Here is a 57,671-nt window from a genome sequence, read left to right on the forward strand (position 1 = left end):
CACCTGAATGGACTTGGCGCGTGACCCAGCAATCGATGGCGATGTAATGTATTTCCCCTGAATCGCCACGGTTGGAACACCATCAATTCGGTAGGCATTCCCTAACTGATTAGCAGCACGCGCTTTTGAAAGAACAGCAAACGAGCGATAGGCTGCTAAGAATGCGTTACGATCAACGCCTTGAGCGGCGACCCAATCGGCAATTTCGTTTTCATTCAGGAGTCGCTTATTTTCACGATGCATGGCAAACATCACTTTGTCATTAAGCGCTTCACCTTTTCCTAAAGACTCGAGGGCATAAAACAATAAGCTGTGGGGCATGAGTTCATCACGAAAGGCAATGGGCACTTTCTTAAATACGACGTCTTTATTCTGACGCTTTAACCAAGCCTTTAGATCGGGCTCAAACTCAAAGCAATGCGGGCAACCATACCAAAAAAATTCAATCACCTCGACCTTACCTTTGACATCAATTGGCTGGGCAATTGGTAAAACGCGGTAATCAAAACCTTCTTCAACCTTAATCGGGGCTTGAGCAAGCGCAAATGATTGCAGGCCAAATAAGGTCAAGATCAGGACAAGGGATTTGAATAACGATTTCATGATCGATTTACACGAATAACGGTTGGTTTGATTCCAAGGATGGTTAATTTACTTCGCACAGTAGTGGTATCTTCGATACTGCCAAATGGGCCGATACGAACACGCCAAACTGAGTTTCCATCGACTGCACTTTCACTCAGTTGCGCCTGAATACCCTGCATCGCTAAATTTGCTTTTTGTGCATCGGCTTCAGTGCGCTGATTAAATACTCCGGTCTGAACATAAAACATCGTATCGGCTTTAGGCTCAGGCTTCGCTTCGGGGGTCTTACCCGCTGCAATATCTGCAATTGGATCGCGTGCGGGGTCGGCTCCGCCAATGCCAGGAACTTTAGTCTGTAGCGGCTTATTAAGGTCAAGTTGAGGTGCGGCAACCGCAGTCTCTTCCTCGGTCTCTTTGTCTGATTTTGGTGGGAGCGGCTTCATAAATGCGGGCGCGCTTGGGGCCCGAACTCCTGGCTTTTCTTGCGGCTGCGATTTCATTAAATACCAAGCCACAATCAGCGCTAAACCAACCCCAACAAAAACGCCAATCAAAACACCCATAATCATTCCGCCCGACTCAGATGAGCCCAGTAGTTGGGTAGCAGATCGCTTTTCTAGTGCGTCAGATGATTTAATGTCATTCATGACCTCTATCTTAACCTTTGCTCAAAAATGCGAGCAAGCCGCTCAAATTACATCTTTTGTGGGGCACTAACCCCTAATATTTTTAGGCCATTTTCCAAGACTTGGCGTGTGGCAGCTAGTAATGCCAAGCGCGCTAACTTCAACTGTTCGTCGTCCACCAAAACGCGGTCGGCGTTGTAGAAAGTATGAAAATCCCCGGCAAGATCGCGCAGATAGAAGGCAATAGCGTGTGGAGCCAAATCGTACGCAGCATTAGCTAATACCTCTGGATACTCCGATAATCTCCGTAGCAAGTGATCGGCCGCCTTACTATCTAACAGACTTAAATTCGCATGCTCTAGGGCGCTAGAGGACCCGCCCCATTGCTGAAGAATCGAACAAATCCGTGCATGGGCATACTGCACATAAAAGACGGGATTCTCATCATTTTGTTGCAAAGCTAGATTTACATCAAATACAAATTCGGTATCTGCTTTACGTGAGATCAAGAAAAAGCGGACCGCATCGCGCCCGCGTTGCAAGGCTAAATTGCGCTCATCATTGCTCATGTCTGGATGGGTACCACCAGACCATTCGACCAAATCTCGCAACGTGACATAGGAGCCAACACGCTTGGAGAGTTTGACCTCTTCGCCATCGCGAATGACCGTGACCATCTTATGCAACACATAATCGGGATAGGTGGTTGGAATTGGCCAATTACGTTTTTGTGCTACTCCCTGTATTCCAGAGCGAACTCGAGCAATCGTGCCATGATGATCACTGCCCTGAACATTAATCACCTTTTCAAAACCGCGGCTCCATTTATTGATGTGATAAGCCACATCTGGAACAAAATAGGTATAGCTACCATCGGACTTACGCATTACACGGTCTTTGTCGTCACCATCTAAGGTCGTCTTTAGCCACAAAGCGCCATCAGCCTCATAAGTTTTATCAACCGCCTGCAGATCGCTAATCACTTGCTCAACGCTTCCATCGGTATACAAAGAGGATTCCAAATAAAATTGGTCAAATTGCACACCGAAGGTTTTCAAGTCAATATCTTGCTCTTTGCGCAAATAGGCAACAGCATACTGACGAATCTGTTCTAAATCAGACAGATCATGGCCAGTACTTTGGTAAGACTCAGCAATCTCAGCAATATACTCACCGTTATAGGCCTCCTTGGGCCAATTGGGACTTTCGGGATTTAAACCCTGTAAACGTGCTTGCACCGATAGCGCGAGATTATGAATCTGAACTCCGGCATCGTTGTAATAAAACTCCCGATGCACATCAGTATCTTGGCTGTCTAAAAGATTGGCCAATGCATCACCGAGAGCTGCCTGACGCCCGTGTCCAACATGCAAAGGTCCGGTGGGATTGGCAGATACAAATTCAATCATGGCCCGCTTAGGCAAGCTCGGGTCTGCCTTACCCATACGATCTCGACGGCCAAAACGTGCGCCCTCACGCAATATAAGCCCTACCACCGCAGACTTGGCCGCAAGACTCAAACGAAAATTAATAAATCCAGGCCCAGCAATTTCAGCGCTTGCAATCAGTTGTCCGTATTCAGGAAATTGATTTAATTGGCTAAGAATGGCTTGTGCCAACTCTCGCGGATTGGTCTTCCATGCCTTCGAAATTTGCAAGGCAATATTGCAAGCAATATCACCATGGTCAGCCACCTTAGGCCGCTCCAGATGCGGAATCGGAAACTCACCGGCTGCGAGTCCACGCTCTTGCGCTAGGGCATTCAAAGCATTCGTGATGCATTGCGTAAGCTGAGTTTTTTGGCTAGACAACATAGAAATGAAAGTTTATCAGTGATGGTATGCTTGATGGATGATTCATCAATTTCAGACCAAAAATGCAGCTCCCGTCATCATGCTAGATGACCTAACGCATCGGATTTTTAATGCGATTGGACGCCCTTTTGAGAATCAGGGTATTTTTCTCCCAGAACAAATTCCGGGATATATCGAACGACTGCAGACCGCGATTGATGCTGAACAAGATAAGGCGCCTAGCTCAGACGGTGCAAACGATGACGAGGATCAGTCGTCTGAATCGGACCCTCTAGGACGAAGGGCTTACCCGTTTCTTGAACTGCTGCGTCAAGCGCTAAAAGACCAAGAGCCCATAGTCTGGGGCGTGTAAATCACTGATCCAAAGAACTGGCAAGCGATCGCTTAATTTGATCAAGCGATTGTCCGCTTCGCTTGGCTAAATCATCTGCCTGATCCATCCCGATCTTACCGACATTGAAGTATTGGGCATTCGGATGGGCCAGATAGAAACCGCTCACACTCGATGCAGGATTCATGGCCAATGATTCTGTGAGACTCATGCCAATTTCGTCTGCTTTTAAGGCAGCAAACATCGCTAGCTTGACATCATGCTGGGGGCAGGCTGGATAACCAGGAGCCGGACGAATCCCTTGATACTTTTCATCGATTAAATCATCTGGGCTTAGTTGCTCATTAGCTACATACCCCCAAAGATCGGTCCGGACCCGCCAATGCATGAGCTCCGCAAATGCCTCCGCTAAACGATCGGCCAGCGCTTTGAGCATGATGGCGCTGTAGTCATCATGGTTGGCCATAAATCGAGCGACTTTTTCGTCAACCCCATGACCTGTAGTCACCGCAAAGCAACCTGCGTAATCGCGCACACTACTGGCCTTACTGGCGACATAGTCTGCTAAACACCGATTGGGTCGCATCACACCATCAACGATGGGGCGCTCGGCTTGCTGTCTTAAGTTATGCCATACAAGGAATGGCTGTGAGCGCTCCTCATCGGCATAAAACAAAATATCGTCGCCGTCACTATTGGCAGGGAAAAGACCAATCACCGCATCCGCCTGAAGCCATTGGCCCTTAATCAGTTTCTCCAGCATAGCCTGCGCATCCTGGTAGACACGGCGGGCCTCAACCCCCACAACCTCATCGTCCAAAATAGCAGGGAATTTACCTGCGAGGTCCCAAGTCTGAAAAAATGGAGTCCAGTCGATAAACTTAGCAATCTCAGCTAATGAGTAATTTTTAAAGACCCGTCGGCCAATAAATTTTGGCTTGGCTGGCTGACTGCTCGTCCAATCAATCGATTCACGATTAGCACGGGCAGCCTCTAAACTAATTAAAGGGGTACTCTTTCGATTCGCGTGCTGCTGACGAATACGCTCATAATCGGTCAGCAAATCCTGCACAAATTTCTTTGCCCCCTCATCGGAGAGCAAACTCGATGCAACCGAAACAGAACGAGATGCGTCCGGTACGTAAACTACTGGACCTTCGTAGTGTGGTGCAATCTTAACGGCTGTATGGACACGCGAAGTTGTTGCACCGCCAATTAGTAATGGGATTTTTTTCTCCCGAAAATGCGCATCCCGTTGCATTTCTTGGGCAACATAGGTCATCTCTTCTAAGGAGGGGGTAATTAATCCAGATAAGCCAACGATATCGGCATTTTCTTCCTTCGCCTTCTTTAGAATTTGGTCGCAGGGAACCATCACCCCCATATTGACCACTTCAAAGTTATTGCATTGCAAGACTACCGTCACAATATTCTTTCCAATATCGTGCACATCACCTTTGACCGTTGCTATCACAATTTTGCCCTTGGCTTTACTCTCCCCGCCAGCCGCAACTAATTGCTTCTTTTCTTCCTCGATATACGGAATTAGATGGGCCACAGCCTGCTTCATCACGCGAGCACTCTTGACCACTTGAGGCAAGAACATCTTGCCAGCACCAAATAAATCGCCCACCACATTCATTCCATCCATGAGTGGACCCTCGATTACCTCAATAGGTCTTCCACCGGATCCCATAATCTCAGCGCGCAGCTCCTCGGTATCGTCCACAATGAAATTTGTGATGCCATGAACAAGTGCATGAGTTAAGCGCTCGCGCACAGGTGCCTCGCGCCACACCAAATTTTCTTCTTGCTTGATGCCCCCACCCTTGTACTGATCCGCGATCGCTAGTAATCGCTCCGTCGGCGTTTGGCCGTCTTTCTCCACAAAGCGGTTGAGGACGACATCTTCAACACGCTCACGTAACTCAGGGTCTAGGTCAGCATATACACCAAGCTGCCCAGCATTCACAATTCCCATATCCATACCCGCTTGAATCGCGTGGTACAAAAAGACCGTATGAATAGCCTCGCGAACTCGGTCATTACCCCGGAAAGAGAAGCTCACATTCGATACACCACCACTGACTTTGGCGGCTGGTAAATGCTCTTTAATCCAACGGGTAGCTTCAATAAAATCGACCGCATAGTTATCGTGTTCTTCGATGCCCGTTGCAATGGCAAAAATATTGGGGTCAAAAATAATGTCTTCGGGCGGAAAGTCCAACTCATCAACCAAGATCTTGTATGAACGTTGGCAAATTTCTATTTTTCGTTGATAGGTATCGGCCTGGCCTTTTTCATCAAAAGCCATCACAACCGTTGCTGCTCCGTAGCGTTTAATTAATTTAGCCTGCTGCCTAAATTGCTCCTCGCCCTCTTTCAACGAAATTGAATTAACAATCGGCTTACCTTGAATACATTTCAACCCCGCCTCAATGACAGTCCACTTGGACGAATCAATCATGATGGGCACTCGAGCGATATCGGGTTCGGAAGCAATCAGGTTGAGAAAGCGCACCATGGCCGCTTCTGAATCCAACATGGCCTCGTCCATATTGATATCAATCATTTGGGCGCCATTTTCAACCTGCTGACGGGCAACTGCTAAAGCTTCATCAAATTGATTATTCAAAATCATGCGTGAGAAAGCTTTTGAGCCGGTCACATTGGTGCGCTCACCAATATTCACAAAGCCAATCTGGGGCGAGATATTACAGGGCTCGAGGCCAGATAAGCGCATTGGCTGCATTGTTACTTTACTCATGCCACTTCCTCAGTTCGATCACTATGAAAGGGCCTGGGCTTTCGTTTAGTCATCGCCTTTGCGATTTGACGGATGTGATCCGGGGTCGTTCCACAACAGCCACCAACTAGATTGACTAAGCCATCCCGAGCAAATTCATCAACAAGTCCTGAGGTCACTTCGGGAGTCTCATCAAAACCGGTATCGCTCATTGGATTTGGCAAGCCTGCATTGGGATAGCACGAGACCGCTGTATCGCAAACGCGTGCTAATTCAGCAATATAAGGTCGCATTAATGCTGCACCAAGAGCACAATTTAATCCGAACGTCAGAGGTTTAATATGGCGCAAACTGTTCCAAAATGCTTCAACGGTTTGCCCCGAAAGAATTCGACCCGATGCGTCGGTGACCGTTCCTGAAATCATCACCGGTAAGCGCTCACCGGATTCTTCAAAAAATTCATCAATTGCAAATAATGCGGCTTTGGCATTGAGGGTATCAAAGATGGTTTCCACCAATAGCAAGTCAACACCACCCTCAAAGAGTCCTTCGACTTGTTCGCGATAAGCAGCACGCAAACTATCAAAATTAACATTGCGAGCACCAGGATCGTTTACATCCGGCGAAATGCTCGCAGTCTTGGGAGTCGGTCCAATGGCACCAGCTACAAAACGAGGTTTATCGGGCGTTGAGTATTCATCACAGGCTTGACGTGCCAGCTTCGCTGCCTGCACATTCATCTCGCGCGCCAGCTCTGGCATTTTGTAATCCTCTTGGGCAATCGAAGTGGCACCAAAGGTATTGGTCTCAATCAAATCAGCGCCCGCCTCAAGGTATTGCCGATGAATATCTAAGATGGCTTCTGGTTGAGTAATCACCAGTAATTCATTATTACCTTTGAGATCAATCGGATGATTAGCAAAGCGCTGCGTGGTTTTTAAACCCCGATAATCCTCTTCCGTAAATTTTTTCTGCTGAATCATGGTCCCCATCGCCCCATCCAGAATTAAGATTCGTTCTCTTAATAAGGCAGGAAGAATAGCGCCCCGGGTATAGGGCGAACCAGACTTCGATTGACTTCCTTGGGATTGCATTGGCGCAGAACTCGTATTAATCTTCATTGACCCATCATTTTATCGATAATGGGATTATTTAGCCCGCGAGGAGAGAATATGTTTGGCGCAATACCTGACTTTAACCAAAGCCTAGAAATGTTCAAAACGATCTGGGGTCAGAATGCCACTGGGGCTCCTGGAGCCTCTTTTATGCCAGACATGAGTGCTGGCATGCCAGGCTTTAACGGTGCCATGCCAACTTTCGATATTGAGGAATTAGATAAGCGCATCAAAGATCTCAAAAGCGTTGAGTCTTGGCTGAGCATGAACCTCAATGTTCTAAAGTCAACCATTCAGACCCTTGAGGTGCAGCGTGCCACTCTCATGGCAATCAAATCATTTGGTGATGCAATGGCCAATCCTCCCAGCCCATCGGGTGCCAAAAAATCCTCAGAGTCTAAATCGAGAGAGCGCAAAAGCGCCAAATCCCGTCCGCGCTCAAAGAGCGCTGCAAGATCCTCTGGTGCCACAGATAGTTCAAGTGAGCAATAGCTTCGCCCATCGCAAAGCTAAGCTGATGGTTATCAAGCGGTCGCCGAAATAAGACTGGAACAATCTCATAAGCGGTTCGCGGCTCTTGACAGGCCATCACGGTCTCACTTAACCGAGCTCGGTGATGCTCATGCAACTGCTCAATCCGCTCATGTAAGCCCACAAACGGTTTACCATGCGATGGCAAAACGAGGGTTTTAGCAGGCAATGAGCGCCAATGATCAATCGATCGTAAATAAAGATCCAAGGGGTTTGCATCGGGATCGGCATCGTAGACACTGACATTGGTAGAGATACGGGGCAAGACCATATCACCCGAGATAAAGATCCCTAAGGATGCGCAATAGAGGGTGGCATGTTCAGGTGCATGCCCATAGCCCATCGATACTATCCAATCATGCCGGCCTATTCGAATATGGTCACCATCCATGATGCGGCGATACCGTTTGGGTACTTCAGGCACCAAGCGACTGTAATAGTCTGCACGGCTACGAATGCGCTCGAGATCTTCGGCATGCTGCAAGCCATGGCGCGCATAGTGATCAGCCGTTCCGCCATTGCCTGGCGTAGAACCAATCGCAGCACCACCCTCTTTACTACTTAACCATTGAGCCATTAGAAAGTCGCTCATGGAGATCCACAAGCCAACCTGCCAGCGCTCACATAAATAATGAGCAAGTCCAATATGATCAGGATGCATATGGGTTACCAATACTCGCAAAATTGGCAAACCTTGGAGATGATTGGCAAAGATGGATTCCCAGCACGACTTCGTAAGGTCGTTGGTAATTCCACAGTCAATAATGGTCCAACCCTCTTGGCCATCCAATTGATCCCGTAAGAGCCATAAATTAATGTGATCAAGGGCAAATGGCAGTGGCATCCGTATCCAATACACGCCAGGGGTAACTTCTAAGGTTGCTCCCTGCGCCACTAGGGTCTCTCCATATGGATAGACCAATTGCTTTATTACATGATGGTTGCCTGTAGGGCCTGGCTGGGTCATCTTTGAATCCTAATTAATTGCTAGATACACTCTTGGTATGAACAATCCGTTTCCAAAACTATTATCGTCGCAAGTCGCTTTTGATATGGCCCAAACCCTGCTGCAAGGATTTATGCGCCATTACAGCATTTTCAGAGATGCTGGCCGCTTAGCCAAGGCAGCATTTGAGAACCAAGATTGGCATGGCATTCGCCAGCTACTACGGGATCGGATCACCTTTTATGACCAACGGGTTCTTGAAACAGCCCGCCACCTTGAGGAAGAGTTTGACGCACCTGCCTTGTCCGATGAAATTTGGCAGCAGGTGAAATTACATTACATCGGACTTTTATCGAATCTACATCAGCCAGAGTTAGCAGAAACATTTTTTAACTCGGTCACCACACGGATTCTGGCAAGTAAGTATTTCAATAACAAATTTATCTTTGTGCGCCCCACCATATCCACTGAATATTTAGAAAACGATGAGGCCCCCTCAAAGCCGTCCTACCGGGCGTACTACCCAGGCGATATTGGGGGTCTTCAAGCTGTCTTAAAAAGTTTGGTTACTAGTTTTGATCTTAAAAACTCCTTTGAAAATTTGGATCGTGATCTTGAGCTAACAACCAAACTCATCAAGCAGTCCCTCTTGAACACAACGAGCTCAACGGATTTTCAGATTCATGCTCTAAGTACACTATTTTTTCGCAATAAGACCGCCTACATCATGGGGCGCATCATTAATGGAGAAAAGATTTCTCCATTGGCGCTGGCTCTGATGCATAACCCAAAAGGTGAATTGATTATTGATGGCATCTTGCTCTCGGAAGTTGACCTGCGTCTTATTTTTAGTTTCACGCATAGTTACTTCTTGGTCGATATGGAGGTCCCATCGGCTTATGTCACGTTTATGCGAAGCCTCTTACCGCATAAACCCCGGGCTGAGCTCTACAACATGGTTGGACTACAAAAACACGGCAAGAATCTGTTTTACCGTGACTTTCAGCATCACCTCATGCATTCCACCGATCAATTTCGGATTGCCCCCGGAATACGGGGTCTGGTGATGCTGGTGTTTGATCTACCGAGCTATCCCTATGTATTTAAGCTCATTAAAGATTATTTTCCGCCACCCAAAGAGACCTCGCGCGATCAAATTATGGCGAAATACCAATTGGTTAAGCAGCATGATCGGGTTGGACGAATGGCTGACTCTCTGGAATTCTCCAATGTTGCCTTTCCGTTAAATCGGTTTACCCCGGAATTACTAGCCGAGCTTGAGGAGCACTGTGCATCACTTTTGGAGTTCAGCGGTGGAAAAGGCCCTGATGCCGAATTAGTCATCAAACATCTTTATATCGAACGGCGCATGACCCCTCTTAATATCCGCCTTCAAGAGGGCTCGCCCGCTGAAATTGAAGACGGTGTGATTCAGTATGGCGAAGCGATAAAAAATCTCATCGCGGCCAATATTTTTCCAGGCGACTTGCTTTATAAAAACTTTGGGGTCACGCGCTATGGACGTGTCGCCTTTTACGACTACGATGAAATTGAATACTTAACCGATTGCGAAATCCGAGAAGTTCCTGCGCCTCGCAATGAAGATGATGAAATGGCGAGCGAGCCCTGGTATCGCATTGGCCCTAAAGATATTTTTCCAGAGACTTATAAAACGTTTTTGCTTGGTAATGATCAAATTCGTGATCTTCTACTTAAACACCATGCTGATCTATTCCAACCTGCAATGTGGCAATCGTATAAGAATCGTTTACTAGCAGGAGAAATTCCTGACTTTATTGAGTATGATCAGTCCTTACGGCTTAGAAATATTTTCCCGGACAATTACCGATGATTCGAAACATAGATGGCAGCATTGGCTCACCATGCGTCAACTGGTGTGAAATGAATCCTACCTCAAACTACTGTTATGGCTGCTTTCGAAGCATTGATGAAATCGCAAATTGGTCTGTCTTCAGCGAGGCAGAAAAAGAAGCGGTTTGGCAGTCGCTAACCTTACGCCAGGCGATTGCGAAGTCTAACGATTAACGTCCACAATCACGCGACCACGAACCTTGCCGTTCATCAAATCTTCAGCATATTGAATACTCTCACCCAAGGAAATTTCCTTAGCAATCGTCATTAATTGCTCAGGTTTACACAAGGATGCGAGCTGGGCCCAAGCCTCAATGCGTTTTTGCTTTGGCTGAGTAACGCTATTGATTCCATAGAGGGTAACGCCCCGCAAAATGAATGGGGCAACCGTAGCCGGAAAATCCATTCCCTGTGCTAGACCGCATGCGGCAACCGCACCATTAGCCTTAGTGGCAGCACATGCATTCGCTAAGGTATGACTTCCTACTGAATCAACCACCCCGGCCCAGCGCTCTTTTGCTAAAGGCTTGCCTGGCTGAGATAAGGAGGCACGATCAATCACCTCAGATGCGCCAAGTGATTTCAAATAATTTGCTTCTTCAGGACGGCCGCTACTAGCGACAACGGTATAGCCCAATTGATTCAAAAGACTAATTGCAAAACTACCTACTCCACCTGCTGCACCAGTTACCAAAATTTCACCATCGGCAGGCTTCAGACCATGTTGTTGAAGCGCCATAATGCACAGCATGGCGGTATACCCTGCTGTCCCAATCGCCAAGGATTGCTTAGGTGTAAAGGCTTTGGGTAAGGGAATCAGCCACTCAGACTTCACACTTGCCAACTGGGCCAAGCCGCCCCAGTGAGACTCCCCCACACCCCAACCGTTTAATACCACTAGATCACCAACCTTAAACTCGGGACTCTGACTTTCAATGACCTCTCCGGTTAAGTCAATTCCAGGGATCATCGGAAATTGCCGAACAATTGGACCCTTACCCGTAATTGCTAAGCCATCCTTGTAATTTAAGGTCGAGTAATGCACCTTAATCCGGACATCCCCTGCGGGTAAGGCGCTCTCATCAAGGTCACTTAATTGAGCACGATAACCTTGTTCGTCTTTATTAATTAAAATGGCTTTAAACATAGCAGATTCCAAAATAGATTAAATATTGAATGCGTGTACTTTATAAAACCGTTTATCCTACTGTGTCAGGATCGATTATGGGGCTTTTCATGAAACGTATTGTATTAATAGTTGTGACCCCTCTTGTTTTAAGCGCCTGCGCCTCGACCGAGCTAACGATGTCTTTAGGCAATATGCGCTTAATTAGCTCGAGCGCCGATCCTCAGCAAGTGATGGATTTTGCAAATAAAGTCTGTAAAGATGACTTTTATATGGGCGCCAGTTTTATTTCTAAAGCAGGCAAAGATTATCGGTTTAAATGTGTCAGGGCCGATGAAAATGAAGCTCTAGTTCCCATTCCCACCACCAAAATCAATCCGTCTAAATAAAGTTTTTTCATTGCAAACTCAATTCTCATCCCTCGAGTTAAGACAAGCGTTTTCTAGCTTTCCAACTGGTGTCACGGTCATCACGGGGCTTGGCTCAGATAAAAAACCGGTTGGCATTACGATAAGTTCATTCAATACCGTATCTCTATCGCCCCCCCTCATTTTATGGAGCATTGGAAAACAATCTGACATGAAAGATTGTTTTAGTGTTGGACAACGACAGCTGATTCATGTCCTAGAAGCCAATCAAAAGGATCTGGCTCTCATTTTTGCCAAGCAAATCAAGAAAAATATTCTTGAACTAAATCACAGTATCAATAGTAGTGGTTTATATCAACTCGCAGACTGCGCCGCCTATTACGAGTGCGAGACTGTTGCAGTACATGATGGTGGCGATCATCAAATTATTGTAGCTCGCGTTTTAGCGATTGAACACGATCCAGATTTACAACCATTGCTGTTTGCACATAGCCAATTTACACAACTCGCATTTGATCCAGAAGGGAGCCTCTGATGATGACGCTTTGGGGCAGAAAATCATCCATTAATGTTCAAAAAGTATTGTGGGTACTTGCTGAACTAGAGCTTGTTGAGGGACGCGACTTTGAACGGATCGATGCCGGTCTACACTTTGGAGTCAATAAAACGCCCGAGTTTTTAGCACTGAACCCCAACGGTTTAGTACCGACTTTACGAGATGGTGAGTTAATCCTTTGGGAATCAAATTCTATCTTGCGCTATCTAGCCCACAAGTACGCTGATCGCAAGCGCTTCTCAGTTGAACTTGCGCCGATGGCAGCCTCTGATAAATGGCTCGATTGGCAATTAACAACCCTGTGGCCAGCCCTTCGTATCCCGTTTTTAGGATTAACGCGCATTCCTGAGGCCGAGAGGGACTACGCGGCAATCCATAAGGCATTCCAAGAGTCCAATCAATTGCTGGGGATTCTCGATGGTGTTTTGAGCAAGCAAGCCTATTGCTCAGGCCCTAGCTTTCACTTAGGTGACATTGTTCTAACTCTATGCGTCAAGCGCTGGTTCATGCTGAGCGATCAATACCCAGACAAAACAGGTCCACGCGCAGAGTTAAACCATATTGCCCGTTGGTACGACCAAATTTGTAAATCAACTCAATTTACCAAAGCGGTTGAACAGTAATTAAACCTGCTTAAATTTCTTTTGTTGGTGATCGGCACCGATGTAGAGATACATCGCCGGCACTACAAATAAAGTAAATAGTGTACCGATAGCAAGGCCAGTAAAGATCACGATTCCCATTGATTGACGGCCGGCCGCCCCAGCGCCTGAGGCAATCACGAGTGGAATAACGCCCAATACCATCGCAGCGGTCGTCATCAAAATTGGGCGCAGACGCACACTGCTTGCCTCGATAATGGCTTCAAGCTTTGAACGTCCAGCTTCTTGAAGCTCATTGGCAAACTCCACCATCAGAATTCCGTGTTTACTAATTAATCCCATTAAGGTTACTAATCCCACCTGGGTATAGACGTTTAAGGTGGTAAATCCAAGGTTAATAAAGATTAATGCCCCAAATAATGCAAGCGGCACTGAAACCAGAATTACTAAAGGATCACGGAAGCTCTCAAACTGAGCGGCCAAAACCAAAAAGACGATTAATACAGCAAACATCATGGTCACCAAAAATCCACCCGACTCAGCCTTAAACTGACGCGATGGCCCTGCATAATCGATCGAGTAGCCCGATGGTGCAGCTTCTTTAATCGTTTGCTCCAGAAAATCTAAGACCTCTTCTTGGGAAACGAATGGCGTACTGACACCACTAATCGTCGCTGAATTTAACTGCTGAAAGCGATTAATCGATTGGGGTACAACGCGACTTTGTATCGTCGCAATGGTTCTCACCTGAATCATCGCTCCTGTCGGCGTTTTAATGTAATAGTCCAAAATCTGATCGGGGTTTAATCGATCCGCCTGCTTTACCTGTGGAATAACTCGATAGGAGCGGCCTGCGACTGAGAAGTAATTAACAAAGCCACCACCTAAGGCGGCAGATAAAGCATTACCAACATCTCGCTGGGTCATTCCCAAAGCAGCTACTTTCTCACGATCAATTTGCAATACATCTTGGGGCTTATCAATCTTTAGATCAGAATCGACGAAGAAAAACATACCACTTTGTCTGGCTTTATCAAGAACTGCTTGGGATACCTCGTTTAAATTGGAATAGGGCTCTGTCGTATTGATAACTACCTGAACAGGAAAACCCTGGGCACCTGGCAGTGCTGGAAACTGGAATGCAGCAATCCGTGTTCCTGCAATGCTATTCCATTTATTTTGAAGGTCTTCTTGGAATTTACTCGCACTGCGACTGCGCTCGCCCCAATCTTTCATAATCACGCCACCAAAACTTGAATTTGGGCTCGTGATCTGAAACATTTGCTTGTATTCGGGCTCTTTACTCGCAATCTGAAAAACTTGATCGGCATACCCCTGCATTTGATTCACAGTGGAATTAGGCGGCCCAACTGCTGAGACCAAAACGATACCCTGGTCTTCAGTGGGAGCAAGCTCAGAGCGAGCGGTTGCATAGAGATACACAACCCCGATTAGCAATAAAACGCCCATCACGATGATGACCTGCCAAGTTGATAGCAGGTCTCGCAATGTGTTTTGGTACGAATGTCGCACGCCCTCAAACACTCGATCGATCTTTTTCACAAAAGGAGACATCTCTTCCTCTTGTGAAAATAATCGTGAGCACATCATCGGTGATAGCGTTAATGCAACCACCCCGGAAACGGCGACTGCCCCCGCTAGCGTAAATGCAAACTCGGTAAATAGGGCTCCAGTTAACCCCCCCTGAAACCCAATCGGGATATAAACAGCGATCAATACGATTGTCATCGCCAGAATTGGATTCCCCAACTCTCGTGCTGCAATCAGGGATGCCTCGAGCGGTGACTTACCCTCTTTCATATGGCGATCAACGTTTTCGACCACGATAATGGCGTCGTCCACCACCAAGCCAATCGCTAACACTAAGGCCAACAATGTCAATAGGTTGATCGAATAACCAAGGACTTGCATCATGAAAAAGGTGCCAATCAATGACAATGGCATGGCAAGTACGGGTACTGCAACCGCACGGTAGCTACCCAAAAATAGGTAGATCACGACCGTCACAATAATCAAAGCTTCTAAGAGCGTTTGAACGACCTCTTCAATGGAAGTATTAATAAAGTCGGTTGAGTCATACACAATCTTGGCATTTAATCCAGTTGGCAATTGCTTCTGAATATCGGGGAACGTATCCCGAACCCGCTTAGCCACATCCAAAAGATTTGCATCGGGTGCGACCTTAATACCAATGAAGACCGACTGCTTGCCATTAAACGCGACATTATTGTTGTAGTCTTCAGAGCCCAAGGTGACTGTTGCAACTTGGTCCAAATACACAATATCCGCGCCATTGCGCTTAATAATCAATTTACGGAATTCATCTAAGGAATGGAGATCAGTATTGGCCACTAAATCCACCGAAACCATTTGCCCTTTAGTACTTCCTACGGGAGCCAAATAATTATTGGCTGCCAGTGCCGCATATACATCGTCTGGAGCAACGCCAAGGCCTGCCATTCGGTCACGATCAAGCCAAGCTCGCAGGGCAAATTTACGACCACCTAGGATCTCGGCATTTTGCACGCCGTTAATTGAATCCAATTTAGGCTTAACAACACGTAATAAATAATCGGTAATGCTGTTATTAGCAATGTCGTCGCTATAAAAGCCCATATACATTGCCGCGGTCGTTTGCCCCACCTGCACAGTCAAAATGGGTTGTTGTGCTTGGGGCGGCAATTGATTGCGTACCGAACTAATCTGTGTATTGATCTGAGTGAGCGCCTGATTAGCATCGTAATTGAGGCGCAGAGTAGCGGTGATAGTAGAGACGCCACTGATACTGATAGAGGATAAATAATCAATACCCTGAGCTTGAGCAATGGCTCCCTCCAGAGGCTGCGTAATAAATCCAGCAATCGTCTCTGGATCCGCACCAAAATAGGTCGTCGTGATCGTGACTACTGCATTTTGGGTTTGGGGATACTGATTAACAGGCAATGAACCAACTGCTTTGAGGCCCAATAGCAAAATCAGTAAGCTGACCACGATAGCAAGGACAGGGCGACGGATAAATAAATCCGTCCATTGATGGCGCTGAAAATCTTCGCTCATTGCTCTTGTGGTTTTGGATCCGGTGAATTAGCTGGTAAAACGCTGTTATTCACGATTAAAGGGGTACCGTTTTTCAATTTCAACTGTCCGCTGGTGACAACGGTCATACCAGGCTCTAAACCTTTAAGAATAGCAACCTGGTCGCCTCGGGTGGGTCCAGTGGTGACAAAGACCTGCTGCGCCTCAAGAACAGGAGCGCCTTTTTTATCTAGGCGATTGGTTTTCTTAGCGATAAATACGGTGCTGCCATACGGATTGTAGGTAACAGCGGTTTGGGGCAAGGTTAGCAACTCAACTTTATCGCCCAAATTAATGTTGACATTCGCAAACATACCAGGCAAGAGCTTCTTGTCTGGATTACTAATTTGAGCCTCAATCTGAATATTGCGAGTATTGAGCTCCACCTTGGGACTAACGGCCGTAATTTTTCCAATAAATGGCGTTTCTTTAAATGCATCGGTCTGCAACTCAATGGTTTGACCCACCTCGATAATACCGGCGGAGCTTTGTGGCAAGGTGAAATCCACAAAAATAGGATCAATGGTCTGCAAAGTTAATAGTTTGTCACCAGGATTGACGTACTGGCCAGGATTAATCGTGACGATGCCAACGCGACCGCTAAATGGAGCCTTGAGATTCTTTTTGGCAATTAAAGCAATTTGCTGTTCTACCTGCGCTTGCTTTGCCTTCATATCCGCAGTGCTGGTGTCATAGACATTCTTACTGATCGCCTGAATCGCTAATTGAGCCTTATCACGCTCATTAATCACCTTCGCTAAATCAGCCATCGCTTTTAAAGAGTTCAGTTGGGCGACATCCGCGGAGTCATTGAGCTTGATAAGCAATGAACCTTCTTTAACATCCACTCCGGACTTTACCGGAACTTTTACAACCAATCCGCCAACTTCAGTACTTAGATCAACGCCCCGGAATGCGCGCACATTACCGACACTGTTCATGCGGGGTTGCCATTCTTGTTTTTCAATAACAGTAGTGGTCACCGTCGCAGGAGGAATCCCCATGCCCGCCATAAACCGATTAAACATGAATGTTTTTAATTGGTTAAATCCGAAGATTAGACCTAACAAAATAAATACCCCAACCAGCATCACTATCATGCGACGCTTTAAGGGGGGCATTTGCATTAAAGCGGCGTATGCTTTGGTCTTTTCAAAACGCTCACGCGGGCGCAGACGAGCCCCAATCCAAGCAAATGGTGCCCAGATCAGCCTTAGGGTTTTCTCAGTGAGAAGCGAATTTTTTATCCATGCGATGAGTTGATGAACTAGATTCATGAATCGATCTCTTAATGACTTTGTTTAGGCGGATTAACTTGCTCACTGGCTTGGGCCTGAAAAGCGGGGCCACTGCGATTCCACCAGCCACCACCCAGTGCAGCAAATAATGCGGCAGTATTCGCAAACCGACTTGCTTGCACATCAATCAAGCGGAATTTAGTTTGCTGATACTGTCGCTGAGCAATTAATACTGCGAGATAACTACCAGTACCGAGTTTATATTGTTCCTCTAATAAATTGAGGTACTCCAAGGCATTGCGCTCTGCCTCTGAAGCAGCCCGCAGTGCAAGAGCGTCACTCTCAAGGGCTTGCAGCGCATTTGCTACTTCTTGAAATGCATTCAATACCGTTGCTTGATACTGAAATACTGCAGCCTCATAGGTTGCAATAGCGCCACGCCGTTGAGCTAGCAATGCACCCCCTTGAAATAAAGGCTGAAATACCCCGCCAGCCACAGACCAAATAGCAGCATTTGGTCCAAATAAGGCGCCAGTCGTCAAAGCCTGCGAGCCCATCGCGCCACTTAAGGTGATTTGAGGCAAGAGGTTAGCAGTTGCAACACCTACTAACGCATTCGTTGACTTGATATATGCCTCGGCGGCACGAATATCAGGACGTTGGCGAACCAGATCCGATGGGATTGAAAGTGGGATGCGCTCCGGTAGGTTCAGTTTAGCTAGATCAAACTTAGCCAACTGTGCATTACCAGGAAAATCGCCCACATAAACTGCCAATTGATTTCGGGTGAACGAAAGATTCTTATCAATATTCAATAAATCAATTTGTGAGCTGGCTGCAAGCGAAACCTGTGAAGTTAGATCAACGCGCGATGCTGTTCCTATTTCTAACTGCTTACTAATTAGATCAGCCAGATTTTTCTGGGACTCGTAGATCTCTAAATTGGATTGATATTGAGCACGAAGTGCAGCCTCGCGAATTGCCGTCGTGACAATATTGGCTGTCAAACTTAGGTAAGCACCTTCTAATTGAAATCCGGTGATTTCTGCTTGGGCCTGGGCGCTCTGCACGGCACGTCGCGCCCCTCCAAATACATCCAAGTTGTAATTTACGGAAACCGAGGTATTGTAAAGATTGAATATGTTTGGATTGCCTGAGCTGAGCCCAAAGGTCGACGGCGTAATTTGTTGGCGCGTTGCTGATGCTCCCAAACCAATACTTGGAAACAATAAAGATCCAAAGGCTGCGTTCGCATTCTCTTGAGCAGCTCGCAAAGTTGCATCAGCTGAGGCTAGGGTTGGATTCCGCTTTAAAGCTTGCTTGATGAGTGCATCTAATTCAGGGGAACGATACAGAGACCACCACTCCGCTGGAATATCAGCAGCAGGATCTAAGGACTGTTTTGTTCCACCAATACTTGGTGCAGTTGCCAACTCTGAGGAAACGGGTTTTTCTGTATAAGAAGCAACTTTTGGAGCATCGGGTTTTTTAAAGTCTGGACCCACAGCGCAGGCCGTTAAGCCAAGGCAAACCAAAAGACTAAAGCCATGCTTGAGTGGATTTAGCGAAATGGAATGACAAAGAGAATATTGAAAATCGAAAAGGCTCTTCACACCTATTATTTGACCACAACGAGCTTAGTTTTGGATGAATTACTCGACCGTAACGCTTTTAGCTAAATTACGTGGTTTATCAACATCTGTACCAAGGGCTACTGCGGTGTGATAAGCCAAGAGCTGGAGCGGAATAACGTGTAATAGCGGGGATAAATTACCGTAATGCTCTGGTAAGCGAATCACCTGAATACCATCTTCACTTCTAATTTCGGTACCCTGGTCAGCGAAGACATAAAGGCGACCTCCGCGAGCTTTGACCTCTTGCATATTCGATTTCAGTTTTTCGAGCAACAAGTCATTAGGCGCTACGGTAACAACCGGCATCGCCTCAGTCACTAAAGCAAGCGGTCCGTGCTTGAGCTCACCAGCTGGATAAGCTTCCGCATGGATATAAGAAATCTCTTTTAACTTTAGGGCGCCCTCAAGTGCGATCGGGAAATGCAAGCCGCGCCCTAAGAAAAGCGCATTTTGACAATTCGCGAATGCCTGGCTCCAGGCAATGATTTGTGGCTCTAATGCCAATACAGCATGAATGGCTTGTGGCAAATGGCGCAAATCATCGAATACTTTCTTCTCGGCCAGAAGTGATAAATGCCCTGAGCGTTTGGCAATCGCATTAGCCAACAGGTAAAGAGCAACTAATTGAGTAGTGAAGGCCTTGGTAGACGCTACTCCAACTTCAGTGCCGGCGTGTGTCAAAAAGTGCCATTTCGTTTCTCGCACCATCGCGCTCGACGCTACATTGCAAATTGATAAGCTTAGTGGGTGACCTAGCTCTTTGGCATGACGTAAGGCGGCTAAGGTGTCTGCTGTTTCTCCAGATTGGGAGACAACCACAATCAAGGTTCTTGGATTTGGAATCGATTGTCGATACCGGTATTCGCTAGCAATTTCAACCTGCGTCGGAATCTTTGCAATGTCTTCAAACCAATATTTAGCGACGCAGGCTGAGTAATAACTTGTTCCGCAGGCAAGGATCAATACCTGATCAAATTCCTGCCACTCTTGCGGACCCGCAGCAAATAAAGCCGGGCCAAGTTCAGCAATATTTGCAATCGTGTCGGAGACCGCACGGGCTTGCTCAAATATCTCCTTTTGCATGAAGTGCTGATAGGGCCCCAATTCAACTGCTTGCGCCTGAACGGGCATCGGTGTAATTTCACGCGTCATCGCCTGACCGGTTCGATCCCAAACCTCAAATCCATTAATAGTCATAGCAACCAGATCGCCCTCTTCTAAATAAGCCATGGTTTTGGCCTTACCGGCTAAAGCAAGCGCATCTGAAGATAAGTAGTGGCCATCTTCACCGATTGCAATAATGAGCGGTGAGCCGGCACGAGCGCCCACTAAGAGATGGGGCTCGGCTTGAGCAATGACGGCAATCGCATAAGCACCTTTTAATTGTTCGATCGCTTGCGCAACTGCGTTCTTTAGATCTGGCTTAGCAAGCTTAATAAATTCCTGATGAACTAAATGGGCAATGACCTCGGTATCAGTTTCCGATTCAAACACATAGCCAGATGCTTTTAGCTGATCGCGCAATACTTCATAATTTTCAATGATGCCGTTATGCACAACCGCTATTTGACCATTCGAAATATGTGGGTGCGCATTATGCGTATCGGGTCTGCCATGCGTCGCCCAACGCGTGTGCGCGATCCCAACCTGACCACAAAACTCCTGTGCTTGCTTTGCCAAATCAGCCACACGCGCAGTAGTTCTAGCTCGCTCGATCGGATGACCCGGTTGCTGACTATCAATCACGGCGAATCCGCAGGAATCATACCCACGATACTCTAAGCGTCGCAATCCCTCGATTAGGGTATCGACTACATTTGTTTTGGCAACTGCCCCAACGATTCCACACATAAAAAGGATTTACTTTCGAGCAATCTTTTTTGTTTTTGGCGACGCACTTTTCAATTTCGTGGGACGTTGCCATTCAATCGAAATTTGCTTTGCCCGCGATACAGTTAATTTTCCTGCAGGTGCATCCTTGGTGAGTGTAGTGCCTGCACCTAGCGTGGCGCCTTTGCCTACCTTTACAGGGGCAACCAACTGCGTATCCGAGCCAATAAATACATCGTCTTCAATCACTGTTTGGTGCTTATTAACTCCATCGTAATTGCAAGTAATCGTGCCTGCGCCAATGTTGACGCGTGATCCAACAATCGAATCACCCACATACGCTAAGTGATTGGCTTTGCTCTGTGATGCAATTTTGCTATTTTTAACTTCTACAAAATTGCCAATATGAACATCGCTTGCCAATTCAGCGCCCGGCCGAATCCGTGCATAGGGTCCTATTCGATTAGCAGGGCCAATCCTAGCGCCGTCAAGATGGCTAAATGCTTCGATCGTGGTGCCCTCTCCAATGTTCGTATCTTTTAAGACGCAATAGGGTCCGATGCGAACCTGATCAGCTAGGGTTACGATTCCTTCAAAAACACAACCGACATCAATCCATACATCCTTGCCACAGCGCAACTCACCGCGAACATCGATTCGATTAGGATCAAAAAGCGTGACACCATTCTCTAAAAGCGCTTGAGCGATCTGACGCTGCAACACGCGCTCTAACTCCGCTAATTGTATGCGGTCGTTTACCCCCAGAATCTCATAATCATCGATCGCTTGGGCAGATCGCACTGGCACACCCGCCTTAACCGCCATGGCGATGACATCCGTTAAGTAATATTCACCTTGCGCATTTTTAGCTTTAATCCCTTTAAGCCACTTGCCCAATTGCTTAGTGGGCAAAACCATGATGCCGGTATTAATTTCTGAAATCGAGCGAATGGTCGAATTAGCATCCCTTTCCTCAACAATGGCTTGCACATTGCCATCAAGGTCGCGCACAATACGACCATAACCAAATGGATTTTGCATGCGGTGAGTTAGTAAACCAACTGCTCCATCGCTTAAGCGGGCAAGCTTATTTAAGGTTTCTTTAGAACATAGGGGTACATCGCCATACAACACGAGTGTGGGCAACGCAGGATTTAATTTTGGCAAAGCTTGCAATAGTGCATGGCCCGTTCCTTTTTGCTCTTTTTGCAAAACGGTCTTGACCTTATTAAAGCGCTGATCAAAATCAGCTAAATGGCCTAAGAATGTTTGAACCTGTTGTGCACCATGCCCAATCACAACAAGCGGCTGGGCCTTGGGCACAAGCGCTAATGCGGTTTCAAGCACATGCTGTAGTAACGGTTTTCCCGCTAGAGGCTGCAATACCTTTGGCAAAGCGGATTTCATACGCTTGCCTTGCCCAGCAGCCAAGATGACGATATTCATGGGATTAATTATAGGGCTTAGAAGCAAGCTAGTGATGCAGATGGACGTACTTTAGTCTTTATGGATCCAGGTTAGCGATGACCAAGCGGGCTCTGTTGCGACACACACATCAATACCCTCATCGATTGCACGATCACCCTCATACGATTTAACGAAATGGGTCAAATCCGAGTGAATAGATAGATTCTGAAAATCAAAAGCGTCTTGGTCTAAAAGGTGAGATGGAACAATGTGATGTAAGGAGCGAAACAGGTTTTCAATCCGACCAGGAAACTCCTTCTCCCACTCCCGTAGTAATTTTTTCATGGCAGCCCTTTGCAAATTGGGCTGACTGCCACATAAATCACAAGGAATGATTGGAAACTGCATCGATTGTGCATAGCGCTCGATTAATTTTTCAGGAACATACGCTAAAGGCCGAATGACCAAATGACGTCCATCATCAGAGCGCAATTTAGGCGGCATTGCTTTTAACTTGCCTCCATAAAACATATTGAGTAGCAATGTTTCTAAGATGTCATCGCGGTGGTGACCTAATGCGATCTTAGTTGCCCCCAGCTCATCGGCAACTCGATACAAAATCCCACGACGTAAACGAGAACATAATCCGCAGGTTGTTTTCCCCTCAGGAATCACCCGCTTCACAATGCTATAGGTATCTTGCTCTTCAATATGAAAAGGGATATTGAGTTCGCGTAAATAATTAGGTAGCGTGTCACTGGGAAAGTTAGGTTGTTTTTGATCTAAGTTCACAGCAACCAGATCAAATGAAATCGGCGCCCGCTCACGTAACTTCAATAAAATATCAAGTAAGGTATAGCTATCCTTACCGCCAGACAGACACACCATCACCTTATCACCATCGGCAATCATGCCAAAATCACCGATCGCTTGACCAACCAGGCGACATAGTTTTTTATCTAGCTTATTCTCTTCAAATGCTTGCTTACGAGGGTCTACCATCGGCGGCTCCCATTAGTCAGATGCTTGCTTCATCTTAAAGACTTCAACACCAACCGCTTCACAATCCGGATAGACATCGGGCTTTGCAGTACTAACTCGTACCGCCATCACATTTGGATGCTCAAGAATTGCTGCCACGATCTCATCGCAGAGGGTTTCTTGTAAATGAATATGGCCGCGTTTAACGCGCTCTACGATGGTCTTTCGAATGAAATCATAATCAAGTACCTCTTCTAAAAGATCTTGCTTCGGGGTATTTAGTTCCAGGGGAACATAAATCTCGACATTGAAGATCACCCTCTGCTCAGCGCGCTTCTCAAAATCATGAACGCCAATATTGATATAAACCTCGTAGTCTTTCAAAAAGAGACGTCGACAATGAATCAGGCTTGGATGAGATAGTAATGAGTGCATAGAAGCTGTTATTTAATTTTGAACATCACATCCCGATCGGATGCAAGTAAATGTTGTCCGCCATCAACATATAGCGCAGTCCCCGTAATCGACTTAGCATTGGCTAAGAAAAATGCGGCGCTCGCAATATCCTGTGCGGTAGATGATTGCCCCAGCGGAGTAGCTTGGTGGGCTTTCTCAAACTCGGATTGATTTTGATCACCCGATGGCAAGGTAATCCCTGGGGCCAAACCAACAGAGCGCATATATGGGGCGAAATCGCGAGCCATCATTTCGGTAGCGGTTAATAAGGCACTTTTAGAAAGCGTATACGAAAAATAATCCGGATTTAAATTGATTAACTTTTGATCTAATAATTGAATGGTTGCGGGAACAAAGTCTTTGCTGATTGGCTGAGTCTTAAGATGATGAAACATTGCTTGAGCCATCAGAATTGGGGCTGCAAGATTAATTTGTGCATGGCGCTCAATTAAGTCCGCAGTCACCAAATGATCGTCCTGGCTGGGTCGATCGTATTCGAAAATTGCAGCACTATTAATTAGACAATCAATTCTTGAAAATTGATTGATGCTTTTTTCGATCAAAGATTCGACTTCTGCTTGATGCGACAAATTTGCCTGCAGCGCAATCGCCTTCACTCCCAATCCATGAATCTCAGCAACCACGGCTTTTGCCTCTTGAGTAGATTGGCCATAATGAACAATGACATTCCAGCCTTCGCGAGCAAAATACAGGGCGATTTCTCGACCAAGGCGCTTGGCTGCGCCGGTGACCAAAACTGTCCGATCTGCCATTGTTTTCATGTGCTGTAGAAAAAACTCACTTAGACTAGCGAGCTATGGATATTAACCTGACACGGGCGCAAGCGGAACATTTAGAGGCCATCCTAACCAAAATTTCCCAAGAAATTCAGGAAAAGGGTGGTTGGATCCCCTTTTCACGCTACATGGAGCTCGCCCTGTATCAGCCTAGCCTGGGTTACTACACCAGCGCCCTAGAAAAATTTGGACGCTCTGGTGATTTCATAACCGCTCCAGAAATCAGCCCATTTTTTGGCCAAACCATTGTTAATACGATTCTGCCCGTACTAGAAGGATTAAGAAAGCAGGGGCAACAGACCCGCATCATTGAAATCGGCGCGGGGACAGGGCAGCTTGCCAAGACGATCCTATTGGATCTGCACCGACGCGGCTTTAAGCTCGATGAATATCACATCATTGATGTGTCACCGAATTTAACTGAACGTCAACAAAAATTACTGCTAGACACATGTCGCAGTCATGGGATTGAAACGCATTGTCAGTGGCATTCAGAGGTATTGCCTTCTTTTCATGGCGTCGTTCTGGCCAATGAAGTACTCGATGCAATTCCCTGTGAACGTATTGTGTATCAAGACCATGCTTGGCACTATGCTGGGGTTGGGCTTGGAACAGAGCCTGATCAATTTCTTATATCTGTACCCGGAGAAAAACTAGAGGTCCAACCATTGATCAACTGCGCTAGCAATGGGTATATGACTGAAATCCACCCTCAGGCCGAGGCTTGGTTTGCAAAAGTGATTGATCGGCTCGATGAGGGTTTATTGCTGATAATTGACTACGGCTTTCACCAGCAGGAGTATTACCACCCCCAACGAAATACCGGCACACTCATGGCGCACTTCCATCATCAAGCGCTAAGCAATGTGCTAGCCTTACCCGGTATCTCGGATATCACCTGCCACATCAATTTCTCGAAGCTTTTGCATTCAATAGAGAACAAAGAAAATGTACAGTCATTTTTTTCTAGCCAAGCATCGTACTTGTTGGATGCTGGCATTACCGATTTAGTATTGCAGCAATCCGATCCAAGTGACCCTCAGCAGATGATCGCTATATCGAATGGAATACAGAAATTAATTTCAGAAGCTGAAATGGGAGAGCTCTTCAAAGTATTGGCTTTCGGTAAACACCTAAAAGCTCTTGATTTGGATCTCTATGCACTCCCCGGCTTTGGGGGCCGTAACCGAGTTTATTAAGACAGCGCTTCTTGAATGGTGAAGAGGCGCACCCTCTCAAGCTCCGTATGAATTGCTTTACCTAACTCATTGACATCTGAGCGTTGGCTTACAGACTTCGCAATTTGTCCGGCATCAATACCTATCAATTTGCTAACCAGCTTTTGCCAAACTGCTATATCAATCCCTAGCACCTCAAAAAGACTAAGTAGTTCCATGATACGGTGAGGCTTTCTCCATAAGTCAGCCCGATTAAAAAATGCCAGAATATCGATTGGAATTAATTTGGAGTGCACTGACTCAAAATCCGCCGCAATCTGGCAATATTCGGCAATCTCATTTGGCACCTTCGACCCACGAGCCCACTCCTGGATTTCGGCTGGAGGAATGGTTCTTAATAAACAGGCGATACGCTGATTTAGCTCGGGGCGCGCCGCGACAACTAAATGCATTGAATGCCAAATGCTCTTTTGAGCAGCTTCCTGATGCCACTGTTTCTCAAAGCTAGCTGGCAATACATCCGATAGGGCATTGCACTGATTAAGTGTTTCGATAAAGCGGAGTGGATCTGTTTCTTCCATGGCACGCGCTAGCTCTTGCCAGATGCGCTCCTTTGATAAGGTTTCTAACTCACGCGTGCGAACCATTCGCCCCATGAAAACGAGTGTCTCGGGCGCGATATGAAAATCTAGAAAACGTGCTGCAAATCGGGCAACGCGTAATACCCTTAAAGGGTCCTCTAAAAAGGCATTTGAGACATGTCGCAATATGCCCGCCCTCAGATCAACCTGACCGCCATAGGGATCAACGATCTCTCCGACCGGCTCACCGACATCATTGACTGCTTCGGCCATGGCATTGATGGTCAAGTCGCGCCGTTGCAGATCCTCCTCTAGGGTCACGCTTGGATCTGCATGAAAAGTAAAGCCCTGGTGACCCGGCGCTGTCTTGCGCTCCGTCCTAGCTAGTGCGTATTCTGCATTGGTGATGGGATGCAAAAATACTGGGAAATGACTCCCCACCGGCCGAAATCCTTTTTGCATCATTTCATCGGCAGTTCCGCCAACCACCACGTAATCGACATCATGAACCGCTCTTCCAAGCAAACGGTCCCGTACTGCCCCGCCGACTTGATAAATCTTCAAGTCAGCAAACTCTCAATACGCTGTTTGGCAATCCTAAACTCATCAACCAAAGCGTCTTTTCCACCCGCAGGCAATATATTGGGGATACTCATGGAGGCAATATTGTCACGGGACATTAAAGTGGGGCCTGGGCCAAACTCAAATGCCAATGCCTGAAGGTATCCAACCCAATTTGGCAATGAAACAATGAGACGATCCTTACCCGCTTTGCGAGCCGCAAATTCAACCAATTGTTTCATCGTGAACACTTCAGGACCGACCAAATCATAGGTCTGATGAATGGTATTAGGGTGAGTTAATGCCATGACAAATGCACTGGCAACATCGTTTACGCTTACCGGCTGAAACTTGGCATGTGAATATGCCAATGGAATCACTGGGAATACCTTCGCTAGATTAGCAAATGTATTAATGAACTGATCATGCTCTCCAAAAATGACCGATGGTCTAAAAATGGTCCAATCTAAACCGCTGGCTAGCACCCGATTTTCACCGTCGCCCTTACTGCGTTGATACATGGAAGGGCCATTCGAGTCGGCACCCAAAGCGCTCATGTGCAAATAGCGTCTGAGCTTTTTGGCTTTCATGGCCTCAATGATCATCTGAGGTAAATCCACATGAGCTCTTTTAAAACCAGGGCCATATGGTTTTGCTACTTGATCTTGCAAGATACCAACTAGGTTGATAACCGCTCCGTGTGGCTTTACGTGTCCGCACAATCGTTCAATAACCCCAGGCTGATTTACATCTGCTTCAACTAAGGTCACACTAGGTAATAGCCGTAGGTCTCGCATAGCGCTATAACGCCGCGATGGAATCAATACGGAGTAGCCTTTACTTTGCAGCTTCTGGCTAATTGCCTTGCCAACAAAGCCGCTCCCGCCAATTAATAAAATGTCATGTTTCATGGTAGTTCACTCAATACGGCAGTTTTAGGAGCAATCACTCCCAGGCGTTGTTTCATGGGAGTGGTTTGTCCATCCATTAAAAGTGAATAGTAGCTCGCATTGGCGAGTACATTCTTCACATAAGTACGTGTCTCATTAAAGGGAATCGATTCCACAAAAATTGCTCCTTCAGTGGATTGGTTTAATCTCTCTCGCCACGATTTTGGCCGTGATGGGCCGGCATTGTAGGCGGCAGACGCCAATACCCAAGAGTCATCAAGGTCTTTTAAAACCATATTTAAGTAATGGCTTCCCAAGGTCAAATTTGTTTGCGTTTCTTTGAGACGTTCATTGGTATAGGAATTCATACCGATTTTCTTAGCAACATACTTGGCGGTATTGGGCATCACCTGCATCAAACCCGAAGCGCCCACTGATGATGAGGCGTTGGTAATGAACCGAGACTCTTGACGGATCAAACCATAAGCCCAGGCTAAGTTCAAGTCGATGTTTTTAGCAATTGGACTGAGTTGATCTTTAAAGGGCATTGGATAACGCAGGGCAAAATCATGCTCGCCTTTGGTACGATCGGCCGTATTGACCGTACGATCATATAAATGGATGCGTTTGGCATATTCTGCAGCGGCTAATAACTGGCGATCGCTCATGCCACGTAACTCCCAGTTCCATTCACGATTTCCTTCAAAGCGAAGATTCATGGCGTAAAAACGCTCAGCCCGAGTAAACCCAGGGCGCTTACCCATCTCCTTAATTTCCCCGTCGCTAACTTTCACTTTGGGCGGAATCACAATAGGCTTACCCAACTCCTCGCGGGCTAACTGTCCATAAAAATTAAATTGGTCTTCCAGCAACTGAAACTGCACATTGGCTTTCTCGGGATCGCCCAACTCTTTTAATGATCTGCCGTACCAATAAGTCCAAGCTGGATCGCGTTCGCGAACGACCGTATTCATGGATTCAATCGACTCGCGCACCAGCTGCCAATCGTGAGCCCGTAAAGCCGTACGAACTTTCCATTCCTGAGTTTCTGCGGATAGTAAAGAATTAAAGCCTAATTGCTGTTGACGCCGATAGGCATCGTATGCGTTGCGATCTAAGCGCTTTGCTAAAAATTGCCCAATCACACCCCATGCCATCGCTTGATCTTCTTTGCTATAGCGCAAGCTAGTTTGCAAGAAGTCACGATACGTTTTAGTTGAGTCTGCTCTTGCGCTACGCACTATGCTAGCAATCGGATCCTCTCCGCCGATGCGTCGCCCTGCGGTTTCAAAATTCATTTCAGCAGCAGCGCGACCAAGCGCTCTTGCCTGAGAGTTGGATAGGCCATTTGCCTGGACTAATGCAGGCACCAACTCTTGGCAAGCAGACCCAAACTGGCGAGGATCAACCATGATTTTGAGTGTATCTTGACCAACACGCTTTGCGTCCTCTTGCTTTATCAGCCGTGAATGAAGCGCATAACACTTCACATTCGTATCGTCATCCAAAACAAACTTTGGATACTCTCGATCAAATTGGGTCCAATCTTTTCGCTTGCCAAGAACTAGTAGCCAATCGTTACGCATGCGATCACCAATCGCAGTCCCCTCATAGGTTTTTAGAAAAGCCCCAACCTCTTCGTCGACCGAGGAATCTGCCCGCGCCTCATTTCCCCTATCAAACATTTGGGGTTTGATTCGAAAATACCTCACATAATCCGTATCCGGATAGTTACTTAATTGCGCTGAGAGCTGTTGGGTTTTTGGTACATCATTACGCCGTGCAGCATCGCGTAGCTCAATAAATAATTTATCAGCTTCTGTGATCTCAAAAGGAGTTGGCTGACCTTGGGAAGATTTGTTGAGATTTGGCTTTTTAGCAAAGCCACTTTCCCAGCCTCCCAAGCAAAGTACTAGGATTGCAAAAAGAAGAAAATGCTTGATCGGAGGTTTTGGCATAAAAGCAAAATTTTGGGTCATTTTGTTATTTTCACCCGATAATGAGTGCTATGCATACCCCTATTCATCAAATTCGACAGGATCTTTTGAGGCGGCGCGCATCATTTGCTCAATCCCCCGAATTTGATCCTGCACATGCCCATTTTTTATCGTATTTCAGTCAATTTCTACTTCAAGAAGCAGGGGCATATCAATCCATTGCATTTTGCTGGCCTTATCGTGACGAACTTGATCTACGCGAGCCCCTGCGTGAATGGCGATCCTCAAACCCGAATCGATACCTCCTATTACCCAAAGTTAGACCCGATCGGCAATTAAGCTTTTATACCTGGTCGGACTCTGACCCCCTGATTCTCAATACCTATGGGATTGCGGAACCCGATCCGACTGCAAGCGGTGTGGAAAGTAAGACCCCCGACTGCATCCTGATTCCCTGTGTTGGGTGGCTCAATTATCAGAACCAATACTGGCGGCTTGGCTATGGAGGAGGTTATTTTGATCGTACCATTGCTTCTTTGAAGCAGGCGGGGCATCGATTCACAACGATTGGCATCGCATTTGACTGGCAGGCACTAGATCTTGATCGCTGGACCCCCGAGGTTCATGATCAGGCGCTTGATTTGGTGGTCACAAACTCTGGTATCTATCGAAGCTCGATTAAGTCTTAGATGCTTGGTCCAATTGTAGATTCTGAGCAATACGAATCACGGGCTCTGCTTGGTTTAGCGAGTAAAAATGTAGTCCAGGCACTCCAGCAACGATAAGTTGCTCGCACAATGCGCTCACCACATCCTCGCCAAAGGCTTTAATCGAAGCGCTGTCATCGCCGTATGCCAAAAGACGCAGACGAATCCAGCGCGGTATTTCTGCGCCGCATGCATCTGAAAAACGTAGCAATTGGGTACTACTGGTAATCGGCATAATGCCGGCAACCACAGGTACATCAACACCTAATTGATAAGCGTCATCTACAAACCGAAAATACGCATCGCTGTTAAAAAAGTATTGGGTAATTGCTGAGTTAGCGCCCGCCTTAATTTTTTGGGCAAAGTAGGCGACATCCTTGCTGGGCGACTGCGCCTGCGGATGGGTCTCGGGATAAGCGGCTACCTCAATATGAAACCAGTCACCGGTCTCTTGGCGAATAAATTCCACTAACTGATTGGCATGCTGCAGCTCACCGTATTGCCCCATACCAGAAGGTAAATCACCACGTAAGGCCACAATTCGTTTGATACCCAACACCTTGTATTGTGCAAGAAGTTTCCCAATTAATTCCTTAGAGCTACCCACACACGATAAATGAGGAGCTACCACCTCCCCCGCCCGATGAATTGCCTCAACGGTCTGCAAAGTTCCCGATTGAGTCGAACCACCCGCACCAAAAGTCACCGAATAAAAGGCGGGCTGCAGTGCCGCTGTGATTCGCTCTCGCGTTTGCAACAAGCGCGCCTCCCCCTCCGGGGTTTTGGGGGGGAAGAACTCGACGCTTAATTCCATAGCAGACCCTTTAGCCTTTTAGTAACGGTAGGTTTCAGGCTTGAATGGGCCTTCTTTCTTAACGCCAATATAGGCAGCTTGTTGATCCGAAAGCTCCGTTAACTGTGCGTTCAATTTCTTCAGTTGCAAACGAGCAACTTTTTCATCTAAATGCTTAGGCAAGGTATAGACCCCAACAGGATATTTGTTCGTCCCTGCCGCACCCCAGAGCTCGATCTGTGCAATCACTTGATTGGCAAACGAAGAGCTCATGACATACGAAGGGTGTCCAGTACCGCAGCCTAAGTTCACTAAACGGCCCTTGGCCAAAATAATCAGGCGCTTTTCTGGAAGACCGTTGGCCGCTGGGAAGATCACGTGGTCAACCTGTGGCTTAATTTCTTCCCATTGGTATTTTTCAATACTAGCAATATCAATTTCGTTATCAAAGTGGCCGATATTGCACACAATCGCCTGGTCTTTCATCTTCTTCATATGATCGTGCGTAATAACGTGATAGTTACCAGTGGCAGTCACAAAAATATCGGCTTTGTCGGCGGCATACTCCATCGTGACTACGCGATATCCTTCCATCGCGGCCTGAAGCGCACAGATTGGATCAACCTCTGTAACCCATACTTGAGCTGAGAGGGCTCGCAATGCTTGTGCAGAGCCTTTACCCACATCACCATAACCAGCCACAACGGCAATCTTGCCGGCAATCATCACGTCAGTTGCGCGCTTAATTGCATCGACTAAGGATTCGCGGCAGCCGTACAAATTATCAAATTTGCTCTTAGTAACTGAGTCATTGACGTTAATGGCTGGGAAATGCAATTCGCCTTTGGCGTGCATTTGATAAAGACGATGCACACCCGTTGTGGTTTCTTCGGTAACGCCGTTAATCTTCGCTAACCGAGTTGAGTACCATGTTGGATCGATCGCCAATTTACTCTTAATCGCCGCAAAGAGAATACGTTCCTCTTCGCTCGTTGGATGGTTCAGAACGGCTTGGTCTTTTTCAGCCTTACTGCCTAGGTGTAGCAACAGGGTTGCGTCACCACCGTCATCCAAGATCATATTGCTGTATCCACCATCGGCCCACTCAAAGATCTTATGAGTGAAATCCCAATACTGCTCGAGGGTCTCACCTTTAATCGCAAATACTGGGGTGCCATTCGCAGCGATCGCGGCAGCAGCATGGTCTTGTGTTGAAAAAATATTGCATGATGCCCAGCGCACTTCGGCACCCAAGGCCTCAAGCGTTTCAATCAGAACCGCAGTTTGAATGGTCATGTGTAGCGATCCGGTGATGCGCGCGCCGCGCAATGGCTGCTTGGCGGCAAACTCTTCACGAATCGCCATCAAACCAGGCATCTCGGTTTCAGCAATTTTGATTTCTTTACGGCCAAAGTCGGCTAAGCCAATATCGGCAATTGCAAAATCGCCATTTAACTTTAAATCAGCAACGGTATTCATGAATAGCTCCAGCTAAAGAACGCCAGCGGAGCCAATAGTGACTCGCTAACCGCCAGCATTCGGGTTAGCGAGCGCAGTTGCAATGAAGTTACTAAGTAACTCCCCTTCAAGCCTGGGGGGCGACGATGCGCCCCTTGCAACGCTCCTTGAAGGAATTGCCTAAATTGTAATCAATTTTGGACTAGAGGCCTGCGGCAGCCTTCAAAGCAGCCGCCTTGTCCTTGCGCTCCCATGTGAATTCCGGCTCCTCGCGGCCAAAATGGCCATATGCAGCGGTCTTTTTATAAATAGGCCGCAAGAGATCAAGCATTTTCACAATACCCTTCGGACGCAGATCAAAATGCTCAGATACAAGTTTTGCAATCTGCTCATCTGCAATCTTGCCAGTACCAAAGGTGCTAACCATGACCGATGTAGGACGTGCCACACCAATCGCATACGAGATCTGAATGAGGCATTTACTGGCCAGACCTGCAGCGACCACATTCTTGGCTACATAGCGGCCAGCATAGGCAGCCGATCGATCAACCTTGGACGGATCTTTCCCAGAAAATGCACCGCCACCGTGAGGAGCTGCGCCACCATAGGTATCCACAATAATTTTGCGTCCGGTGAGGCCGCAATCGCCTTGGGGGCCGCCAATCACAAAACGGCCGGTTGGGTTTACTAAATATTTAATATCGCCCTTGATTAAATGCTTAGGTAAAACGGGTTTGATAATTTCTTCAATCACCGCTTCCCGCAATTTCTCCAGGGGAATATCCGCAGCATGCTGTGTCGATAGCACTACCGTATCAATCGAGTCAGGCTTTCCATCGACATAGCGCAAGGTCACTTGGGATTTTGCATCGGGGCGTAGCCAATTTAGACGCCCATCGCGACGCAATTGAGATTGGCGCTCGACTAGACGGTGCGACAAATAAATTGGAAGGGGCATTAACTCAGGGGTCTCATCGCAGGCATAACCAAACATTAATCCCTGATCGCCTGCACCTTGATCTAAGCCATCATCGTGCGCTTTATCAACACCTTGCGCAATGTCTGGGCTTTGTTTGTCATAAGCTACTAAAACTGCACAGCCTTTGTAATCGATGCCGTATTCAGTGTTGTCATAGCCAATCTCGCGCAGGGTATTGCGTGCGACTTGAATGTAATCAACATTGGCATTGGTGGTGATTTCACCAGCAAGAACCACTAAGCCAGTATTGCAAAGTGTCTCAGCAGCAACGCGTGCCTTTGGATCTTGTGCCAAGATGGCATCTAAGATCGAATCTGAGATTTGGTCTGCAACTTTATCGGGATGTCCCTCAGAAACCGATTCTGAGGTAAAGAAATAATCATTAGCCATTCTATTCTCCATTTAATTAAGCACTGACAACACCACGTGCCGGGGAATACAACGGCGACGCTTTAGCAGATTTTTTTAATTCGCCCCGCAAGTTGTCTTTAACTCGGCGAATAACCAAATTCTATCGCATCTATGGACTGGCCGCCAAATCGCATAGTGAATTGAATATCATTAGCAAATGTCACAGTGGGCTTTGAATTTCATTCTAAAAGGTATCGCCAGTCTCCCCTTGAGTTTGGCTCAGATTCTGGGTGGCTTGGGCGGAATGATGGCCTATGCCTTTTCCTCTCATTTTCGTGGCTTATTTCAAGAAAACTATCGCTATGCGATGCAACTTCATGGCAAGACAACTCATCCATGGAAAGCGGCTGCAGCCTCTGGCATGCTTTTTATCGATAGCCTTTGGATCTGGCATAACCCCCAAAAAGCACTTTCACGCGCTCATATTCAAGACTGGAGCCCAGTCGATCAAGCAGTTCAGGAGGGCAAGGGCTTGGTGATGCTCACACCCCATCTTGGCGGCTTTGAAATCATTCCCCGCATATTGGCAAATCATTTCCCGGCCACCATCTTGTATCGGCCGGCCCGTCAAGAATGGTTAAATCATCTGATCGAAGAGCAGCGCGCCTATCCCAATATGCACTTTGTACCCACCAATCTGCAAGGAGTGCGAAAAATGGTCAAAGCCCTTCAAGAGGGCGAGGCGATTGGCATTCTTCCAGATCAGGTGCCCAGTGGCGGCGATGGGGTGTGGGTAAAGTTTTTTAATCGCTATGCTTACACGACCCCACTGCCCGCTCGGTTAGCGAATCGCAATCAAACCCCTGTCATCTTGTTTTCAGCCATTCGCAAATCGCTTGGCCAAGGCTGGATCATTAAAACGCAACGCCTAAAGGCATTTTCAGAAGATCCCTATCAGGCGGCCACTCAAATGAACGAGGCGATTGAAGTAGTTATTCTTGAGGCTCCAGAGCAATTTATTTGGTCGTACAACCGTTATAAACACCCCGAGGGCGCCGAGCTTCCGCCCCAAGACTAATCACTCGATGAGCTGGCTACATACCCTCCTCAATTACATTGGCCTGAGCATTCTTAAGCTTTTTGCTTTCCTGCCCTACGCATGGACCGTTCAAATTGGGTACAGCCTCGGATCACTATTTGGGCGACTGCCTCACCAACGTAAATATGTTGTTCTTCGTAATTTAGAACTGTGTTTTCCAAATCTCGCCACCGATCAACTACAAACCTTAGCTAATGAGCACTGGCGCCTATTGGGTCGTGCAGTGATTGAGCGCAGCCGTGTTTGGCTTGGCAGTGCAGAACAAATTTTCTCGATGGTCGACATTGAGACCGAAATTCCTTTGGGAGATAACAAACCTCGGATTTTGGTGATCCCCCACTTTGTCGGCTTTGAATGTGGATTCATGGCGCTCTCCGCCCTTGGGGAAAAAAATGGCTGGCAGCGTGGTGCTGGCTTTTATCAAAATATGAAGAACCCATTTTTCAATCAAAAAATTATTGAATGGCGTAATCGCTTCGGTGCGAAGTCTATTAATCGACAAAATAGACTTTTTGACTTAATTCGAGAAATTCGTAAAGGTAATTTTGTCGTCATTGCCCCCGATATTGATCTTGGTCCTAAAGACTCGGTTTTTGTACCCTTTTTTGGCATACCAACCAATACAATCACTGCAATATCGCGTCTAGCAAAAGCATGTGATGCGGAAGTATGTTTGATGATCACAACACTGAATGCGGATAAGAGTAAATACATTTGCAAAATCCATAAAGCGCTACCCGATTTTCCAAGCGATGACCCGGTATCTGACACTGCTCGGTTAAATCAATACTTTGAAGAAGAAATTCGTAAACGGCCTGCTGAATACTATTGGGTTCATAAGCGCTTCAAATATCGCCCTCCAGGGGAGATAAGCTTGTATGATTAGTTACATACACTGAACGCATGTTATGAGTCGATTACGTTTTACCAAAATGCATGGCGCCGGCAATGACTTTATTGTGATTGACGCGACTCGCCAAGACATTCGATCGATTACCCCAAGCATTTGGCGCAAGCTAGCACATCGCCAACTTGGTATCGGGGCCGATCAAATCTTGCTCGTGGAGCAAAGTAACCTGCCGGATGTTGATTTTAAATACCGCATCTTGAATGCAGACGGCGGTGAAGTGGAGCAATGCGGCAATGGTTCGAGATGCTTTGTTCGCTTTGTTCATGAAGAAGGCCTCAGCACTAAAGACCAAATCCGGGTTGAGGTGCGCAATGGTCTTCTAACGCTTAAACGCTTAACGAACGGATATGTAGAAGTTGATATGGGCAGCCCCGTCTTTGCCCCTCACGATATTCCATTTGATCCCTCGGGCCTTACAAGCAAACAAGAATTACACGAAACTCTTTATGCGCTTCCACTTAGCCGCAATAGCGGTGCACATGCCGATTGGATTGCTGCTGTATCAATGGGTAACCCTCATGCCGTTCAAGTGGTCGAAGATATTGATAGCGCACCAGTATTAACGGATGGTGCTCTCATTGAGTCACACCCTGCTTTTCCAAATCGAGTCAACGCTGGCTTCATGCAGGTGATTGATCGCCATTCAATTCGATTACGAGTTTATGAACGTGGGGTAGGCGAGACCCTATCGTGCGGCACCGGAGCGTGTGCTGCAGCAGTATCGAGCATTCGACGCGGACTGCTAGATTCCCCCGTGAAGGTAAGCACCCGTGGCGGGGAGCTCGAAATTTTGTGGGATGGCTTTCAGAATCCCCATGCCCCTGTTTTGATGCGCGGACCCACTCAAACCGTGTATCAGGGCGAAATTGATTTAAATACGCTTTAAATTCCGTATCGAGCGCGGTAATTTTGAACTGCGGGTAGATGTGTTTGTAATTGCTGATCATTTGATTGCTGTAAATAACGCATTAAGCTATCCAAATTAGCGATTGCAATTACTGGTAAACCAAATTCTTGCCCGACACTTTGTACCGCAGAATATTGGCCAATGTTGACTGCGTCTCCTGATTTTTCCATGCGATCGAGCGCAATTAATACCGCGCAGGGCTTGGCACCGGCCCGTTCAATTAAATCAACCGACTCACGCACCGAGGTGCCCGCTGAAATCACATCATCAATAATGACAACCCGACCACAAACTGGAGCACCAATCAGGGTTCCGCCTTCACCGTGATCTTTGGCCTCTTTGCGGTTATAGGCAAACGGGGTATTACAACCGGCATGCGCTAGTGCGATTGCCGTACTCGCCGCCAAAGTAATGCCCTTGTATGCGGGCCCAAAGAGCATATCAAAATCAATTTTGGATTCCAGTAGTGCTTGGGCATAAAACTCACCTAGCCTTCCCAGATGTGCACCATCATTAAAGAGTCCGGCATTAAAAAAATAGGGGGACAGTCGCCCAGCCTTCGTTTTAAACTCGCCAAAGGACAATACTTTTGCCTCAAGCGCGAATTGAATAAAGTCCGATTGAATTTGTTCTGAATTTACACTCATAGGCCTGTATGTTACGCATCATTTCTGCCAATATCAATGGTATTCGCTCAGCAGCCAAAAAAGGCTTTATGGAGTGGATGCAGGATCAGCGTGCTGATTTTATCTGTGTCCAAGAACTCAAGGCTCAAGAAGCTGACCTAGAAAGCACAATCCTCTCACCCGATGGACTAAATACCTATTTCCATTACGCCGAGAAAAAAGGGTATAGTGGCTCCGGGATCTTCACCCCTCATCCCATCGATGACTTACAAATTGGTTTTGGTAACCCTGAATTTGATGCCGAAGGGCGCTATGTCGAGATCTCGATAGGCTCCCTGTCAGTGGTCTCGGTCTACATGCCTTCTGGCTCAAGTTCTCCTGAACGACAAGAGGCTAAATTTCGTTTTCTAGATGCGTTTTTACCCCACCTCATCAAACTTCGAAACAAAGGGCGGCAAATTGTTTTGTGCGGGGATGTCAACATTGCGCATCAAGAGATTGATCTTAAAAACTGGAAAGGTAATTTAAAAAATTCTGGGTTCTTACCGGAAGAGCGCGCTTGGCTAACCAGACTGTTTACCGAAGAAGGCTATATGGACGTCTATCGACATCTCGAGCCTCATGCGAGTGACACTTGTTATACCTGGTGGAGTCAGCGCGGCCAAGCGTATACCAATAATGTTGGATGGCGCATTGATTATCAAATCGCCACACCAGAGTTTGGCAAATCCGCTAAGAAGGCGAGTGTTTATAAAAAACAGCGCTTCTCAGACCATGCGCCGCTTACGATTGAATATGACTGGAAACTTTAGCCTGCATCCGAATCGCGATTCCAATCAAGATGAGTACTGGGATACCAATCAATGCGGTTGAAATAAAAAAGCTCTCATAGCCAAAGCGATCGACATACACCCCAGAAAATCCTGCCAGCCATTTTGGCAGCAACAGCATCATCGAACTAAATAATGCGTATTGCGTTGCTGAATATTGCACATTGGTTAATGAAGAAAGGTAGGCGATAAACGCAGCTGACGCAATGCCGGAGCTCAGATTATCGGCTGAGATCACCCAAACTAAACCGGTCAGATCATGGCCTCGCGTACTGAGCCATGCAAAAAGAAAATTGCTGGCCGCCGAGAGAATGGCTCCTAAAAACAGAATGCGCATCACTCCAAAACGCAGCGCCAGAACCCCACCAATAAATGCGCCCAATAGGGTCATGATGACCCCAAATACTTTAGTGACTGCCGCCACCTCATCCTTGGTATAGCCCATATCCACATAAAACGGGTTCGCCATAATCCCCATCACAACATCACTGATGCGGTAGACCGCAATCAGTGCCAGAATCAAAAGAGCATGCCAGCGGTAGCGGCCAATAAAATCTGCAAATGGCTGAATCAGGGTTTGGTGCAACCACTCGCCTGTGGTACGCGCTTTGGGTAGCTGAACCATTTGGGGCTCAGGGCTTAGTAAAGTGGTGATCACACCAACGCCCATCGACAATGCCATTACCAAATACGCAAATTGCCAAGCGTTGGCAAAGTAGAGGCTGGTGCTTTCTTCAGCACGGGCCGCCAGCCACAATGCTCCAGCTCCTGCCCAAATCATGGCTAAGCGATAGCCCGTTTGATAACTCGCTGCTAAAGCAGCCTGGTACTCTGGCTTGGCCGACTCGATCCGAAAGGCATCCAGTGCAATATCTTGTGTGGCTGAAGCAAAGGCAACCAACAATGCAAACCAAATAATGATCTGTAAATCTTGTTTAGGATCGTTCATGGCCATACCGACTAGACCAATCATGATGAGCGCTTGAGCGAATAGCAACCAACTGCGCCGACGCCCTAAGTATTTTGTAACCCCAGGAATTGGTACCCGGTCCACTAAGGGAGCCCAGAGCCATTTACCAGCATAGAACAGACCCACCCACGATAAATAGCCAATGGTGCTGCGATCAATGCCAAGCTCCCTTAAACGAAAACTTAAGGTGCCCAATACTAAGAGAAGTGGAAGACCGGCCGAGAATCCTAAAAAGAAAATACGAATACTAGGCCACTCAAAATAGACCCGTAAATCACTGAACCACGAGCGAATGCTATTTGGCTCCACGCACGCGGTAGATTGCTAAGCTACCAAATAAATTAGGTAACCAGTGGACTGTCTTGCCATGATGCAAAACAACCCGCCCCAAAATCTCAATTCCTAATTTGTGTGCCAAGGCTTCAAAATCAGCAATGGTCAGAACTCGTACATTGGGGGTATTGAACCACTCATAGGGCAAGGATTTCGAAACAGGCATGCGACCAAGCGCGACTGCATAGCGGTGTGACCAGTGTCCAAAGTTTGGGAAAGATACAACGCATTGCTTTCCAACCCGCACCACCTCACGCAAGATTCGCTCGGTTTGATGGATCGTCTGTAGAGTTTGAGACAGCACAACAGTATCAAAGCTTTGATCCTTGAAAAGCGCTAAACCACCTTCTAAATCCTGCTGGATTACGTTTAAGCCCTTTTCCACACACGCCAATACCGCGCTATCTTTAATTTCAACACCATAAGTAATCGCTTGACGCTTTGTACGAATGAACTCGAGGAACGATCCATCACCACAACCCAAGTCTAGTAAAGAGCTGTTCGTTTCAACCCAATTAGCGATCGCATCAAAATCAGATCTTAATTGCATTGCGCCCCCGCCATCGTCGCAAAATAGGCTCGCACTAGGCGATGGTAGCGCTCATCATTAAGTAAGAATGCATCATGTCCATGCGGTGCATCAATTTCAGCATAGCTCACATCTGCTTTGTTGTTGAGTAGAGCTTGCACGATTTCGCGACTACGATCAGGTGAAAACCGCCAGTCCGTTGAAAAACTGATGACTAAAAATTTAGCTTGAGCATGCGCTAGGGCTTGACTCAAGTCCCCCTGATGACGTTTTGCTGGATCAAAATAGTCTAGCGCACGCGTAATTAGCAAATACGTATTGGCATCAAAATATCCCGAGAACTTATCGCCCTGATGCCGCAAATAACTCTCAACGGCAAACTCCACATCAAAACTAAAACGATATTCGTCTGGCGCGCCAGCTAAGCGCTGCAAATCACGCCCAAACTTTTCAGCCATATCATCGTCTGATAGATAAGTAATATGTCCCACCATCCGCGCTAAGCGCAAGCCTCGCTTGGGAACGACGCCATGCTTGTAATAATCGCCGCCATAAAAATCAGGGTCTGACAAAATTGCATTGCGCGCAACCTCATTAAATGCGATATTTTGTGCACTAAGCTTTGGCGTCGAGGCAATAACCACACAATGGGCAACACGCTCTGGATATTGGATCGCCCATGACATGGCCTGCATACCACCTAAACTGCCCCCCATAACCGCCGCAAACTTCTCAATCCCCATCTGATCGGCTAAACGTGCTTGTGCGTTAACCCAATCCTCAACGGTGAGCACTGGAAAGCGAGCCCCATAGGGTTCATTGGTTTGTGGGTTAATGCTCATCGGGCCCGTTGAGCCAAAACATGAGCCTAGATTATTTACCCCAATCACAAAAAAGTGATTGGTATCGACTGGCTTGCCAGGTCCAACCATGTTGTCCCACCAACCCAACTCATTGGCACTGTCTGGATCAATGCCTGCAACGTGATGCGATGCATTGAGCGCATGGCAAATTAGAACCGCATTGCTTGCATTTACATTCAGCCGTCCATAAGTCTCAACGACTAAATCGTATTGACCAATGCTAGCCCCGCTTTGCAACCTCAGCGGTGCATCAAAATGATAGGTTTTCTTTGAAAGATACAACTCACTCATGCAGTCAGCAGAATTCGTAGGCTTGGCTCAATTCCTTCGCTGGGTAACTTCTTAAAACCACTTCGAGCAAAGCGATGCCAGCGACCAACCACATAACTCATCAGAAGCGCAGACTGCAAGCCAGCCGTATCGGTAACAGCTCCATCCTGATGTTGACTCTGTGCAATCCGCAATGATTGCTTTAAGGATGTTTCGACGCGATCCAAAACTTGATTGATACGCTCTTGTAGCCGCTCGTCTTCCTGCAGCAATGCGTCGCCCAATAAAACGCGCACCATACCAGGATTTTTCTCAGCAAAAACCAAGAGCATTTGCACCATCCCCTTCACTTGTGCAATGCCCAATTCCTCTTTTTGATTGATCTGATTAATCAGTCCAAAAATGGTTTGCTCGATAAATGCTATTAATCCCTCAAACATTTGCGCCTTACTAGCAAAATGTCGATAGAGAGCAGCCTCTGAAACACCAATCTTGGCAGCCAAAGCGGCTGTGGTGACGCGATCCCCACTTGGGTTTTGCAACATCTCGGCCAAAATTTGCAGAATTTGTAAACGACGCTCGCCCGGGCGTGGGCGCTTACGCGTCTTGGTATCGCCCCCGCTAACCTCAGAAGCTGATTCTTGATGAAGGGGGCTACCGCTACTGTTCATGATTTATTTTTTATCTAGAACGTATCATGGTACCAAAAGCTTGTTCGGTCAGAATTTCTAAGAGTAGAGAGTGCTCAATACGCCCATCAATAATATGAACCGAGTTGACGCCGCTCTTGGCGGCATCTAACGCAGATGAAATTTTGGGTAGCATGCCCCCTGAAATCGTACCGTCTGCAAAGAGCGCATCGATCTCGCGCGCACTTAAATCGGTCAAGAGCTTACCTGATTTATCCATGACGCCCGGTATGTTGGTCATCATCACCAATTTCTCAGCTTTGAGGATTTCGGCCATTTTGCCCGCAACTAGGTCCGCGTTGATGTTGTAGGCCTGACCCTCTTCACTAAAGCCAATCGGTGAAATTACGGGAATAAAGGCGTCATCTTGTAAGGCTTTCACCACGGCCGGATTAATCGATTCGATTTCACCGACAAAGCCGAGATCGATTGGGGCACCAGAGGGGGTTTGCTCATTAGGCACCATCATTTTCTTGGCATGAATCAAACCGCCATCTTTGCCAGTTAGACCAACCGCTTGACCGCCAAAATGATTAATTAACATCACGATGTCCTGCTGCACTTCGCCGCCCAACACCCACTCAACCACTTCCATGGTCTCCTCATCCGTAACCCGCATTCCCTGAATAAAGGTGCCGGTCTTACCAATTTTCTTGAGGGCCTCATCAATTTGAGGGCCGCCACCATGAACGACAACAGGGTTCATACCAACTAGTTTTAGCAAAATCACATCGCGCGCAAAACTCTCTTTGAGACGCTCTTCAACCATGGCGTTGCCGCCGTACTTAATCACAATGGTTTTGCCATGGTATTGCCGAATATAAGGCAAGGCCTCGGCCAGAATCTCGGCCTTCAATAATGGGGGGATGTCAGCGAGTGTTGGTACTGCTTTAGTCATGATGAATAGAAATCCTATTCACCAAATAACTTTTGGCGCAGCTCACGACGCTCTTGAGCCTCGAGTGAGAGATTAGCGGTTGGACGGGCAATTAGGCGCGATAAGCCAATCGCCTCACCGGTTTCTTCGCACCATCCATAGTCACCCGACTCAATCCTTGCCAACGCTTGCTCAACTTTCTTTAAGAGCTTACGCTCACGATCCCGGGTTCGAAGCTCTAACGCGTGCTCCTCTTCAATCGTCGCCCGATCAGCAGGATCGGGGACCAGTATGTTTTCACGTAAGTGCTCGGTCGTTTCACTCGCATGCTTCAAGATATCTTCTTTGAGCGTCTGCAATTTAGTACGAAAGAACTCCAGCTGAGCAGCATTCATGTAGTCCTTTTCAGACATCTTTAGTAATTCAGCCTCAGTTAGGGGGGCGCCCTTAGCGGACGATCCAGAAGCTTTCTTGCTGGACTCAGCAGACTTCGCTTTGGTACTCGCTTCTTTTGTCGTCATCGTTTTTCCTTCGTTCCAAATAATCAACACCTTAAACCCTAGAGCAAAATCGCCAATCAGGGTTACTACTAAAAGTGGCCTAATTGCACTTTCAAGGGTGCATTATTACGCTTTCTATAAAAGTTTCAATGGCTTTTTAATTACGACCGTGGCGGCGCATTGTACAGTAATCCAATTAATTCAATTAGTTAGCCAAGCAGCCTTCTAATCCGGCCAGCAAAGTATCTTTTGGTAGATCAATCCCAATAAATACCATCCGAGTTTGTTTGGGCTCCGCCCCCCATGGGCCAGCCAAATCACTACCCATCATTTCATGAACGCCCTGAAGAACCACTTTGCGGGCCGAGCCCTTCACATACAAGACGCCTTTGTAGCGCAACATCTTCTCCCCAAACACAGACAAGACCCCTCCTAAGAAGTCCTCTAACTTGCGGTGATCAAAGGGTTTGTCGCTCTTAAAAACAAATGATTGAATCCGATCGGTATGACCATGGTGATTGTGATGATTGTGGCCATGGTCATGGTGATGCTCATGATCATGGTGGTGATCATGACCGCACTCGCTATGGTCGTGATCATCCTCTTCCAAAAAATGGGGGTCAATATCAAGCTTCGCGTTTAAATTAAATCCCCGCAAATCCAAGACGGAATCGAGCGGCACAACACCCTTTGTAATTGTTTGGATAGGTGCTCTCGGGTTCATATGCATCAACCGATTTTTTAGAGCCGCAATTTCTTCTGGGCCTGCAAGGTCTGTTTTAGTAATAAAGATGCGATCGGCAAAGCCAACTTGGCGCTGCACTTCCTCGTGCTCGTTGAGTTGTTTCTGTCCGTGCTTAGCATCGACCAGCGTAACAACGGCATCTAACACGTAATGATTCGCAATGTCATCATCAATAAAAAACGTTTGCGCAACCGGACCAGGATTTGCCACACCAGTCGTTTCAATGACAACCTGGTCAAACTGAATTTTTTTACTCTTGCGCTGCTCCCACAACTGATTTAAGGCCTCAACCAAATCGCCACGGATCGAACAACAGACACAGCCATTGCTCATTTGCACGATTTGCTCTTGCGTATCTTGAACCAGAATATCGTTATCGATATTCTCTTCACCAAACTCGTTTTCGATCACCGCAATTTTTTTGCCATGCTCACCAGTCAAAATGTGTTTTAACAAAGTGGTCTTACCGCTACCTAAAAATCCCGTGAGAATCGTTACTGGTATTAATGCCATCGTGATGTCATTTCTAAAAAGAATGGATAAAGAGCTATCTTACCGATTATTGGGTACGCTGGAGCAGCAATCCCTTGAGATACTCCCCTTCCGGAAAACTAGCCAGAACTGGGTGATCCACTCCCGCTGCCAAACGCCGCAGGATCCGATAATTTGTTTCTTGATCTTGCATATGTGCCAAGGCCTCATTAACGGATGAAGCGATCATTTGCTCAAAATGCTCGAGGCTAACAGCGCCCGAGCAGGAAAATGTGAATAGCAAGCCGCCCGGATTGAGTAATTGCAAGGCAGCGCGATTAATTTCTTTATAAGCCTTTAGGGCACGCTCAAGATGCTGAGCCGATGGGGCAAACTTTGGGGGGTCCAAGACGATTAAATCAAATTTTTCCTGGGCGCCCCGCAATTCTCGAAGGGTAGCAAAGGCATCGGCATCATGCCAGGTGGCCAATTCCGAAGAATAACCATTCATTATCATTTGACGCTGTGCCAAAGCCAGTGCATCGCCGGAGGAATCAACTGACATGACACTCTTTGCCCCTCCTTGCAAAGCAGCCAAAGAGAAGCCGCCGGTGTAACAAAACATATTGAGCACCCGGCGATTGCTTGCATGCTCAGAGACCATCTTACGGTTATCGCGCTGGTCAATATAAAAACCCGTCTTATGCCCTCCGAGTACATCGATGCCATACTGAACTCCATGCTCATTGACCAAAACGAGCTCGCCATCATGCTCCCCAACCAAAATACCGCTCTGCTCTGGCAATCCCTCTCGGGCTCGCACTGTAGCATCCGATCGCTCGACCATCAAAGAGCACTGGGTTTGCTCTTGTAAGGCGCTGATGATGGCATCTCGCCAATATTCCACACCTGCACTTAGAAATTGACAAACAATTACGCGGTCATATTGGTCAACAATCAGACCAGGCAATCCATCGGCCTCGCCAGCAATTAATCGAATTGCATTTGTGCCCTTTATCCATTGCTGCCGATGCTGTATTGCGGTACTAATTTTGCGCTTGAAGAAGGCATGATCGATGGCTTCGGTTTCATTCCATGACCAAACGCGCACACGGATCTTCGAGAGCGGACTGTAGGCTCCCTTAGCAATCCAACGACCATCTTGACTAAGGATCTGAACTGTTGCGCCCGCTTTTGGCTTTCCATCAACCCGCTTGATTGCAGTGCCATAGACCCAAGGGTGCCTGCGCACAATGGGCCGCTCTTTCCCGGCCTCAAGGATGATGTTGTAGTTCACGCTTTATTACTCTTCACTTTGGCGCGGGGGTGAGCATTGTCATAGGCTTTTGCTAGATGCTGAAAATCCAGCGCAGTATAAATTTGCGTACTGGCAATACTCGCGTGACCCAGCATTTCTTGTACGGCTCGCAAGTCATGGGACGATTGCAGAACATGGCTGGCAAAGCTGTGGCGCATCATATGTGGGTGCACATGAGTCGGCAAACCGGCACGAATAGCCATTGATCGCAAACGGGCCTGAACGGTTCGTGGCGCAAGCCGCTTACCCACAATAGATACAAATAAAGCTTGCTGATCCTGCAACGTTAATAAAGCGCGTTGCGATTTCCAACGCTGTAGCGCTGCCATGGCAGGCTTTCCAACTGGAATGGTTCTGCGCTTATTGCCCTTACCAAGAACCGAAACCTCACTTGCAGTCCAATCAATCCAACCCAAAGAATCTCGACTGGGCTCACTATCTAAGCCTAGGAGCTCTGAGAGGCGCAAGCCTGATGAGTACAAAAGTTCGATCAAAGCATGATCACGACTCAGTTCCCAATTGTCGTTTTCAGCCGCCTCCTTGGCAGCAAACTCAATGAGGGCTAGTGCTTGTTCTACCGATAATGCCTTTGGCAGTAACTTACTGCGTTTGGGAGCCTTGATATCAGCGACCGGATTTGATCCTAGTTCGAGCTGACCTTTACATTCCAACAGGAGCCAGTCATAAAAACCGCGCCATGCTGATAAAACCCGAGCAATCGATCGCGCAGACAATCCCTTCGCATGAAGTATTGCAGTCCAACGACGAATGAGCGCATGATTTATTTCATCGATCGCACACTTCTCGGCTTGCGCACTCTCGCAGAGAATTTTTAAATCGGCGCGATACGCTTTAATCGTATGAACTGATAATTGCCGCACAACATGCAAGTTATTTAGGTAAGCCTCGATCTTTGCCGAGAGAGTGTCCACAATCGTTTACTTATCTTGAGCTTAACCGGCAACCCGCCGCAACGCTGCTGCAGCCAAACCAGCAATTTGTCTTAAATAAAACACGCCCATATCCTCTGTAAAACGTTCACCGTCTTTACTAAGAAGGGCTAAGCCAGCAAAGCGATTTTGCTCCAATGGTATTGCTAATATCGCAACGCTCTGCCAATCATCATCGGCCTGTAAATGGGCTAGCTTTTCTTTAAATACATCTGGGCATTTCGCGAAGGACTGGCAAATGGGGCGTTCTAGCAATGCCTCAAACGCAGAATCGATTGGCAATACTTTACAAACCTCGACCTCAAAGACAGAGGAAAGGCCACTCTCAATTGCGCTACTTACTTGCTGGCTATCTTGCGCTTCAATCAGCTTTTGTAACCAAGCAACCATTGCTACTTGGGTCTTATCATTGCGACTGCCAAAACGCAGCATTTCGTTTAAGCGGGAGTTGAGTTCTTGATTTTGTGAACGTAACAAATGCATTTGCCGCTCTTGCAAGGAGATGGCTCGATCGCTGTTGGGATCTTTTAGGCGAACCTCTTGCAACACTTCAGCATGACGCTCAAAAAAACCTGGGCAAGCTTTTAGCCATTGGGCCACTAAGGCTTCTTGTTCATCCTGACTAAGCTCTGGAGCACTCATCACATTTCCTATCCATTTTGTAATTTCTTACGCAATAACTCATTGAGTTGCTGAGGGTTTGCTTTACCTTGTGAGGCTTTCATCACCTGCCCAATTAAAGCGTTAAAGGCTTTCTCTTTGCCAGACTTAAACTCCTCAACGGATTTTAGATTGGCCTGCAATACCCCATCAATAAGCGCCTCAAGGGCGCCAATATCGGTAATTTGCTTTAATCCCCGTTGCTCAATGATTTCATCAATTGAGATGGCCGGTTTATTGGCAAGCGCATCTTCCCAAATGAAGATGAATATCTCTTTTGCAATCTTGTTGGAAATCGTTCCGTCTAAAGAACGATTAAGTAGCGCCTCGATCTGAGCAATATCAATTGGTAATTCATGAGCAGATAAATTCGAGCGATTTAACGCCGAGGCCAAATCACCTGCAATGAAGTTCGCAATGGTCTTTGCATGTTTTGCGCCTAAACGGCGGACCAGCTCCATAAATAAATCGGCTGTGGCTCGATCCTGGCTGAGGATCTGACTATCATAAGGGCTTAGTCCATATTCAGATTGCCATTGCGCGCGTAGCGTGGCTGGTAATGCTGGCATACCAGCACGAATTTCTTCAATCCAATCCGAATGAATGACGAGCGGTAATAAATCAGGGTCTGGGAAATACCGATAATCTTGTGCATCTTCTTTACTGCGCATGCTGCGCGTTTCCTGAAGATCAGGGTCATATAAACGTGTCTCCTGAATGACCGTACCGCCATCTTCAATCAATTCAATTTGGCGACGCACTTCATACTGAATGGCTTCCTCTAAGAATCGGAAGGAATTTAAATTCTTTATCTCGCAACGTGTCCCGAATTCACTCTGTCCCATGGGCCGCACCGATACATTGGCATCGCATCGAAACGAGCCTTCTTGCATATTGCCATCGCATACCCCTAACCACACCACTAATGCATGAAGGGCTTTGGCATAAGCAACCGCCTCAGCAGCACTGCGCATTACGGGCTCAGTCACAATTTCTAAAAGAGGAGTGCCGGCTCTATTTAAATCAATCCCGCTAGCTGGTTCGCCATGAGGGCCAACAAAGTTCTCGTGAACGGATTTACCAGCATCTTCCTCTAAGTGGGCTCGCGTTAACTCAACCACCTTTGTCTGGCCATCGACAACGATTTCAATTTGTCCACCGACGACTACTGGTATCTCATATTGACTGATTTGATAGCCTTTAGGCAGATCAGGATAAAAATAATTTTTACGGGCAAAAATACTGCGCGGAGAAATCTGGGCACCAATCGCCAAGCCAAAGCGAATCGCGTGCTCAACTGCTTGACGATTAAGAACGGGTAATACTCCCGGTAACGCTAAATCAACTGCACATGCTTGCGTATTTGGCTGAGCCCCAAATTGCGTACTCGCCCCACTAAATATCTTGGAATGGGTTAACAGTTGCGTATGCGTTTCAAGTCCGATGACAATTTCCCACTTCATCATGCAATCCCTTCGGGTTTGCGCAAATGCCAATCGCTTGCTTGCTGATACTGGTGCGCAACTTGCAATAGTCGAGCCTCAGAGAAATAATTTCCAATCAATTGCATACCAATTGGCAATCCAGCGCTTGAGAATCCGCAGGGCGCACTCATCGCTGGCAAACCCGCCAAATTCGCTGACAAAGTGTATATATCCTCAAGGTACATCTGTAAGGGATCTTTCGTCTTTTCACCCAGACCCCAAGCAACATCTGGAGCTACTGGCCCCAAAATCACATCACACTGAGTAAAGGCCTGTGCAAAATCTGCTGCGATGATGCGACGAATCTTCTGGGCTTGCAGATAGTAAGCGTCGTAATAACCGTGCGATAAGACATAACTACCAATTAAGATCCGTCGCTTCACTTCCGCACCAAAACCCTCACTACGGGAACGTTGATACATCTCTAATAAATCAGAGTACTCGCTCGCGCGATGACCATAACGCACCCCGTCGTAACGACTCAAGTTACTCGACGCTTCAGCGGGAGCTAAAACGTAATACACCGGGATTGATAGCTTAGTTTTTGGCAAACTCACTTCGCAAACAGCAGCGCCCAAAGACTGAAGCACCTCTTTAGCAGCTAGAACCGCTTGCGCTACATCGTGCGAAAGGCCTTCGGCAAAGAATTCTTTTGGCAAACCAATTCTTAGACCAGTTAAGGGTTTTTTAGAATCTTCGCCCGACCAAGCTTGATTGAGAAAACGCCCATAGTCTTCGCCGCTATCAGCAAGGGATGTTGAATCGCGCGGATCGTGCGTCGACATCGCGCTTAGTAATAGGGCGCAATCCTCGGCAGTTTTTCCAATTGGGCCCGCCTGATCCAATGAGGAGGCGTAAGCAATCATGCCGTATCGTGAAACACGTCCATAGGTTGGCTTGATGCCGGTCAGGCCACAAAAAGCAGCGGGCTGGCGGATCGATCCACCGGTATCGGTTCCCGTCGCAATCGGCGCCAAACCTGCGGCAACTGCGACCGCTGAGCCGCCTGAAGAACCACCAGCAACCCGCTGTGTATTCCAAGGATTAAGTGCCGGCCCAAATGCTGAGTTCTCATTGGAGGAACCCATTGCAAATTCATCCATATTGGTTTTGCCTAGGCACACCATTCCTGCAGCCTTTGGATTATCTGCGTCTGGCAAGCCCAAACTTGCCACCACGGCTGCATCAAAAGGGCTTTTATAGCCTGCCAACATTTTTGAGGCGGCTGTGGTGGCCCATTCTTTGGTAACAAAGACATCTTTATGGGCAATCGGGATTCCGGTTAAGGGGCCAGTAACCCCTTGTGATATCAACTGATCAGCACGTCTGGCCTGCGCTCGCGTCTGATCTGGCAAAACATCAAGGTAGGCATTTAGATGCTGATATTTTGTCATCCGCCCCAGAAAAAATTCACATAACTCTAGGCTGGATATTTCCTTACTAATCAATGACTTAGATAAGCTTTTTAGGGTTTGGTGCTGCCAATTCATTCGATCACCCTCGGGACCAAAAAGTAACCCTCGGCTTGGGCGGGTGCGTTCGCCATATTCTGTTCCCGCGTATTTGCCTCGGTGCATGCGTCGGCCCTCAAAGGCTGAGCCAAATCTTCTATAAACAAAATGGGGTGGGGCAAAGGCTCAATCTGCTCAGTATTGACCGCTTGCATTTGTTCGACGAGAGCAAAAACGGCCTCTAATTGTGGCAGCACTACCTCGGCTTCTGAGGCGCTTAACTCCAGGCGCGAGAGCTTCGCTATACGGTGAACTTCATTTATATCCATGGGGTGCTAGAGTATCATTTCATCTTTGAGCTAATTAATATTTCTATTTTCCCACTTACATTATGTTTGGTCTCTTTCGTAGCTATTTTTCCAATGACCTAGCCATTGATCTAGGTACCGCAAACACCTTAATTTACATGCGTGATAAGGGCATTGTGCTTGATGAGCCCTCGGTGGTTGCGATCCGCCAAGAGGGTGGCCCAAATGCCAAAAAAACCATTTTGGCGGTGGGTCGTGAAGCAAAAAGCATGTTGGGTCGAGTGCCTGGAAACATCGAAGCAATTCGCCCTATGAAAGATGGTGTGATTGCAGATTTCACTATTACCGAACAAATGCTCAAGCAATTTATCAAAATGGTTCACGAGAGCAAGCTATTAAAACCCAGCCCTCGAATCATTATTTGTGTGCCCTGCGGTTCAACACAGGTTGAGCGTCGTGCGATTCGTGAGTCAGCTTTAGGTGCAGGAGCTTCTCAAGTATTTCTGATTGAAGAGCCAATGGCAGCTGCCATTGGTGCAGGGCTGCCAGTTTCTGAAGCTGCAGGATCCATGGTGGTTGACATCGGTGGCGGAACCACCGAAGTGGGTGTGATGTCCTTAGGTGGCGTCGTTTACAAAGGTTCGGTTCGGGTTGGTGGAGATAAGTTCGATGAAGCAATTACGAATTACATCCGACGCAACTATGGGATGCTGATTGGCGAACAAACGGCTGAAGCAGTTAAAAAAGCAATCGGTTCAGCCTTCCCGGGTGCAGAAGTTAAAGAGCTAGAAATCAAAGGTCGCAATATCTCAGAAGGTATTCCCCGTAGCTTTACTGTGACCAGCAATGAGATCCTAGAAGCATTAACTGATCCACTCAATCAAATTGTGACAGCGGTAAAAGCAGCTCTTGAGCAAACTCCGCCTGAGCTAGCTGCCGATATTGCTGAACGCGGCATTATGCTCACTGGCGGTGGTGCCTTGCTACGTGACCTCGATCGCCTTTTGATGGAAGAAACAGGCTTGCCAATCCATGTCGCAGAAGATCCTTTGACCTGTGTTGCTCGTGGTTGCGGCATTGCATTAGAGCGCATGGATAAATTAGGTGGAGTGTTCTCACAAGAATAGGCGGCTAAGCGCCGGAGCGGGCTGTGCAATATAGCGCCCCACCACTTTTCAAGCAAGGCATTCCAGCGCTTGCCAAATTAATTGCGTGCCTTGTAATTAGCCTGGCACTGATGATTATTGATTTTCAGATCAAATCGCTGGACTTTATTCGCAATCAAGTCAGCGTTGTTCTACGTCCATTGGAGCAGCTAATGCTCCTGCCTGGCTCGATGATTTCAGGAGGTAGTGACTATTTAACAAGTCGCAGCACGCTTGAAAAAGAAAATGAGGCTCTCAAGTTACGACAAGCAGAACTCTCCCTGCTAGCCAATCAATCCGCACTTCTGGCGATTGAAAATCAAAATCTTCGCAGCCTCTTAGATTTACAAAAAAAGGTGGCGTTCAAAACTGTCCCTGTGGAAATTTTATTTAATCCACCCAACCCCGTCTCACAACGCGTCGTGATCAATCGGGGTGAAAACCAAGGCCTTCGATTAGGCTCACCCATTGCCAATGACATGGGCATTCTCGGTCAAGTGGTTCGTCTGTATGACAATTCGGCCGAAGTATCTTTATTGGAAGATCGTGATTTTGCAGTCCCCGTTCTTGTCGCTCGCAATGGGCTTCGCGCTGCGGTGGTTGGAAGCGGACGTGGTCAATTATTGCAACTCCGTTACTTACCCGTAGCCAGCGATCTGGAAGTGGGCGACATTCTTTTAACGTCAGGGGTTGATGGGGTATATCCCCCAGGGTTTGCGGTGGCAGTAATTACCAAGATCGAGCGCAACCTTGATCAAAACTCAGCAAATGTCTTCTGTAGTCCGATTGCTGAGGTCAATCGTCACCTCCAAGCACTTGCCTTAATCTACGATCCGCAGTTAGACGCCAAGCCAGCGTCTAACAGTAATGCACCGTCATCGACCGGTCGACGACAAACGCGACCAAAGGGCCAGTTATGATTGATTATCAGAGCGGCTACATTCTTCGTCCAGTCAAGCCACCCTTCATTTACTTTAGCTTAGTCATCGCGCTGTTGCTGAATTTTTTACCGTGGGGCAATCATGCGTGGGTTCCAGACTGGCTCATTATTTGCATTGTATTTTGGAATATTCATCAGCATCGCTTTGTTGGCGTGATTACCGCATTTGTATTTGGATTGGTGATGGATATTCATAGCGGGGCCTTGCTCGGGGTTCATGCCTTTAGTTACTCTCTGGTGGCATACATTGCAATTGCCTGGCATCACCGCATTACTGCTTTGCCTGTGACCACTCAAATCCTGAATGTATTTCCTATCTTTGCTTTAGTGTCTGTTTTTCCAGTCCTTGTGCTTTGGGCTCTAAATGAGCAAATCTATTGGTGGGGGCTTACAAGCCTTATCCAAGCGGCCATTGAGGCCTTGCTTTGGCCTCTCGCCAGCTATCTTTTGCTCTTGCCGCAACGACGACCGATTGATGTCGACCCACATCGACCTCTATAAGCTGCATGTCCTCAATTAAAAAACCCGATCTCTATTCGTTTCAGGAGCGAGCGCGGATCGCAATCATCTTCGTAGGCGTCTGTTTTGGCTTACTCGTCGTCCGCTTATTTTGGTTACAAATTGTTAGTCACCAGCAATATTCAACGCTTGCTGAGAGTAATCGGATTGCGATTGTCCCAGTTCCCGCTAATCGTGGCTTACTGATTGATCGCAATGGCATTGTGATTGGACGTAATTATTCAGCGCTAACGCTAGAGGTGGACGCCTCTCAAATTAAAGGAAATGTTGATGATTTAATTAATCAACTATCTGAGATTATTCAGATTAGCCCAAGAGATCGTCGCAACTTTAAGCGCGCCTTGGAAGATTCTCGAAACATGGGTACTTTTCCATTACGCTCCATGTTGACTGAAGCTGAGATGGCTCGATTTCTAGCAAATCGCTATCGCTTTCCGGGTGTCGATGTCAGTGCACGTAATTTTCGTGAATACCCATACAACGAATTAGCCTCCCATCTGATTGGATACATTGGGCGAGTCTCACAAAAAGATAAGGAGCGGATGCAAAATGAGCTTGAGGCTACGAAAGGCAGTCAAGACCCTTATGCGCTTCAAGGCGCGTTCTTGCCTGGCATTCAATATGTTGGGAAGATTGGCATTGAACAAACGTATGAAAGGGTCTTACGCGGCGTTCCAGGCTACGACGAGGTTGAAATCACCGCTGGTGGGAAGCCTGTGCGCACTCTATCAAGTAGGCCATCCATCCCTGGCAAAAACGTCATTCTGTCGATTGACATTAAATTGCAAGCCTTGGTTGAACAGCTTTACGGTAACTATCGTGGGGCATTTGTCGCCATTGAACCTGAAACGGGCGATATTCTCGCCTTCGTTTCAAAACCGAATTTCAATCCCAATGATTTTGTCGAAGGCATTGATCCTGTGACTTGGAAGGAATTGAATGAATCCAAGGAAAAGCCGCTCTATAACCGACCTTTGAAAGGAATTTATCCTCCCGCATCAACCTATAAGCCCTTTATGGCACTCGCGGCCCTTGAGCTCAATAAGCGCAAGCCTGAAGATGCGATTGCCGATCCAGGGTTTTTTACATTTGGCAATAATACCTTTCGTGATATTAAGGTGGGTGGTCATGGGATGGTGAATATGGAGAAATCTCTAGTGGAGTCTTGCGATACCTACTACTACCTGTTAGCGCGCGACATGGGCGTCAACATGATGCATGATTTTATGAAGCCATTTGGCTTTGGTCAGCTTACAGGAATTGACCTGGAAGGAGAAGCAAAAGGCGTATTACCGTCGACGGAATGGAAAAAAACTGCTTTTAAGAAGCCTGAACAACAAAAGTGGTTCGAAGGCGAAACCATCTCACTCGGAATTGGGCAGGGATATAACGCGTTTACGATTTTGCAATTAGCGCACGGACTCGCCAATATGCTCAACTACGGTGTCGTGATGAAGCCTCACATTGCAAAGGCGATTGAAGATCCATTTACACGCCAAAAAGAACTCACAACACCCAAAGAAAGTTATCGCATTACCCTCAAACCCGAAAATGTTGAAATCATCAAAAAGGCAATGGCGGAAACCAATAAAACGGGTACATCAGCAGCATCATTCCGTGGCGCGGCCTACACCTCCGGTGGCAAAACGGGAACGGCCCAAGTCTTCAGTTTGAACTCAAAAAAGTATAACCATGCCTCAACCCCTGAGTTTCTGCGCGACCATGCTTTATTCGTGGCATACGCGCCTAACGACAAACCCAAAATTGCCATTGCAATGATCGTTGAAAATGCGGGCTTTGGCTCTACGCAAGCCGCGCCGATTGCTCGTAAAGCACTTGATTACTACATCGATGGTAAATGGCCTAAGGAGATTCCGGAATGGAAAAGAGTGCCTTAGTCCGACTCAAATTATTACTCTCGCAAGCCTTTAGTGGTTTTGATCCTCGTCTGGGCCTCATTTTCTTAGCCCTTGCCCTAATTAGTTTCTTTGTCTTTTTATCGGCAGGCCAGGGAACGCCCGTAGCGCTTATCGATCAGGTCCGCAACCTGCTAATTGCCTTTGTGATTATGTGGCTGGTTTCACAGATTCCGCCCAAATGGCTAGAGATAGCTGCGATTTGGGTATACGGCATTGGCATTGCTCTGCTAATTGCTGTTGCTCTTTTTGGATTGGTTAAAAAGGGGGCAAGGCGCTGGATTAATGTTGGTATTGTGATTCAGCCATCCGAGATCATGAAGATCGCGGTACCGCTGATGCTCGCCTGGTATTTCCAGAAACGCGAGGGCATTCGTTCGGGGTTTGATTATTTAGTGGCAGCGCTATTGTTGGCCTTACCAGTATTTTTGATTGCCCGTCAACCTGATTTAGGAACCTCTTTGTTGGTGCTTGCCTCTGGCCTTTATGTGATTATTTTGGCGGGCCTTCCTTGGCGTTGGATCATTCCTGTGGTGGCGATTGGCACAATTGCGATTCTTTTACTAGTTGTATTTAGTGGCAGCATTTGTGCTCCTGACGTCAATTGGCCATTGATTCGGGAGTATCAAAAAAATAGGGTTTGTACATTGCTAGACCCATCAAGCGATCCCCTTGGAAAGGGCTTTCATACCATTCAGGCCGTCATTGCGGTTGGTGCTGGTGGGTTTTTTGGCAAAGGCTGGCGCGAAGGAACTCAATCTCATTTGGAGTTTATTCCTGAAAAACATACTGACTTTGTGTTTGCCGTTTTTGCTGAAGAGTTTGGATTTCTTGGCAATGTTCTTTTGATCCTACTCTTTTTTGCACTGATTAAGCGTGGCTTGGCGATCTCAGTCAATGCACCTACTTTGTTTACGCGCCTCTTGGGAGGCGCTATCAGCATGATCTTTTTCACCTATGCCTTTGTCAATATCGGCATGGTCACTGGACTCCTACCCGTAGTAGGCGTCCCCCTCCCGCTCCTTAGCTATGGCGGCACAGCCCTTGTCACGCTTGGGTTTGGGGCTGGTATCTTGATGAGCATTCATCGCCATCGACGACTCGTACAAAGCTAAGTAGTAACAAAAAACGGCAATAAAAAACCCAGCCGAAGCTGGGTTGATAAGAGATTGCTCTCGATTACTTTTTACGCTTATTCACAGCGTCTTTAAATGCCTTGCCAGCAGAAAACTTCACAGTCTTGGAAGCGGCAATTTTGAGAGGCTCACCAGTTTTTGGATTGCGGCCCATGCGAGCAGCACGTTTGCCAGAAGCAAATGTTCCAAAACCAATTAATTGCACCGAGTCACCTTTGGTTACTGCTTTGATGATGTGCTCAATAGCAGAATTCAATGCGTACTCTGCTTTTGCTTTAGAAATCTCGGCATCGTCAGCAATTGCTGCGATTAAGTCTGCTTTATTCAAGTGAAGCTCCTTGTTGATTGTTCATTGTGTCGCGCACATGCGCTGACGCAATTGTAAACACAAAATGTTATAAAAATAAATAATCTTTTGAAAAAAATTGGCCGCGGAGCCTTTTAGGATATGACTAATCCAAAACGACCAAGTCAACGACAAAATACTGGGTTTCTGCAAAACAATTCGTCGGTAAACCAACGTGCTGCTCATACTGCAATGCAACTTTACGCCCCATATTGGCGTTAATCTTATTGGCAACGGCATCATCACGCACCGAAAAGAAGAACTTTTCAGACATGGTTCCTGGCATCGAGACCATCGCTAACTCGCCTTCCCAGGTCTTACAGAGCCAGCCCCGTTTAGAGAACTTTTGCACATAGCCGGCTCGTTCGCCCTCCGCATAGCTCCAATGAAGCATTAAATAGGTATAGCCGGCAGTTAAAACGCCGCCAATCAGAATTAAAATAAGGAGTGATCGAAAGAAACGTGCCATATAAGTTACTGAATTAAAAAGCTATCTTACTGGATTAAATTGACCAAAGAGGATGAGTTCATGATGCGCCCCATTACAGCTTCGTATTTATTTAGCGTCAGCACCTTGCTTATATTTCCAGGTGTCTCATTGGCCAACACGGGTGAGTCGACTTATCAGCAAGTTTGCGCCAGCTGTCATACTCCCGGAGTGGCGGGGGCTCCGAGGCTGGGCGACAAAGCAAAATGGGCAAAGCTAATTAAAGAAGGTCAGGTTCAGATTACGGCCCATGGCTACGTTGGGGTTCGTGGCATGCCCGCCAAGGGGGGGAAGCCGGAT

55 protein-coding genes, 1 pseudogene and 1 riboswitch (2 of these 57 cut by a window edge) are annotated in these 57,671 nt (G+C 47.1%); of the genes and pseudogenes, 19 read left to right on the forward strand and 37 right to left on the reverse strand.

Annotation, left to right across the window (positions count from 1 at the left end; translation table 11 throughout):
* The 3 genes in view from QUE60_RS08685 to argS are tightly spaced (at most 47 nt apart) and all read right to left on the reverse strand, a layout consistent with a single transcriptional unit that may run on beyond the window.
* Positions 1-603 carry the 5' portion of a thiol:disulfide interchange protein DsbA/DsbL gene (locus QUE60_RS08685; RefSeq protein WP_286223640.1) on the reverse strand. 45 nt of this gene lie to the left of the window's left edge, so 603 of the gene's 648 nt are visible here — the first part of the coding sequence; it begins with the start codon at positions 601-603; its stop codon lies beyond the left edge, outside the window.
* Positions 600-1,232: an SPOR domain-containing protein gene (locus tag QUE60_RS08690; RefSeq protein WP_286223641.1), complete on the reverse strand. Its 633-nt coding sequence runs from the start codon at positions 1,230-1,232 to the stop codon at positions 600-602. The genes QUE60_RS08685 and QUE60_RS08690 overlap by 4 nt, the downstream gene beginning before the upstream one ends.
* 47 nt (positions 1,233-1,279) lie before the next feature.
* A complete protein-coding gene (argS, locus tag QUE60_RS08695; protein ID WP_286226768.1) occupies positions 1,280-3,025 on the reverse strand; it encodes an arginine--tRNA ligase in 1,746 nt (581 codons plus the stop codon).
* A gap of 37 nt (positions 3,026-3,062) precedes the next feature.
* On the opposite strand from argS, the gene QUE60_RS08700 reads away from it, so the two are divergent.
* Positions 3,063-3,377 (forward strand): DUF1840 domain-containing protein, encoded by a 315-nt coding sequence (locus QUE60_RS08700; protein ID WP_286223643.1) that lies wholly within the window; start codon positions 3,063-3,065, stop codon positions 3,375-3,377.
* Between the two features lies 1 nt (position 3,378).
* On the opposite strand, the gene metH is transcribed toward QUE60_RS08700, so the two are convergent.
* On the reverse strand, positions 3,379-6,123 hold the full coding sequence (gene metH, locus QUE60_RS08705; RefSeq protein WP_286226769.1) for a methionine synthase: 2,745 nt from the start codon (positions 6,121-6,123) through the stop codon (positions 3,379-3,381).
* Positions 6,120-7,196 (reverse strand): homocysteine S-methyltransferase family protein, encoded by a 1,077-nt coding sequence (locus QUE60_RS08710; protein WP_286224771.1) that lies wholly within the window; start codon positions 7,194-7,196, stop codon positions 6,120-6,122. Before QUE60_RS08710 ends, metH begins: the two co-directional genes overlap by 4 nt.
* Before the next feature lie 78 nt (positions 7,197-7,274).
* Between QUE60_RS08710 and QUE60_RS08715 the strand changes: the two genes are divergently transcribed.
* On the forward strand, positions 7,275-7,709 hold the full coding sequence (locus QUE60_RS08715) for a PhaM family polyhydroxyalkanoate granule multifunctional regulatory protein (RefSeq protein WP_286223645.1): 435 nt from the start codon (positions 7,275-7,277) through the stop codon (positions 7,707-7,709).
* Here QUE60_RS08715 and QUE60_RS08720 read toward each other — a convergent pair.
* Entirely contained in the window at positions 7,615-8,715 is a 1,101-nt protein-coding gene (locus QUE60_RS08720; RefSeq protein ID WP_286226770.1) for an MBL fold metallo-hydrolase, read from the reverse strand. The two genes, QUE60_RS08715 and QUE60_RS08720, sit on opposite strands and share 95 nt — an antisense overlap.
* A 37-nt stretch (positions 8,716-8,752) precedes the next feature.
* Between QUE60_RS08720 and aceK the strand changes: the two genes are divergently transcribed.
* Positions 8,753-10,546 carry a bifunctional isocitrate dehydrogenase kinase/phosphatase gene (gene aceK / locus QUE60_RS08725; protein WP_286226771.1) on the forward strand — a complete coding sequence of 598 codons (1,794 nt, stop codon included), beginning with the start codon at positions 8,753-8,755 and terminating at the stop codon, positions 10,544-10,546.
* Entirely contained in the window at positions 10,543-10,740 is a 198-nt protein-coding gene (locus QUE60_RS08730) for a DUF1289 domain-containing protein (RefSeq protein WP_286223648.1), read from the forward strand. Before aceK ends, QUE60_RS08730 begins: the two co-directional genes overlap by 4 nt.
* On the opposite strand, the gene acuI is transcribed toward QUE60_RS08730, so the two are convergent.
* Positions 10,730-11,713: an acrylyl-CoA reductase (NADPH) gene (gene acuI / locus QUE60_RS08735; protein ID WP_286223649.1), complete on the reverse strand. Its 984-nt coding sequence runs from the start codon at positions 11,711-11,713 to the stop codon at positions 10,730-10,732. The genes QUE60_RS08730 and acuI overlap by 11 nt on opposite strands.
* A gap of 89 nt (positions 11,714-11,802) precedes the next feature.
* On the opposite strand from acuI, the gene QUE60_RS08740 reads away from it, so the two are divergent.
* Genes QUE60_RS08740 through QUE60_RS08750 form a run of 3 tightly spaced genes read left to right on the forward strand, consistent with a single transcriptional unit; the run spans position 11,803 to position 13,239 of the window.
* Positions 11,803-12,081, forward strand: coding sequence for a hypothetical protein (locus QUE60_RS08740; RefSeq protein WP_286223650.1), 279 nt, complete (start codon positions 11,803-11,805; stop codon positions 12,079-12,081).
* A 10-nt stretch (positions 12,082-12,091) separates the two neighbouring features.
* On the forward strand, positions 12,092-12,595 hold the full coding sequence (locus QUE60_RS08745; protein WP_286226772.1) for a flavin reductase family protein: 504 nt from the start codon (positions 12,092-12,094) through the stop codon (positions 12,593-12,595).
* On the forward strand, positions 12,595-13,239 hold the full coding sequence (locus tag QUE60_RS08750) for a glutathione S-transferase family protein (protein ID WP_286223652.1): 645 nt from the start codon (positions 12,595-12,597) through the stop codon (positions 13,237-13,239). The genes QUE60_RS08745 and QUE60_RS08750 overlap by 1 nt, the downstream gene beginning before the upstream one ends.
* On the opposite strand, the gene QUE60_RS08755 is transcribed toward QUE60_RS08750, so the two are convergent.
* The 8 genes from QUE60_RS08755 to QUE60_RS08790 all read right to left on the reverse strand — a co-directional run bounded on the left by QUE60_RS08755 (position 13,240) and on the right by QUE60_RS08790 (position 24,642).
* Entirely contained in the window at positions 13,240-16,296 is a 3,057-nt protein-coding gene (locus tag QUE60_RS08755) for an efflux RND transporter permease subunit (RefSeq protein WP_286226773.1), read from the reverse strand. It lies immediately after the preceding gene.
* Positions 16,293-17,435, reverse strand: a complete 1,143-nt coding sequence (locus tag QUE60_RS08760; protein ID WP_286224772.1) for an efflux RND transporter periplasmic adaptor subunit — start codon at positions 17,433-17,435, stop codon at positions 16,293-16,295. The genes QUE60_RS08755 and QUE60_RS08760 overlap by 4 nt, the downstream gene beginning before the upstream one ends.
* 167 nt (positions 17,436-17,602) lie before the next feature.
* On the reverse strand, positions 17,603-19,165 hold the full coding sequence (locus tag QUE60_RS08765) for an efflux transporter outer membrane subunit (RefSeq protein WP_286223654.1): 1,563 nt from the start codon (positions 19,163-19,165) through the stop codon (positions 17,603-17,605).
* 39 nt (positions 19,166-19,204) lie between these two features.
* Positions 19,205-21,037: a glutamine--fructose-6-phosphate transaminase (isomerizing) gene (gene glmS / locus QUE60_RS08770; protein ID WP_286225364.1), complete on the reverse strand. Its 1,833-nt coding sequence runs from the start codon at positions 21,035-21,037 to the stop codon at positions 19,205-19,207.
* Between the two features lie 9 nt (positions 21,038-21,046).
* Positions 21,047-22,462 (reverse strand): bifunctional UDP-N-acetylglucosamine diphosphorylase/glucosamine-1-phosphate N-acetyltransferase GlmU, encoded by a 1,416-nt coding sequence (gene glmU, locus QUE60_RS08775; RefSeq protein WP_286223656.1) that lies wholly within the window; start codon positions 22,460-22,462, stop codon positions 21,047-21,049.
* A 51-nt stretch (positions 22,463-22,513) separates the two neighbouring features.
* A complete protein-coding gene (gene ttcA, locus QUE60_RS08780; protein ID WP_286223657.1) occupies positions 22,514-23,425 on the reverse strand; it encodes a tRNA 2-thiocytidine(32) synthetase TtcA in 912 nt (303 codons plus the stop codon).
* A gap of 12 nt (positions 23,426-23,437) precedes the next feature.
* Positions 23,438-23,839: a dihydroneopterin aldolase gene (locus tag QUE60_RS08785; RefSeq protein ID WP_286223658.1), complete on the reverse strand. Its 402-nt coding sequence runs from the start codon at positions 23,837-23,839 to the stop codon at positions 23,438-23,440.
* Positions 23,840-23,847: 8 nt separating this feature from the next.
* Entirely contained in the window at positions 23,848-24,642 is a 795-nt protein-coding gene (locus QUE60_RS08790; RefSeq protein ID WP_286226774.1) for an SDR family oxidoreductase, read from the reverse strand.
* Positions 24,643-24,677: 35 nt separating this feature from the next.
* Here QUE60_RS08790 and QUE60_RS08795 point away from each other — a divergent pair, with 35 nt between their 5' ends.
* Positions 24,678-25,856, forward strand: coding sequence for a class I SAM-dependent methyltransferase (locus QUE60_RS08795; RefSeq protein WP_286226775.1), 1,179 nt, complete (start codon positions 24,678-24,680; stop codon positions 25,854-25,856).
* Positions 25,857-26,344: 488 nt separating this feature from the next.
* Here QUE60_RS08795 and QUE60_RS09195 read toward each other — a convergent pair.
* The 3 genes and pseudogenes from QUE60_RS09195 to QUE60_RS08810 all read right to left on the reverse strand — a co-directional run.
* Positions 26,345-26,980 (reverse strand): annotated as a pseudogene (locus QUE60_RS09195) (hypothetical protein); the annotation flags it as partial.
* Positions 26,977-27,888: a complex I NDUFA9 subunit family protein gene (locus QUE60_RS08805; RefSeq protein ID WP_286223662.1), complete on the reverse strand. Its 912-nt coding sequence runs from the start codon at positions 27,886-27,888 to the stop codon at positions 26,977-26,979. The pseudogene QUE60_RS09195 and the gene QUE60_RS08805, both read right to left, overlap by 4 nt.
* On the reverse strand, positions 27,885-29,846 hold the full coding sequence (locus QUE60_RS08810) for a lytic transglycosylase domain-containing protein (protein ID WP_286223663.1): 1,962 nt from the start codon (positions 29,844-29,846) through the stop codon (positions 27,885-27,887). The genes QUE60_RS08805 and QUE60_RS08810 overlap by 4 nt, the downstream gene beginning before the upstream one ends.
* Before the next feature lie 29 nt (positions 29,847-29,875).
* Between QUE60_RS08810 and QUE60_RS08815 the strand changes: the two genes are divergently transcribed.
* Positions 29,876-30,493, forward strand: coding sequence for a 5-formyltetrahydrofolate cyclo-ligase (locus QUE60_RS08815; protein WP_286223664.1), 618 nt, complete (start codon positions 29,876-29,878; stop codon positions 30,491-30,493).
* Here QUE60_RS08815 and metF read toward each other — a convergent pair.
* From metF to metK, 3 genes are all read right to left on the reverse strand, one after another.
* On the reverse strand, positions 30,483-31,325 hold the full coding sequence (gene metF, locus QUE60_RS08820; RefSeq protein ID WP_286223665.1) for a methylenetetrahydrofolate reductase [NAD(P)H]: 843 nt from the start codon (positions 31,323-31,325) through the stop codon (positions 30,483-30,485). The two genes, QUE60_RS08815 and metF, sit on opposite strands and share 11 nt — an antisense overlap.
* 18 nt (positions 31,326-31,343) lie before the next feature.
* Positions 31,344-32,783, reverse strand: a complete 1,440-nt coding sequence (ahcY, locus tag QUE60_RS08825) for an adenosylhomocysteinase (protein ID WP_286223666.1) — start codon at positions 32,781-32,783, stop codon at positions 31,344-31,346.
* A gap of 62 nt (positions 32,784-32,845) precedes the next feature.
* Positions 32,846-32,937, reverse strand: a riboswitch (S-adenosyl-L-homocysteine riboswitch).
* A gap of 27 nt (positions 32,938-32,964) precedes the next feature.
* Complete coding sequence (gene metK / locus QUE60_RS08830; RefSeq protein ID WP_286226777.1) at positions 32,965-34,131, reverse strand: methionine adenosyltransferase; 1,167 nt, start codon at positions 34,129-34,131, stop codon at positions 32,965-32,967.
* 178 nt (positions 34,132-34,309) lie between these two features.
* Here metK and QUE60_RS08835 point away from each other — a divergent pair, with 178 nt between their 5' ends.
* Genes QUE60_RS08835 through dapF form a run of 3 tightly spaced genes read left to right on the forward strand, consistent with a single transcriptional unit; the run spans position 34,310 to position 36,987 of the window.
* Positions 34,310-35,170 carry a lysophospholipid acyltransferase family protein gene (locus tag QUE60_RS08835; protein ID WP_286223668.1) on the forward strand — a complete coding sequence of 287 codons (861 nt, stop codon included), beginning with the start codon at positions 34,310-34,312 and terminating at the stop codon, positions 35,168-35,170.
* A gap of 7 nt (positions 35,171-35,177) precedes the next feature.
* Positions 35,178-36,077 carry an LpxL/LpxP family acyltransferase gene (locus QUE60_RS08840; protein ID WP_286223669.1) on the forward strand — a complete coding sequence of 300 codons (900 nt, stop codon included), beginning with the start codon at positions 35,178-35,180 and terminating at the stop codon, positions 36,075-36,077.
* 22 nt (positions 36,078-36,099) lie between these two features.
* The gene (dapF, locus tag QUE60_RS08845; RefSeq protein WP_286223670.1) at positions 36,100-36,987 is read left to right on the forward strand and encodes a diaminopimelate epimerase; all 888 of its coding nucleotides are present in this window, start codon (positions 36,100-36,102) and stop codon (positions 36,985-36,987) included.
* Here the strand turns inward: dapF and pyrE are convergent.
* A complete protein-coding gene (gene pyrE / locus QUE60_RS08850; RefSeq protein ID WP_286223671.1) occupies positions 36,984-37,655 on the reverse strand; it encodes an orotate phosphoribosyltransferase in 672 nt (223 codons plus the stop codon). The two genes, dapF and pyrE, sit on opposite strands and share 4 nt — an antisense overlap.
* Before the next feature lie 8 nt (positions 37,656-37,663).
* On the opposite strand from pyrE, the gene QUE60_RS08855 reads away from it, so the two are divergent.
* A complete protein-coding gene (locus tag QUE60_RS08855; RefSeq protein WP_286226778.1) occupies positions 37,664-38,446 on the forward strand; it encodes an exodeoxyribonuclease III in 783 nt (260 codons plus the stop codon).
* Here QUE60_RS08855 and QUE60_RS08860 read toward each other — a convergent pair.
* From QUE60_RS08860 to gatC, 13 genes are all read right to left on the reverse strand, one after another.
* On the reverse strand, positions 38,418-39,743 hold the full coding sequence (locus QUE60_RS08860; RefSeq protein WP_286223673.1) for an AmpG family muropeptide MFS transporter: 1,326 nt from the start codon (positions 39,741-39,743) through the stop codon (positions 38,418-38,420). The two genes, QUE60_RS08855 and QUE60_RS08860, sit on opposite strands and share 29 nt — an antisense overlap.
* Entirely contained in the window at positions 39,730-40,317 is a 588-nt protein-coding gene (metW, locus tag QUE60_RS08865; RefSeq protein ID WP_286223674.1) for a methionine biosynthesis protein MetW, read from the reverse strand. The genes QUE60_RS08860 and metW overlap by 14 nt, the downstream gene beginning before the upstream one ends.
* Positions 40,308-41,450: a homoserine O-succinyltransferase MetX gene (metX, locus tag QUE60_RS08870; protein ID WP_286226779.1), complete on the reverse strand. Its 1,143-nt coding sequence runs from the start codon at positions 41,448-41,450 to the stop codon at positions 40,308-40,310. The genes metW and metX overlap by 10 nt, the downstream gene beginning before the upstream one ends.
* Positions 41,447-42,100, reverse strand: a complete 654-nt coding sequence (gene slmA / locus QUE60_RS08875; RefSeq protein WP_286223676.1) for a nucleoid occlusion factor SlmA — start codon at positions 42,098-42,100, stop codon at positions 41,447-41,449. Before slmA ends, metX begins: the two co-directional genes overlap by 4 nt.
* Positions 42,101-42,110: 10 nt before the next feature.
* Positions 42,111-43,016 carry an acetylglutamate kinase gene (gene argB, locus QUE60_RS08880; protein WP_108509220.1) on the reverse strand — a complete coding sequence of 302 codons (906 nt, stop codon included), beginning with the start codon at positions 43,014-43,016 and terminating at the stop codon, positions 42,111-42,113.
* A 14-nt stretch (positions 43,017-43,030) separates the two neighbouring features.
* Complete coding sequence (gene dksA, locus QUE60_RS08885) at positions 43,031-43,516, reverse strand: RNA polymerase-binding protein DksA (protein WP_286226780.1); 486 nt, start codon at positions 43,514-43,516, stop codon at positions 43,031-43,033.
* 184 nt (positions 43,517-43,700) lie between these two features.
* On the reverse strand, positions 43,701-44,753 hold the full coding sequence (locus QUE60_RS08890; protein WP_286223678.1) for a CobW family GTP-binding protein: 1,053 nt from the start codon (positions 44,751-44,753) through the stop codon (positions 43,701-43,703).
* A 46-nt stretch (positions 44,754-44,799) separates the two neighbouring features.
* Positions 44,800-46,008 carry a class I SAM-dependent rRNA methyltransferase gene (locus QUE60_RS08895; protein ID WP_286226781.1) on the reverse strand — a complete coding sequence of 403 codons (1,209 nt, stop codon included), beginning with the start codon at positions 46,006-46,008 and terminating at the stop codon, positions 44,800-44,802.
* On the reverse strand, positions 46,005-46,961 hold the full coding sequence (locus QUE60_RS08900; RefSeq protein WP_286226782.1) for a tyrosine recombinase XerC: 957 nt from the start codon (positions 46,959-46,961) through the stop codon (positions 46,005-46,007). The genes QUE60_RS08895 and QUE60_RS08900 overlap by 4 nt, the downstream gene beginning before the upstream one ends.
* A 21-nt stretch (positions 46,962-46,982) precedes the next feature.
* Complete coding sequence (locus QUE60_RS08905) at positions 46,983-47,621, reverse strand: DUF484 family protein (RefSeq protein WP_286223681.1); 639 nt, start codon at positions 47,619-47,621, stop codon at positions 46,983-46,985.
* An 8-nt stretch (positions 47,622-47,629) separates the two neighbouring features.
* Positions 47,630-49,105 carry an Asp-tRNA(Asn)/Glu-tRNA(Gln) amidotransferase subunit GatB gene (gene gatB, locus QUE60_RS08910; RefSeq protein WP_286226783.1) on the reverse strand — a complete coding sequence of 492 codons (1,476 nt, stop codon included), beginning with the start codon at positions 49,103-49,105 and terminating at the stop codon, positions 47,630-47,632.
* Positions 49,102-50,613: an Asp-tRNA(Asn)/Glu-tRNA(Gln) amidotransferase subunit GatA gene (gatA, locus tag QUE60_RS08915; protein ID WP_286226784.1), complete on the reverse strand. Its 1,512-nt coding sequence runs from the start codon at positions 50,611-50,613 to the stop codon at positions 49,102-49,104. The genes gatB and gatA overlap by 4 nt, the downstream gene beginning before the upstream one ends.
* Complete coding sequence (gene gatC / locus QUE60_RS08920) at positions 50,610-50,903, reverse strand: Asp-tRNA(Asn)/Glu-tRNA(Gln) amidotransferase subunit GatC (RefSeq protein ID WP_286225388.1); 294 nt, start codon at positions 50,901-50,903, stop codon at positions 50,610-50,612. The genes gatA and gatC overlap by 4 nt, the downstream gene beginning before the upstream one ends.
* 62 nt (positions 50,904-50,965) lie before the next feature.
* Between gatC and QUE60_RS08925 the strand changes: the two genes are divergently transcribed.
* Genes QUE60_RS08925 through rodA form a run of 5 tightly spaced genes read left to right on the forward strand, consistent with a single transcriptional unit; the run spans position 50,966 to position 56,517 of the window.
* Complete coding sequence (locus QUE60_RS08925; RefSeq protein WP_108509229.1) at positions 50,966-52,009, forward strand: rod shape-determining protein; 1,044 nt, start codon at positions 50,966-50,968, stop codon at positions 52,007-52,009.
* 23 nt (positions 52,010-52,032) lie between these two features.
* Entirely contained in the window at positions 52,033-52,947 is a 915-nt protein-coding gene (gene mreC, locus QUE60_RS08930; RefSeq protein WP_286223685.1) for a rod shape-determining protein MreC, read from the forward strand.
* The gene (gene mreD, locus QUE60_RS08935) at positions 52,944-53,468 is read left to right on the forward strand and encodes a rod shape-determining protein MreD (protein WP_286226785.1); all 525 of its coding nucleotides are present in this window, start codon (positions 52,944-52,946) and stop codon (positions 53,466-53,468) included. Before mreC ends, mreD begins: the two co-directional genes overlap by 4 nt.
* Before the next feature lie 5 nt (positions 53,469-53,473).
* Positions 53,474-55,384: a penicillin-binding protein 2 gene (gene mrdA, locus QUE60_RS08940; RefSeq protein WP_286226786.1), complete on the forward strand. Its 1,911-nt coding sequence runs from the start codon at positions 53,474-53,476 to the stop codon at positions 55,382-55,384.
* The gene (gene rodA / locus QUE60_RS08945; protein ID WP_286225391.1) at positions 55,366-56,517 is read left to right on the forward strand and encodes a rod shape-determining protein RodA; all 1,152 of its coding nucleotides are present in this window, start codon (positions 55,366-55,368) and stop codon (positions 56,515-56,517) included. Before mrdA ends, rodA begins: the two co-directional genes overlap by 19 nt.
* A gap of 64 nt (positions 56,518-56,581) precedes the next feature.
* On the opposite strand, the gene QUE60_RS08950 is transcribed toward rodA, so the two are convergent.
* Together QUE60_RS08950 and QUE60_RS08955 are read right to left on the reverse strand one after the other, a co-directional pair.
* Positions 56,582-56,866, reverse strand: coding sequence for an HU family DNA-binding protein (locus QUE60_RS08950; RefSeq protein WP_108509234.1), 285 nt, complete (start codon positions 56,864-56,866; stop codon positions 56,582-56,584).
* Between the two features lie 124 nt (positions 56,867-56,990).
* Positions 56,991-57,353 carry a hypothetical protein gene (locus QUE60_RS08955; protein ID WP_286223689.1) on the reverse strand — a complete coding sequence of 121 codons (363 nt, stop codon included), beginning with the start codon at positions 57,351-57,353 and terminating at the stop codon, positions 56,991-56,993.
* A 60-nt stretch (positions 57,354-57,413) separates the two neighbouring features.
* On the opposite strand from QUE60_RS08955, the gene QUE60_RS08960 reads away from it, so the two are divergent.
* A protein-coding gene (locus tag QUE60_RS08960; RefSeq protein ID WP_286225393.1) for a c-type cytochrome crosses the window boundary here: on the forward strand, positions 57,414-57,671 show its 5' portion. The gene runs 138 nt beyond the window's last position; only the first 258 of its 396 coding nucleotides appear in the window; it begins with the start codon at positions 57,414-57,416; its stop codon lies beyond the right edge, outside the window.

It is taken from the genome of Polynucleobacter sp. HIN11 (assembly GCF_030297675.1).
Taxonomy (GTDB): domain Bacteria; phylum Pseudomonadota; class Gammaproteobacteria; order Burkholderiales; family Burkholderiaceae; genus Polynucleobacter.

Bases quoted from the DNA above. Each gene is read 5' to 3' on its own strand.
- QUE60_RS08690 (WP_286223641.1), bottom strand. From the start codon at position 1,232: ATGAATGACATTAAATCATCTGACGCACTAGAAAAGCGATCTGCTACC.
- argS (WP_286226768.1), bottom strand. From the start codon at position 3,025: ATGTTGTCTAGCCAAAAAACTCAGCTTACGCAATGCATCACGAATGCT.
- QUE60_RS08700 (WP_286223643.1), top strand. From the start codon at position 3,063: ATGATTCATCAATTTCAGACCAAAAATGCAGCTCCCGTCATCATGCTA.
- metH (WP_286226769.1), bottom strand. From the start codon at position 6,123: ATGAGTAAAGTAACAATGCAGCCAATGCGCTTATCTGGCCTCGAGCCC.
- QUE60_RS08710 (WP_286224771.1), bottom strand. From the start codon at position 7,196: ATGCAATCCCAAGGAAGTCAATCGAAGTCTGGTTCGCCCTATACCCGG.
- QUE60_RS08715 (WP_286223645.1), top strand. From the start codon at position 7,275: ATGTTTGGCGCAATACCTGACTTTAACCAAAGCCTAGAAATGTTCAAA.
- QUE60_RS08720 (WP_286226770.1), bottom strand. From the start codon at position 8,715: ATGACCCAGCCAGGCCCTACAGGCAACCATCATGTAATAAAGCAATTG.
- aceK (WP_286226771.1), top strand. From the start codon at position 8,753: ATGAACAATCCGTTTCCAAAACTATTATCGTCGCAAGTCGCTTTTGAT.
- QUE60_RS08730 (WP_286223648.1), top strand. From the start codon at position 10,543: ATGATTCGAAACATAGATGGCAGCATTGGCTCACCATGCGTCAACTGG.
- acuI (WP_286223649.1), bottom strand. From the start codon at position 11,713: ATGTTTAAAGCCATTTTAATTAATAAAGACGAACAAGGTTATCGTGCT.
- QUE60_RS08740 (WP_286223650.1), top strand. From the start codon at position 11,803: ATGAAACGTATTGTATTAATAGTTGTGACCCCTCTTGTTTTAAGCGCC.
- QUE60_RS08750 (WP_286223652.1), top strand. From the start codon at position 12,595: ATGATGACGCTTTGGGGCAGAAAATCATCCATTAATGTTCAAAAAGTA.
- QUE60_RS08755 (WP_286226773.1), bottom strand. From the start codon at position 16,296: ATGAGCGAAGATTTTCAGCGCCATCAATGGACGGATTTATTTATCCGT.
- QUE60_RS08760 (WP_286224772.1), bottom strand. From the start codon at position 17,435: ATGCCCCCCTTAAAGCGTCGCATGATAGTGATGCTGGTTGGGGTATTT.
- glmS (WP_286225364.1), bottom strand. From the start codon at position 21,037: ATGTGTGGAATCGTTGGGGCAGTTGCCAAAACAAATGTAGTCGATACC.
- glmU (WP_286223656.1), bottom strand. From the start codon at position 22,462: ATGAATATCGTCATCTTGGCTGCTGGGCAAGGCAAGCGTATGAAATCC.
- ttcA (WP_286223657.1), bottom strand. From the start codon at position 23,425: ATGGTAGACCCTCGTAAGCAAGCATTTGAAGAGAATAAGCTAGATAAA.
- QUE60_RS08785 (WP_286223658.1), bottom strand. From the start codon at position 23,839: ATGCACTCATTACTATCTCATCCAAGCCTGATTCATTGTCGACGTCTC.
- QUE60_RS08790 (WP_286226774.1), bottom strand. From the start codon at position 24,642: ATGAAAACAATGGCAGATCGGACAGTTTTGGTCACCGGCGCAGCCAAG.
- QUE60_RS08795 (WP_286226775.1), top strand. From the start codon at position 24,678: ATGGATATTAACCTGACACGGGCGCAAGCGGAACATTTAGAGGCCATC.
- QUE60_RS08805 (WP_286223662.1), bottom strand. From the start codon at position 27,888: ATGAAACATGACATTTTATTAATTGGCGGGAGCGGCTTTGTTGGCAAG.
- QUE60_RS08810 (WP_286223663.1), bottom strand. From the start codon at position 29,846: ATGACCCAAAATTTTGCTTTTATGCCAAAACCTCCGATCAAGCATTTT.
- QUE60_RS08815 (WP_286223664.1), top strand. From the start codon at position 29,876: ATGCATACCCCTATTCATCAAATTCGACAGGATCTTTTGAGGCGGCGC.
- metF (WP_286223665.1), bottom strand. From the start codon at position 31,325: ATGGAATTAAGCGTCGAGTTCTTCCCCCCCAAAACCCCGGAGGGGGAG.
- ahcY (WP_286223666.1), bottom strand. From the start codon at position 32,783: ATGAATACCGTTGCTGATTTAAAGTTAAATGGCGATTTTGCAATTGCC.
- metK (WP_286226777.1), bottom strand. From the start codon at position 34,131: ATGGCTAATGATTATTTCTTTACCTCAGAATCGGTTTCTGAGGGACAT.
- QUE60_RS08835 (WP_286223668.1), top strand. From the start codon at position 34,310: ATGTCACAGTGGGCTTTGAATTTCATTCTAAAAGGTATCGCCAGTCTC.
- QUE60_RS08840 (WP_286223669.1), top strand. From the start codon at position 35,178: ATGAGCTGGCTACATACCCTCCTCAATTACATTGGCCTGAGCATTCTT.
- dapF (WP_286223670.1), top strand. From the start codon at position 36,100: ATGAGTCGATTACGTTTTACCAAAATGCATGGCGCCGGCAATGACTTT.
- pyrE (WP_286223671.1), bottom strand. From the start codon at position 37,655: ATGAGTGTAAATTCAGAACAAATTCAATCGGACTTTATTCAATTCGCG.
- QUE60_RS08855 (WP_286226778.1), top strand. From the start codon at position 37,664: ATGTTACGCATCATTTCTGCCAATATCAATGGTATTCGCTCAGCAGCC.
- metW (WP_286223674.1), bottom strand. From the start codon at position 40,317: ATGCAATTAAGATCTGATTTTGATGCGATCGCTAATTGGGTTGAAACG.
- metX (WP_286226779.1), bottom strand. From the start codon at position 41,450: ATGAGTGAGTTGTATCTTTCAAAGAAAACCTATCATTTTGATGCACCG.
- slmA (WP_286223676.1), bottom strand. From the start codon at position 42,100: ATGAACAGTAGCGGTAGCCCCCTTCATCAAGAATCAGCTTCTGAGGTT.
- argB (WP_108509220.1), bottom strand. From the start codon at position 43,016: ATGACTAAAGCAGTACCAACACTCGCTGACATCCCCCCATTATTGAAG.
- dksA (WP_286226780.1), bottom strand. From the start codon at position 43,516: ATGACGACAAAAGAAGCGAGTACCAAAGCGAAGTCTGCTGAGTCCAGC.
- QUE60_RS08890 (WP_286223678.1), bottom strand. From the start codon at position 44,753: ATGGCATTAATACCAGTAACGATTCTCACGGGATTTTTAGGTAGCGGT.
- QUE60_RS08905 (WP_286223681.1), bottom strand. From the start codon at position 47,621: ATGAGTGCTCCAGAGCTTAGTCAGGATGAACAAGAAGCCTTAGTGGCC.
- gatB (WP_286226783.1), bottom strand. From the start codon at position 49,105: ATGATGAAGTGGGAAATTGTCATCGGACTTGAAACGCATACGCAACTG.
- gatA (WP_286226784.1), bottom strand. From the start codon at position 50,613: ATGAATTGGCAGCACCAAACCCTAAAAAGCTTATCTAAGTCATTGATT.
- gatC (WP_286225388.1), bottom strand. From the start codon at position 50,903: ATGGATATAAATGAAGTTCACCGTATAGCGAAGCTCTCGCGCCTGGAG.
- QUE60_RS08925 (WP_108509229.1), top strand. From the start codon at position 50,966: ATGTTTGGTCTCTTTCGTAGCTATTTTTCCAATGACCTAGCCATTGAT.
- mreD (WP_286226785.1), top strand. From the start codon at position 52,944: ATGATTGATTATCAGAGCGGCTACATTCTTCGTCCAGTCAAGCCACCC.
- mrdA (WP_286226786.1), top strand. From the start codon at position 53,474: ATGTCCTCAATTAAAAAACCCGATCTCTATTCGTTTCAGGAGCGAGCG.
- rodA (WP_286225391.1), top strand. From the start codon at position 55,366: ATGGAAAAGAGTGCCTTAGTCCGACTCAAATTATTACTCTCGCAAGCC.
- QUE60_RS08955 (WP_286223689.1), bottom strand. From the start codon at position 57,353: ATGGCACGTTTCTTTCGATCACTCCTTATTTTAATTCTGATTGGCGGC.